The organism is Rhizobium sp. USDA 4016 (assembly GCF_056279705.1).
The window spans coordinates 544,358-599,058 of record NZ_JBWCCY010000004.1; the positions used below are offsets into that span (position 1 = coordinate 544,358).

Genomic DNA, 54,701 nt, shown 5'->3' on the forward strand with positions numbered 1-54,701 from the left:
GCTGCCGGTTGCCGATAGACCAAGCTGGATGGTAGTACCGGACGGGCAGTGCGCGATGGCATTCTCGACGAGATTGACCACCATCTGGGTCAGAAGCTCCTTATCGCCGAAACGTTCAGCTTCGGTTACCTGACGACGGCAATCCTCTTCCTGGGCGTTATCGCGCTCATAGCCGCAGCCTACTACTTCCTGAGGATCGGCCCCATCCTGGCGTTCTGGCTCGCCTATATCTTCACCGGCCGCTCGAGGCGTCGTTCGGCGACCTGCTCTCGCAGCCATCCGAATATGGCGGTCTGGAGTTCGGCACGATCTACACCAGCCTGATCTTCCTCGCCGCCATCATCGTGATCGTCATCTACATGACGATGTCACAGGCTCCGGCCGAGAGGGGCGAAGGAGCTCACTAGACCGCGCCAATAAATGCATCCGTGGAATACCGGCGGGTGATTTGCCGGTATTCACAGCCGGCTCTTCGGAAATCTTCTCATCAGTTCGGTATCAAATCCCGTTCAGGCAATTGTCAGGCAAGAGGCAGACAAAGGTGCATGGCGTCGTTCCATGTCGTCGAACCCGGTTGAAACACAGGACCTATAAACATGACCTATCAAGCCGTACCGTTCGGCCGCGCCAGCGCCAGCGGGACCTTCTTCCTCATGGCCTCGACCTGGCTGTTGCTGCTTTCCATTTTTTATGCATTCCCGGCGATGGATATTGCCATCTCGTCGTTCTTCTTCCGCGGAGCGCTTTGCGGGGGAGGTGCGGGATGCGGCAGCTTTGCCTTCGGCCGCTATGAATCCATCAAATTGCTGCGCTGGGCTCTGTATGTTTTGCCGTACATCGCGGCCGTCGCGATCGTGATCGCCGTCATCGCGGGAAGCCTGTCCAAATCGATTGCAGCGAAAATGCCGATGCGGCGCCTGTGGCTCTCGCTCGCCACTTTGGGCCTCAGCACCGGATTGATCGTCAACCTGCTGCTGAAGAGCCATTCGGGGCGTCCCCGCCCGATTCAGACCAACTTTTTCGGCGGTCACATGGACTTTATGCCGGCCGGATCGTTTCTCGGTCAATGTACGAGCAACTGCTCCTTCGTGTCTGGTGAGGCGTCGGGAGCCGGCTGGTTGCTGTGCCTGATCATCCTTCTGCCGCCGAAGGCAAGGCTCTGGTTCGGTCCGCCGTTTGCGATTGCTTCAGTCGCGACCGCAGTCCTGCGCGTCGTGGTCGGCGCCCACTATATCTCCGATGTCGTCCTCGGCTTTTTGATGCCGATCGTCGTCTTCTCCGGCCTGATCGCATTCGAACAGCGCTTTCTGACTTCCGCCAGATGACCGGCGATACTCGCACAAAACAATGTTTGACTGTCCTCTGAGGTTTGGTGCATGCCGGATTATATAAGCGCGTTGATCTTGGGTGCGGTCGAAGGGTTGACCGAATTCATTCCCGTCTCATCGACGGCCCACCTGATCCTTCTCGGACATTTTCTCGGTGTCAAATCGGCCGCCACCTTCGACGTTCTGATCCAGCTTGGCGCGATCCTCGCCATCTTGCTGGTTAACTTCCGAAAGCTCGCGGAGATCGTCTCGCAGTTGCCACGGAGCCGCCGCGCGCAGCGTTTCGTGCTTGCGGTGCTTCTGGGCTTCCTGCCCGCCGCCGTCATCGGCGCTATCGCGCATGACTTCATCAAATCCGCGCTCTTCGAGTCGCCGGTCCTAATCTGCGTCGTCCTGATCATCGGCGGGCTGGTCCTGCTGTTCGTCGACAAGATCGGTCTTTCTCCGCGGTATCACTACGCCATGGATTTCAGCCTGCCGATGGCGCTAAAGATCGGGTTCTTTCAATGTCTCGCCATGATCCCGGGTACGTCGCGCTCTGGGTCGACGATCGTCGGTGCGCTGCTGCTCGGCGCCGATAAGCGCTCGGCCGCCGAGTTCTGCTTCTTTCTGGCGATGCCGACGATGGTCGGCGCCTTTGCACTGGATCTCTACAAAAGCAGGAACGATCTGAGTGCCGATCAAGGTGTGATGATCGCGATCGGCTTTGCCGCCGCCTTCGTCGCTGCTCTGTGTGTCGTGCGCACTTTGCTCGACTTCGTATCGCGCCGCGGCTATGGGATTTTTGGCTGGTGGCGCATCGCGGTCGGCATGGTCGGATTGCTCATGCTGTCGGTTTTGGGGATAGCGGCGATGCGGAGGGCGGTCCGATGACGGCGATCACCAGCATAACCTCGACCGTGACCGCGTCGTTTCTCGGCTCCTTCGTCGAGATCGTTGAGGCTTTCACCATCATTCTCGCGGTCGGCGTCACGCAGAGCTGGCGGGCGGCCTTCACGGGCACCGCGATTGCCCTCGTCTTGCTGGCCGTCCTTGTGCTTTTGCTCGGGCCGTCGCTCAGTCTCGTTCCGCTGGAGTGGATGCAGTTCGTCATCGGCACGCTGCTGCTGTTGTTCGGGCTGCGCTGGCTCAGAAAGGCGATTCTGCGCGCATCGGGCATCATCCCCTTCCGGGACGAAGAGAAAGCCTATGCCGCCGAAACCGAAATGCTGATGCGGCGCGCAGCCGACCGCCGGGCAAACTTCCTTGCCGGTGCGGCAGCGTTCAAAGCCGTGCTGCTTGAAGGTGTCGAGGTGGTCTTCATCGTCGTTGCCGCAGGGGCGGGGCGGGAGGGCATGCTTGGCTATGCAAGCATCGGCGCGCTGGCGGCGTGTGTGCTCGTGCTGGCTATCGGCGCAACCGTCCATAAGCCGTTGGTCAAGATTCCCGAAAACAGCCTCAAGTTTGCCGTCGGCCTGCTTCTTGCGAGTTTTGGAATTTTCTGGGTGGGAGAGGGGCTCGGCGCGAACTGGCCCGGCGGAGACCTGTCTCTGCTTCCCATTCTTGCTGTTTTTGCAGCCGCATCTTTGATCGCGGTGAAAACCTTGCGGCACAAGCTCTATACAGAAGCGGAGAACAATCTCTGATGAAATTCCTGAAATCCGCCTTCGGCGAGCTCCTTGGAATCTTCGTCGATGATGGCGCGCTGGCCGTGATCGTGCTCGTCCTGGTGGCGGTCACCGGTCTCGCCGTCAGGATGGGATACCTTGATGCGCTGATGGGCGCGATCGTCCTGATGCTCGGATGCCTGCTGGTGCTTGTGGAGAGCCTTGCGAGAGCGTTGCGCAGTTTCTTCTATGATGAATAGCACCGCCGGGTATGTCATGCGGCCTTCGCCACGAGCAGGAGCTTGTCTACGGGATCGCGATGCCCGACGACAGCGCGCACTTCACCCGATAGCACAATCAGAGTGATTGGGAGAGGCTGATTCGGACCAAGGTCCGCAAAGGGTCGAATTTTCACGTCCGCCAACGGTGCAGACGGGCAAAATTTTGACTTCTGTGTACGATCGGAGAGGTGCGGTCGCGCCGGATGTCCGCACGTCGCGTTAGACCGTTTCGAGCAGACTAAACTGAACCGGGATAAGTTTGCGAATCTTGAGTTGCCCTGCCGCATCTTTGTCAATGACAGTCAGGAACTGTTCTTTTTCAGATCCCAACGGTATAACCAGGCGTCCGTCGGGCTTGAGCTGCTCAAGCAATGCCGGCGGCGACCGCTCGGCTGCCACCGTGACCAGTATCTTGTCGAACGGGCCGTGCTCAGGCCAGCCGCGGGACCCGTCTCCGACACGAATGCCGACATTCATAAAGCCCAGGCCCGGCAGCAGAGCCTCGGCACGGCTTGCGAATTCCTCGATGATTTCGACGCTCCAGACCTGCCCGGCGAGCTCCGCCAGGATTGCGGATTGGTAGCCCAGGCCGGTGCCGATCTCGAGCACTGCCTCGTGCGGTTGGGGAGCGAGGAGATCGGTCATGAGAGCGACGATGAAGGGCTGCGAGATGGTTTTATCGAAGCCGATCGGCAGCGGCATGTCTTGGTAGGCATACGGCGCAAGCGGGGCTGGCACGAAGAGATGCCGCGGCACCCGCTGCATCGCAGCCATCACCCGCTCATCGAGCGCCGTCCTGCCAAGCTCTTGGCTCGCAAGCTCAACATGGATTGCAATCAACTCGACCATGTGCCTGCGCAGGACCGCGAGGTGCTTTTCATTCATTGGTTTCATGATCACGGGCTTTCCTCAGCCAGTTTATTCCCAGATAGCTCTGTGATCAAACTCAGGAATGACCGGAATGCAGTCCACTTGCGCCATAACGCGAGCAAACCCAGTGGCCGCAATGGTTTAGGGTTTCGGGTGCCGTCAGGCGTACGAAAGCCTCTCATGCAGGAACCCGCGGTCCGCACACTCTGGTCTATGGGGTTTTGTGTTTCAGGGCGGCCCAGGGGCAGTCAATCACAGCAGCGTCCGTAGGACCAAGCGCGTTGAAGAAGGCGTCTGCAGGCGTGATCGCAGAGATTTTTGCAGTGACTCCGAGAGAGTTTTCAAGGCTGAGAGTTATCGCCACTCCGCTTGGCCGCAAGCCATCCCGTTGGCCGACGCTGATGTGAGGTGGCCACATGAATGAACAAGCTATGCCGGGTCATGAAGCGTTCTCCCGGTTCGTTGCCGCCGTGTCTGGCGGCCCGCGCGGCTGTCGCCACCGTTCGAATACCTCAATGATGATCATGCGTCCGCCACAGCAGGGACATGACGGGCGAACGTTGGTCTGTTCGTCCGCTGCGTCGTGACAGGGCGGCGCAGCGACGTTCGGGAGTTCGCGAGCGCGTGCGATGCTGCTCGTGCGGGAGCCGCCGGCGAGCAGGCCGTAGTGACGAATGCGATGGAAGCCGCGCGGCAGGACATGGAGCAGGAAGCGGCGGATGAATTCGTCGGTGGTGAGCGTCATGATCTGCTGCCGGTCGGCCCCATCGCGGCGGTTAGTCCTTGTAGCGGAAGGTTACGCCGCTCTGGTCGAAGCTGATGAGGCGGCTATTCGATATTGCGACCCTATGAGTGTAGCGCGACAGATAGGCGAGCACTGCTTCCGGGCCGGCGAAGGGTGGCTTGGCGTAAACGACCCAGCGCGTCTTGCGGACCGGCGACAGATGACGCACGAATGCCCGGCGATCAGCCAAATGTGCTGCCGATCCGAAGAAGGCAAGCCGGCCGGCGTCATGGAGCTGGAGCAGCCGAGTGAGGAACAGGCGGCGGAACAGCTTGCCCAGCACGCGCACCGGCAGAAGGAACGCAGCACGCGACGAGATCCATCGTTTCCCGTCGAGGGCAATGCCGCCGCCCGGCACAATCATGCATACATGGGGATGATGCATCATTGCCGAGCCCCATGTATGCAGGACAGCAGTGATGCCGATGCGTGCGCCGAGATGCTTCGGGTCGGCAGCGATCGTCAGCATCGTTTCCGATGCGGCCTTGAAGAGCAGGTCATAGACCAGCGCCTTGTTTTGGAATGCGATGTCGGCGACCCCGGCGGGCAGTGTGAAGACGACATGGAAGTATCCCACCGGCAGCACGTCGGCTTCTCTTTCAGCGAGCCAGGTGCGGGCGGCAGCACCCTGGCACTTCGGACAGTGCCGGTTGCGGCAGGAATTGTAGGCAATGCGCCATTGGCCGCAATCCTCGCAGGCCTCGACATGTCCGCCCAATGCAGCGGTGCGGCAGTGCTCGATCGCGGACATCACCTTGAGCTGGGCTAAGCTGAGATGTCCTTCATGGGCTGCCCTGTAGGCGGGTCCGGCGGAACGGCAGATATCGGCGACCTCTATCGAGGTGCGCACGGTTCAGCCGTCGGGCGTCTTGCCTTCCATCAGCGCCATCAGCCGGTCAAGCGGCCCCGCGACCGCGTGGATCGTCCGGGTCGAGACCTTGGCATAGAGCGCGGTTGTCTCAAGCTTGCTGTGTCCGAGCAGAACCTGGATGACCCTGATATCGGTGCCGTCCTCCAGAAGGTGGGTGGCGAAGCTGTGCCTTAATGTATGCGGGCTGACGCGCTTGCGGATGCCGGCAACCTCGGCTGCTTCCTGCACCGCGCGATGCAGTTGCCGCGACGAGATCGGATCGGTGCAACTGCGCCCCGGAAACAGCCAGCCATGGGGTAACATGACGCCGCGCCGCTTTCCTTCGCGCCACCACAGTCGCAGCAGTTCCAGGAGTTGCGGCGAGAGCATGGCGTTGCGGTCCTTGCGCCCCTTGCCTTGTTCAACGCGGATCAGCATGCGTGCCGAGTCGATATCATCGACCTTGAGATGCGCGACCTCGGAGACGCGCAAGCCCGCGCCATAGGCAACGCCGAGCGCCGCCTTGTATTTGATGCCTGGTGCCGCCTCGAGCAGCAGTGCGGCTTCCTCCACGCTCAGCACCTCGGGCAGCTTGCGCGGATTGCGGGTTATCACCAGCGCTCGCGCCATATCCCGCCGCCTCAGTGTCACCGTGAACAGAAAGCGCAGCGCCGAGACCGTGCTATTGATCGTCGCCGGGCCCACACCGTTCTCATGCTGATACAACTGGAAGCGCCGTATGTCCTCGGCCGTCGCGGTGTCGGGCGTGCGCCCAAGAAAAGCGGCGAAGCGCCGGACATGACGAATGTAGTCATGCTGCGTATGGGTTCCCAAACCCCGCATCACCATGTCTTGTTGCATGCGCTGGCGAAGCGGTGTGATCGGGGCATCGTTTGAAAAGCTGGCCATGGAAAGTTCCTCTCGTTGAAGGGAACTCAATCGTCTGGCAACAGCCTCTGCCTGCCTAGAACTTCAGATAATCACACCAACCTCACCGCGCGCACATGGGGAGTTATAGCATCGGCTCTTGTAAAATGGCAATATGCCGCGTATCTATATGGCATATTGCCAGAACAGATCAGGAGTAGATGATGTCGATCACCGTCGTTGAGGAAATCGCCCGGAAGCTCGGTGGCCGCTCGGTGTTCGGGACCGTGATTCGCTCTCAGGCTGATCTTGCTCTCGCGGTTAGCAACCGCCTGCCATTGACAGCGTTGAAGGGGCTCAGCTTAGCCGGGCTGAGCGAGCAGGAAATCGAGCGCTTCGTCATCCCTCAGCGCACACGGCGGCATCGTGCCGACAAAAAGCAGCCACTCACCGTCGATGAATCCGATCGTGCCGTTCGGCTTATGCGAATTCAGACCCTCGCCGAGGAGACGTTCGAATCCGCCGACAAGGCTGGTCGCTGGCTGCGCCGGCCTCTCACCGAGCTTAGTGGCCAAACGCCGCTTGTGGTGGCACAGACTGAAACGGGCGCCAGGGTCATCGAAACGATACTCGGCAAAATTACCTGGGGCGCTGCTGCCTGATGCTTCTCTGGCGATTGTCGGGGACGCGATATGCGCATGCGTTGGATGGTGGATATGGTCTTCATTTCGACGGCCGATGGAACACGATTGGCCACCCGATTACTTATTGCGCGACATCTCCGTCCTTATGTGTCTTAGAAAAGCTTGTTCACATCGAAGATCCTGCGCTTCTCCCGCCGCTCACGAGGGTCACTTATGAGATGCCGGATGACGCCGAAATCGAGACTGTCACCCTTGACGCCCTTCCGGAGGATTGGCGTCTGCGGGAAGGTCTGACCCAGCAAATAGGGGATAACTGGCATCAGGGACGATCTAGTCTGCTGTTGCGCGTGCCTTCGGCCATTGTGCCCGTCGCCAACTCGCCCGACCTTAATGTTCTGGTCAATCACGCACACCTTGACGCTGCTGCCATCAAAGCAGTTACCGCCGAGCCGTTCGTGCTCGATCCAAGGCTATTCGGCACCGCGGATGTCCCGCCCACAGTGGAGTAACAAACACGTGATACCAAACCAAAGAGAGCGATTCGCGTGGTAGTATTCCCGTGAGGCGCCTTGCTCAGGTAGACGGTCGTTCGGCCCATGAACTGCATCTCGTATCTGAGTAAAAGGTTGATTTTTTGAGAAGGGCAACCCCGCTGAATGTTTCCGTAGAACTGAGCTCTTACCCCGAACTTGACGATCGGATCGTGGTCGTCCGGGCGGGAGACGAGGTTGATGCCATATTTGTTCTAACTGAACGATTTAACGTCCTGATCGACACTTTGGGGACGCCCGAGTTATGCCGGATGGCGTTGGACATGCTTGGGGGAAAAGCGGAGGCTCGCCCGCTGATCGTCGTCAACTCGCACATGGACTGGGATCATTTCTGGGGTAACGCTGCCGTTGCCGGGCGAGCTCCTATCGTTGCGCATGCTGCGGCGCTCGAACGCTTACGCGATCCGTCCTCACGGCAGGTCCTAAGAGACAAGGCGAGCCAGAATTCAAGATTTCAGAACGTCGAGCTCATCGGTCCTGATATTACATTCTCCGGCTCGATGACGCTCAATGGCGGCGATCTGACGCTGGAACTCATTCATACGCCGGGACACACGCCCGACCACGTTGCTGTGTGGATCCCTGAACTTCGCACCTGTCTAGCCGTCGATGCGGTGGAATACCCAATCCCCGAGGTCTGGAGTAAAAATCCGGACGACCTCCGCTTGATCTGCTCGTCACTCAAGCGGATACGCGACCTGGATGCAAAGTTCGTTATCCCCGCCCACGGCAGGACATTTTCTCCTTCGACGGTAGACGATAATCTGGCCTATTTCGAAGAATTGGCTAATCGTGTTCGCAATTTAAGCGAAAGCCAACTGGCGGACCCAGAGCTGAGCAAATCAAGCGGCCTCCGACTTCAGGATATTGTGCCCATTCCGGAGGACTTACCCGTGCACGTGTTCGAATTCTATGAAAAATGCCATGAGACGAACCTTGGTGCGACGATTCAGACATGTGTTGAAAGACAGCCATGATGAGGCGGCATCAGAACGCCGACCTCGACGAGAACCGTGAGCCTAACCAACGATATTCCTGATACCCAGCTTGAAAGACGCGATTACAGAACGCCCGGACGTCATCCCTGGCATGGTGGGTGGGCCAGATGTCATGCGCAACACTATCAGGTCTCCGATTTCGGAGACGCTGCTCATCGCAAGCCTCAAACAACTTAGGCAGAATTGCGAAATTCAATGTCTGAATGGCAAAATCCTTGATCCTTTTGCCGTATTAATGTTGCGCACCTAAGCCGCGACGTTCTTCGGAATTCCGTTCTTTGCCACTTCATCCGGCTGCGGCTCGGTACCGATCTTGGCCCCGTCGTGCTTGCCAACTCTGACGGCGAGCGAAGTTGCCGAACAACGCCCGCCAAGCGCGATCCGCAACGACCAATAGGGCTTTGCCGAGATGACCATCAATCGTCGCCAGGTGCAAAGTTCCATAAATCGCCTTCGCCTCAGACGCGCTCGGACCGACCGCCTACAAGTCTCGGTGTATTCAGGCCCCACGCAACCAAACAAATTTGCAAAATTCGCCCATTCGGCGTATTTACTCTGGAGCTTCTCACCATACCGGTCGAGGAGCTTTCTGTTTGCGCGCCGTTTCCAACTCGCCTGACGCAAGCCTTTCCTCGAAGTCGTTCTGTACTTCGGCCAAGTAGCGCTTGGTCGATGGGATTGATCATGGCACGGTGCGTAATGGGTTACGGTGTTGCGGGCGTTGCGCGGACGTTCAGTCATTCGGATCTCGGGCGCTCCGCAGGCGGCAGCAACCTGCATTGAACCAATTCCGTGCGCTATTCCGCTCTATTGGACGAAAATGAGCGGAATTCCGCTTGCATTCGTGCGCTGGGCTTGAGAGTTCGCAAAAAAAGCGACGTGGCTGACGGAAGGTGCGACTACTTCAAAAGCCAGAAACGATCCAATCCGGTCATGCGGCCAAAAATGAGCGGCCGCAACGCGGAAATAATTCCCGCCAAATCGTGCTAAAGCCACTATGGTTTCGGGCCTCCTGTGCCATTTACCATTCGAAAGCCCTGTTAACTCAACGAGGGATCTCATTAACCTGCAACCGCTCAGGCAAATACTGCTTCCGATATCGCAACCAGACCAGGCTGTCGGTGGCGATCGAGGGCCGTCAGGAAGCGCTTCGCGAGCGTAAGGATCGACGATCGCTTTAAACAAGGCAGGAGCGGGACCACAATCACCCCATCTATGTCCTCTTGGAGCTCTGAACCCAGCGATCCGATCTCGCTTCGGCAAGACATCAAGCGGTCGAGACAGGTGCCCGAGTGTTGTCTTCGTCCATGTGCAGTGGTAGTATTCTCCAGCAACGTTGAAGCTTCAGCGCGCGCGCTGCATGTTTATCTGTGAGTTGCTTCTGATCAGCAGAAGAATCTCTCGCACATTGAGGGACGTACTCAGAAGCTTATCTTCGTCCGACGCCACTCATTGGCGCCTCCGCCGTCTGTCTTAAACGTGAACGGAAATGCTTGGAGGAAAAAATGACCAAGTCCACGATAGGTCTTACTCTCATAGGCTGCCTTGCCTTGTCTGGCTGCCAATCTGCTGCAACGTCGCAAGGAGGACGTAGCAACGAGTTCGGCTGCATCGCCGGTACGGTCGGCGGCGCAGTCGTCGGCGGTCTGGTCGGCGCGACCATTGGCTCGGGGACCGGGCAACTCTGGGCTGTTGGCGGCGGCGCCACGCTGGGCGCTGCGGGCGGCAGTGCCTTGACCTGTTGATGCGAAAGGCCGGGATGATGAAAAGAGTAGCCCTACTGACAGGATTCGTCTTTTTCACCACCATGGCGGCTGTCGCGCAGAATCAACCGACGGCCATGAACCAAGGCCAAATGGATCGCCTCGACCGCGACAAGAACGGAGCGGTCGAGCGATCCGAATATCAGGCCTTCATGACGTCGGCCTTCGCGAGCATGGACAAGAACAGGGACGGAAGCCTGAATTCCGACGAAGTTGCCCGAGTTCTGACTGTCCAGCAATTCGCTGCCATCGACGCTAACGGCGACGGCAAGGCCAGCCGGAACGAGTTCCTGAACAGGGTGATGGCGGACTTCAAGGCCGCCGATCGGGGCGGCGACGGAACCCTGCAGTAACGCAACGCGAGAGCGATCCTCGCGCCAAGGCGAGCGTGTTCCGCTCGGCTCTACGCGGTAGCGACGGCCAGGTGCGTTCGTCCCGCTGAGTACCGGCAGGCTTCCCTCAGGCGGCCCTCACATAGCCTATTATCCCGGTCTCCTGAGGCTCGAGGATGTGGCAATGGAGCATCCGGTCGTCCGGATTGTCGGCGCCTTATCTGGATGGTGCTGCGGCAGTTGAGGTGTTGATCAGATCGAAGATTTAGGTCTTGCCGTGCTCCGGAGTGGCGATGGGCGGCTGCAAGCCTGCTTGGTGTTCGGTTTCCGGGCAGGCGACATCGTTGATCCTCCAGAAAAAACTCAGCGGATGAAAGCCCCGCTACACAGCGGGCCTTTCGCGTTTGGCCCGCCATATCCAAGAAACGCAAGCCAAACCGCCGGGCAATGTCGTCAGGCAAAGCCCGGGCGGAGGAGGTGTACGTCAAGGAACCGGCGCAGTCGGCAACAGGCTCATGGGTCAGTCAAAGCGCATCCGATGGTCGCCGCATTCTGAGATAGTCGACTTCTCCGATATACGGTCGCCTAGGCCGCTGTCGGATCAAGCACGTTCATGTCGATTTCCGTGAGTTCCACGCGGCGCTCGAAGGCAATCCCGGCCTCGTCGAAGAGGTGGCAATCGGTGGCGTTGATCCCCGTGATGACAGGCGTATCGGCGCGAATCCCGACACTGCCGGGAAGCATCGCGCAGAAGTTCTCGCCCTCGCCGTTAAGCGCGGCATAGGCGACCGTATGGGCGCCAAGCCGTTCGATAACGGTCGGCGTAACGGTCAGCGAGATGTCGCCGGATCCAAGCTGCACATGCTCCGGCCGGATGCCGAGCGTAAGCGTCTTGCCGATCATGTCCTCGCGCGGAGCAACCGGCAAAGTGGCGGTCTGCCCGCCATGGTCCACCTCCACGCCGGCATCGCTGACGCTTTTGCAGGTAACCGGAAGGAAGTTCATTTTCGGATTTCCGATGAAACCGGCAACAAAGAGATTGGCCGGCTTGTGATAGAGTTCCAGCGGCGCACCGGTCTGCGAGATATCGCCGGCATCCAGCACGACGATACGGTCGGCCATGGTCATGGCTTCTACCTGGTCGTGCGTCACATAAATCATTGTGGCCTTCAACTGGCGATGCAGTTTTGCAAGCTCGATGCGCATATCGGCGCGCAGGGCCGCATCGAGGTTCGACAGCGGTTCGTCGAAGAGGAATATCTTCGGCTCGCGAACGATGGCGCGGCCGATTGCGACACGCTGGCGCTGGCCGCCGGAGAGCATGCCGGGCTTCTGCTGCAAGCGCTGATCGAGATGGAGAATACGCGCCGCATTCTCGACCTTTGCCTTGAGCTTTGACTCCTCCATCTTCTCGACGCGAAGCGGAAAGGCGATGTTCTCGAAAACAGTCATATGCGGATAAAGCGCGTAGGACTGGAACACCATGGCAATGCCGCGTTTGACCGGCGGCAGGTCGTTGACCCGGATACCGTCGATGACGATGTCGCCGGCAGTTGTCGCATCGAGACCGGCGATCATGCGCAGGAGGGTGGATTTGCCGCAGCCTGAGGGACCGACGAAGACAACGAATTCGCCGTTCTTCACATCGAGCTGCACGCCCTTCAGAACTTCGTAGTCGCCGTAGAATTTCTGCACCTTATTGAGAAAAAGCTGTCCCAAAACCTGTCTCCGGTCGCCGCTGTAGCAGCAATTGCACAATCAGGAAGGATCGCGGGTTGTTGCTCCCCGCGATCCCCATGAAGGCTACTTGAACGCCTCGATTTCGCCAGCAGCCTTCTTGAGTGCGTCGGCCGGCTGAGCCTGACCGGTCACGACGGATTGCACCATCGCAATCATCGAGTTCTGGAAGCCCTTATAGTCGGTGAATAGGGGTTCCGGACCACCGTAGCTGATGCCGTCGATCAACGGCTTCCAGTAAGGCTTTTCAGTCACCAGCTTGTCGATATTCGGCGACGGACGAAGTGGCGTCAGACCGGATTCGCCGTTGAGCTCATATTCCTCCTGGGGAGCGGGAGAGGTGATGAACTTGGCGAATTCGATTGCCTTGTCCTCGACGCCCGAACCCTTGAAGATCGCAAGACTGTCGGTGATGAGCAGAGTTCCCGGTCCCTTGGCCTGCGGGCCAAGCGGCAGGGTCGTGATGCCCCAGTCGATCTTGGTATCCTTCAGGCGGTAGGCAGCACCGGAGCCTGCCTGGATCATCGCGACCTTGCCGTCGAGGAAGATAGCGCGGACTTCGTTCTGCTCGTAGGCCGTCGGGCCTTCTTCGGAATAGGGCACAATGCTCTTATAGGCCTCCAGCGCTTTCAGCACTTCAGGGCTATCGAGAGTAATTTTACCTTCCGCGTCCGTCACCGTGCCGTTGTTGGTGTAAACCCAGTGCATGAACTGATGCATTGTGTTGTCGAAGGTCTTGGCCGAAAGGCCGAAGCCGGGGATTCCGGTTTTCTCCTTGATGATCTTGGCATATTCGATCTCCTCGTCCCAGGTCTTCGGCGGCTTCTCGGGATCAAGGCCAGCCTGCTTGAAGAGATCCTTGTTCCAGTAAAGCGCCTTTGTCGAGAAAGCGATCGGAACGCCCCATTGCGTGCCGTCGAAGGTGACGGTGTCGACGATGTGCGGATAGTAGGCCTTCTTTTCCTCATCTGTCATCGGGACCTCGACGATCAGGTCGTTCTGGGCAAATTCCTTGAGGGTACGCGAACCGACATAGGCCATTGCGACTGGCGTTCCGGCCGCAGCAAGCGTCGTTGCCTTGTCCTGGCACTGGGCCCAGCCAACGACTTCCGGCGCGATCTTCCAGCCGGTGTTCTTTTCTTCCCACTGCTTGATGTACTTCGCATGGATATCGTCGAGCTTGTCGCCGCAATAAATCCAGCTGATCTCTTGGTCGGCGGCTTCGGCTGTGACAGCGGTCAACGCCGTCGAACCGAGCAGGGCGAGCGCCATGAGGCCTGTTCTGATGGTAATACTCACGTTGTGACTCCCATTCTTGTGTTAGCTGTTCACTCGTTTTCTTGGTCTTATTGTTTCACCGCACCGGCGGTCAGCCCGCCGACGAGATAGCGTTGCAGGAAGAAGATGACGACCATCGCCGGCAGGATGCCGACGAAGGAGGCCGCCATCAGTTCGTTCCAGATGACCTCCTGCTTACCGAAATAAGCAAAGAGTCCCACCGGCAGAGGCATGTATTCGGTCTTCGAGTTGAAGGTCAGCGCGAAGATGAATTGCTGCGCATAGGCGCCGATGAAAGTGGTGATCGCCACGACGATGATCCCGGGCATGGCGATAGGCAGGATCACGCGGCGAAGCGTGTAGAAATGGCTGGCGCCATCCATATACGCGGCTTCATTCAATTCCTGGGGAATGCGGATCATATAGGTCCTGAGAAGCCAGATCGCCGATGGAATGAGGAAGGCCACGCCCGGCACGATCATGGCGAGATAGGTGTTGAGGACGCCCATGCTGCGCATCAGCCGGAAGAGAGGGATCAAGAGTACCGCGCCGGAGAACATGTTGACTGTCAGGAAGGCGCCGAGAAGGATGCCCATGCCCCTGAACTCGAACCGTGCAAAGGCGTAGGACGCCGGGATGACGAGACACAGAACGACTATCGTGACGATGATCGATATGAAGAACGAATTGAAAATATAGCGCCCGAAACCTGGAACGCTGACCCACATCGTTCGGTAGGCCTCGAAGGAGCCGTTCTCCGGCCAAAACCGATAAGGCGAGGAAAAGAGCTGGCTCAACGGTTTCAGCGAAACCAGAAAGCCTTCGACGAAGGGCGAAAGAACGAAGGCCAGAAACAGCGCGATGCCGCAATAAATCAGCACGAGTTCCCACCAGCTGTAGCGATCGATCATAGCGGGGCTGCTCATGCGCGCTTCTCCGGGTTGAGACGGCGGGTGACACGAAAATAGGCAAAGCAGAAGAGCGACAGGAAGATGCAGATCAGCACCGCACGTGCAGCGCCTTCACCGTATTTCTTGGAGCCGATGGCAGTCTGATAGGTATCGATGATCATTGTGGTCGTTTGACCGCTCGGACCGCCCTGGGTCAGAATCCAGATGATATCGAAGGAATTGAACGTGGCGATCAAAGACAGCATCGACATCGTAATGATCGCCGGGACCATCAGCGGCAGCGTGATGCGGCGGAAACGATAAAATCGGCCGGCGCCATCTGTCCAGGCTGCCTCGTAGAGGTCCTTCGGAATGGATTGGATCGCGGCCAGAAAATAGATGGTGACCAGCGGAACGCCGATCCAGACGTCGGTGATGATCGTTGCCCAGAAGGCGGTGCTTCCGTAAGCCAGGAATGCCACTGGTCCGTCGGTCAGGCCGAAGCGCTGCAGAAGTCCGGAGATCATCCCGAACTGTCCGTTGTACATCCACCCCCACATGAAGATGCCGATCGCCATCGGCACGATCCATGGCGGCATGGTGAGCAGGCGGAAAAGCGAGCGGCCGGGCACGGCAGCGTTGAGCATCGTCGCGCCGAAGGTGCCGATGATCATTTTGATCGAAACCGAAAAGAACGTCCATATGAAGGTGCGGAGGATGACTTCCGCAAATGTGGCGTTGAAGATCTTCTCGTAGTTGATCCAGCCGACCCAGTTCGTCGTCTTCCTGAGCGATGCGTCGGTGAAGGAAAGAATGAACGTATCGACCAGCGGATAGGCGACGATCGCCATGACGTAAAGGACAGCTGGAAGGAGAAGGATCCAGGCGAAGATGACGGTGCTTTTTTGAACACTCATCCTGCCATCCTCTTCAAGCCGCTCTGGCGTGGAGCGCCTCGTCGAAGCGATCCCACACAGGACGCAGATCGACGACTGTCCTCTTCATCCGTGCTTCGTCCATCGCTAACGCAAGGATGCCCGCCTCGAGCGCATTCAGCGTCGAGACGGGGAGTTCGGTGCCGGTGCGGACGCTGTCGAGCAGGTCGGCGGCCATCTGTTCGTCTGCGCCGTAATGCTGGGAAAGTTCGGTTGCGGCATACTTGGTCTCAACGATCTTCTTGCCGGTCAGCTGCTCGTGCACGTCGAGATAGCCGCGGACGAAATCGCCTTCCGCCATCCCGCGCGAACCCATGATGGCAAAGCGGCGGAACTGATCGGGAACGTTGAGATTGGTGTGGAAATTCATGCCGACGCCATTTGCATATTCGACGATCGCGACCTGATAGTCGATGATGTCGGCATCGCTGTCGAAGACCCTGTCCGATGCCATCCAGCCGCTGGGTTTGCGGTGAAAGAGTTCGAGGTCGTTGATCCCTTCACGCGCTGGATCATTTGCAGGAATGAAGCTCTTGCGTCCGCCGAAACTTGCGACGCGTTCCGCCCTGGCGCCGACCACACCGTTATAGAGGTCGAGGTCATGGCAGCATTTTTCCAGCATGAAACTGCCGGAATACCGCTCGTAACGTCTCCAGTCGCGCATGAAGAACGCGCCGTGATAGGGTTCGATATGTTCGGATGCCTCGATCGAGACGATCTGGCCGAGCTTGCCGGCTGCCTGGATGGCGCGAAGGTCCTTGTAGAGCGGCGAATAACGCAGCACCAGGCCGACCATCAGCCGTTCATGGCCGAACTTTGCCATTAGCCTGGCGAGTTCGATGCTTTCGGCGATCGTGGTGACGATCGGCTTTTCGCAAAACACTTTCAAGCCGGCCTCAAGGCCCAGCCGGATGTGTTCCAGATGCATGTGGTTGGGCGAGCCGATCATCAGGAGGTCCAGCTTTTCGCCGGCAAGAAGCTCCTGAGGCGACGCGTAGGCCTTGCCGACCGAAATACCCTTTTCCGTCAAGCCGGGGAGACCGGCAGGCTCCGGATCGACGTAGCCTGCGATTTCGAAGCTGCTGTCGATAGCCTTGAAAACATAGCCAAGATAGCCGAGCCGGAATCCCAGCCCTACGATTCCCACTTTCATGCTAAAGTCGTTCCCATTTCGTAATTTATTTTCTTCAGGTTGGGGCAAAAATTACAAGTCGTCAACTGTTAACGCGGCTTCTCCCGAAATCATGAAATTAATTTTCATGAGCCGAAAGTGGACCGCGATATCACCGCTGCTTTTCCGTTTGCGGTTTCTCAGATTCCGAGACTTCGCTTGGATTGGCTATCGGAAGCATGTTGCGATAGATACCCGGAACGGAACCTTCGATCGGGATCGCGCCAACGCTGCGGCGATAAAATTCCATCGGGCCGGCGCCGCCAATTATGCCATAGGCATACTGGACCTTGGGCGTGCATGTCGAGCAGGGTGGCAAGCAGCAAGGCCTGACCGACGCCATGGCCGCGGGCTGAAACATCCACGCCTGTCGGCCCAAAGAAGCCTTTGGCCGTCGCCTCGTGGCAAGCAAAGCCGATGAGCTCACCGTCTTTGACGGCAACAAAACACGACGGCGGCTGGCGCATTGTGGCAACGGTCGCCTCCGACGCCCATCCGACGCCAAAGCGCGGCTCGATCCACGAGGTGAGCGCTTTGAGCTCGGGTGCAAGCACCCGGCGGATCAGGATGTGCTGATCTGCCAAACGCTTCTCCAGCGCGCGATCGGGTCTAAGTTCGTAGAGTTTTACCAGCATGTCCATGACTGTGTCCTTTGTCTTTCATCCCTTGACCGCGCCTGCCGTCAGACCCGCAACGATGCGGCGCTGGAAGAAAAGCACCACCAAAATCAGGGGGAGGGTGACGGTAACCGAGGCCGCCATGATCTGGCCGAAGGGATATTCGTAGCGGCTGTTTCCGGCAATGAGGCCGATTGCAACCGGCACCGTGCGGTTCTCGTCCGTCAAAGTGAAGGTGAGTGCGAAGAGGAACTCGTTCCACGCCAGGATGAAAGCCAAAATGCCGGTGCTGGCGAGCGACGGACCCATCAGCGGCAGCAGGATCTTCATCAGAATGCGAAAATGCGAGCATCCGTCGATGATTGCCGCTTCTTCCAGCTCACGCGGGAATTCCCGGATGAAGGTCGTGAGAACCCAGGTCGTGAACGGCACTGTCGAGAGAAGATAGGTCAGAACCAGTGCGCTTGGACGATTGAACAACCCCATCCAGTTGATCAGCTCGAACATGCCGGAGAGAACGACGACCTGTGGAAAGATCGAGATCATCAGGATGATCATCAGCAGTGTCCGGCGCTGCGGAAAATCGATCCGCCCGAGCGCATAAGCGGCACTAAGGCCGATGAAAAGCGACAAGAACGTCGTCGCCACCGCGACATAGGCGGAATTGAGAAGCGAGCCCATGAAGACTGGATTGTCGATCAGCTGCCGGTAGTAGGTGAAATCGAGCGCGGGAACGAGTGCAGCCCGGTAGAGCGCTGCGCCCTGCTTCGTCGAAGACACGAAAGCCCAGTAGTAGGGGAAAAGCGTGTAGATCAGCACGAGCAGGAGTGCTGCGGACTGAAAGAGCCTCACGATGCGTCGCCGCACCCGGTAGTAGGCGGCAGGTTTGCGTACCGTTCTGTAGAGTGCAACGTCCGTCATTTCGTCAGCTCCCCGCTTGCGCGATCGAGACGCAGCGCGCCGATGATGATGATGGCGGCGAGCGCCACCAAGAGGAACACCCATGTCGATGCGGCCGAGCCGACACCCAGTTCCTGAAAGCTGATGAGCCTGTCACGGGCATAGATCGACACCGTCATGACATTCTCATTGCTGGCAGCCATGACATAGGCAAGGTCGAACATCCGAAGGGCATCGAGCACGCGAAAGAGCACGGCCACGCCGATGGCCGGTCGAAGCATCGGCAAGGTGATCGACCAGAAGCGCTTCCACGCCGGAATGCCGTCCACCTCCGCGGCTTCGAATATTTCCGGCGAAATCAGCTGCAGTCCGGCGAGGATCAACAGGACCATGAAAGGCGTCGTCATCCACACGTCGGCAAAAATGATGACGCCCATGATCAGCGAGCTGCTCGCCGTCCAGGCTATTCCGTGATCGATAAAGCCCAGTCCGATCAGGATCTTGTTGAGCACCCCGAACTGGTCGTTCAGCATCCATTCCCAGATTTTTGCGGAAACGACGACAGGGATCGCCCAAGGGACGAGGATGGCAGCACGCACCAGCCCCCGTCCCGGGATGGCCTCATTGATCAAAAGCGCAATTGCAAGGCCGAGAACGGTTTCGATCGCAACGGAAATGACCGTGAAGACGATCGTGTTCCTGACCGCCACCCACCAGCTTCTGTCGTTGATCACGTCGAGAAAATTATCGATCCCAACCATGGAATAGATGGAAGGATCATCAAGATAGGCATCAGTGAAGGAAAAGAAGAAGGTCCGCGCGAGAGGCCAGACGGCGACGAGCAGCATCACGATGATGACGGGGATGAGGAAAAGCCATGCGGCCAGGTGGTCGCGGCGTGCCAGACGCGCGCTCATTGCTCTGCTGCCCTCACATTGCTGGCAGTCGCCCTTTTTTGCGGGATCCGCCGGTCCGCGGCGTCGAAGACGAATACCGCCTCGTCAGCAAACTTCAGTCCGATCCGCAGGCCGATCATTTCCTTGGCAGGCGGAACATTCACCCGGATCACCCACACGACCTCTTCCGTAATGCGGCAATAGGCAAAATGCTCGTGCCCGAGGTCCTCGACGCGCTCCAGGACGCCTGATATGCGCCCGGTGCCGTCGGCTGCGATGGTAAGGGCTTCGGGCCTCACGCCGATGGTCGCTGCCGTTGCATCGGAGCCCAGAAATCCTGCGTCAACAGAAAGTCCACCAGGGCCTGCAATCTTCTTGCCGCCGGCGGCATCTCGCATGGAAACGGACAGGAAGTTCATCCGTGGGCTTCCGATGAAGCTTGCCACGAAGCGGTTGTCCGGCGCGTGGTATAGGGTTTGCGGCGTACCCACCTGCTCGATGCGCCCGTGATTGAGAACAACGATCCTGTCGGCGAGCGTCATGGCTTCGGACTGATCGTGCGTCACATAGATCATCGTCGTCTTGAGTTCGTCGTGAAGCTTGGCGATCTCCATGCGCATCTCCATGCGCAGATCGGAGTCCAGGTTCGAAAGCGGCTCGTCGAAAAGAAAGATCTCCGGCTGACGGACCAGCGCCCGGCCGATCGCAACACGCTGGCGTTGGCCGCCGGACAACTCTCTCGGACGGCGATCCAGGAGATGATCGACCTTGAGCATTCTTGCAACGGCGAGCACCTTGTCGCTGATGGCGGTCCGCGCAAGACCGAGCGTTTCCAGCGCAAAGCCGATATTGCGCGCAACGCTCATATGCGGATAGAGCGCATAGGATTGGAAGACAAAGGCAACGCCCCTCTTGGAGGCTGGAACGTCGGTGACATCGTCGCCGCCGATGCTGACGGCGCCCTTTGTCGGGGACACCAGACCGGCGACAATACGCAGCAAGGTAGACTTGCCGCAACCAGACGGGCCGACAAAGACGATAAACTCGCCGTCCCTGATCCTGAGATCGACATCTTCGATCACGGAATGCGTGCCATAGCTTTTTGAAACGGAGTCCAGTGAAACCGATGCCATCTTACACCCGAACTTGATTATGCTGAAAAGCAACGGCCACTTCAGTGGCCGGTTGCACGGCAGGCAAGCCGGCCGCGCGAGCAGGCAAGGGGTCCTGCTCGCGCCGGCTTGTCAGAAAAGCCTCAACGGCTCTCCTTCAGCTTCTCAAGTCGCGCTGCAAGGGCGCTCAGCCCTGCCTTGATATCGCCGCCGCCTGAAAGCATATCGTGGACCGAGCGATAGAAGGCTTGCGAAACGCGGTTATAGCTCGTGCCGGTATAGCCTGAGGGACGGCTTGCGCTATCGGCGAATGCCTGCTGGTTGTCCTTGAGGAAGGGCAATTTTGCCAGCACGTCCGGATCGCTGTAAAGCGCCTGGATCGACGGGTTGTAGGCCGCCTCGATCGCCCGCATCTTCTGCATGTCGGGTGCGGTGATGAAGTTGACGAAGTCGGCCGCAACCTCGGGCTTGGCACTGAACTTTGAAACGCCGTAATACATCGGGCCGAGGCAGCCGCTCGACTTTTGGCCCTCCTTGCCGACGGGAAGCGGCATCACGCCGACCTTGTCGATGACAGCACTGCCTTTCTGGTGGGTCGTTCCCCAAACATAAGGCCAGTTGCGATGGAAAACCGCGTTTCCGGACTCGAAGATCGCGCGGGAGGCTTCCTCGTCGTAGTTCAGCACGCCTTCCGGGCTGATGCTGCCGATCCAGCCTTTGGCCTTCTCTATCGCTTCGGCTGCCTGCGGATTGTCGATCGTCACCTTGCCATCGTCCGAGATGATCGTGCCGCCGCCATTTGAGGCGATCAGTTCGATAGCGTCGCAGGTAAGACCTTCGTAGCTCTTGGCCTGCCAGGCATAGCCCCATATCTCGCCATTGCCGGCGGCGCGTTCCTTGTCCTGGATTTCCTTTGCGCTGGCTGCAAGCTCGTCCCAGGTCTTCGGCGGCTGCTTGCCGTATTTCTCCAGAAGATCCTTGCGATAATACATCAGCCCGACATCCATATAGGCGGGCATGGCGACCAGCTTTTCGTCAAGCTTGGCTGCGCCGAGCGTCGAGGCGAAATGCTTGTCCTGATCTGCCTGCGGCACCAGGGTCTTCAGGTCGAGCAGGTTGTTTTTGAACATGCCGAGCCAGATGACGTCCAGGAACAGGACGTCGATGTCCTTGGATTTCGACGCCAGCAGCTGCTGATAAAGCGGGATGGCATCATCCAGCAAAGCCGGCATCTTGTTGATCTTCGCCTCGTTGCCGGTCTTTTCCTTCCAGGCATTGGCGACCGTCGTACAAAGCTCGAACTCGGTCGGCGAGCAGAATACGGAAATGGTTTCCGCATGGGCGTTCCCGGTCCAAATGCCGACGGAGATGGCTAAAGCAGCAAGACTTCTCTTCAACATGAACTGTTCCCTTTTTGTGATAGCGCTTCGGTATCTATGGAACTCTATGGCTCCTGGGCACACATTAGGACTGGTTATATCCAGTCATGTCAATATGGACTTTGTCGAGAATTACGTGGAGAGTGGTTGCAAAATGACAGCAAAGGAAAGGGAACAGGTTTGAACAAGCGTCAGGAGCGCCCGCTTTCCATTATGCCTCAGAGTCTGGTGGATCGCGAAGATCCCCGGCCGCTCCACAAGCAAGTCTATGAAGCGCTTTTGACGTCGATTCGGAACGGCAAGCTGCCGTTGCGGGGGAAATTGCCCTCGGAACGCGAATTAGTTGATCTTTTCGACGTCAGTCGGATCACCATTCGGCACGCAATACGCGAGTTGGTCCAGCAAGGCGTGGTGACGAGCCAGCCGGGCAAAGGGCTTTATGTGGCAGAGCATAGCGGCGGCTTCGAGCTGCAGGTTCTCAAGAGCTTCACCGCCACAGCCATTTCGAACGGCCGCGTTCCTGGACATCGCCTGATCGAGGCACGTGTCCTTCGTGCACCGCTGGAGATCAGCCGGCCGCTTTTCCTGCCGCCCGGCGCCGATGTCGTCGTGCTCTCCCGATTGCGCTTGCTCGATGAGATCCCGGTTGTCATTCAGACGGATTGGTTGCCGGCCGCGCGCGTTCCTGGCCTTCTCGACCTGGATTGGACGGTGGGCAACCGCTCGCTCTATGCAGAGCTGCGCCAGCACCATCACATCCATCCGTCGCGCGGGCAAACAACATTGAGCGCGCGCCTGGCGTCTGCTGACGAGGCGGAGATGCTTGGCTTGCATTCGCCGGCCGCTGTCCTGACCGTCGATCAGATTGCCTTCGACAACCGCAACCGGCCGGTGAACCTCACGGCACTTGTGCATCATCCGGAGCGCTATCCCCTGACGCTCGCGCAATCTGAAACGGGCGACATCGCGCAATATTGAAGAGATGTCGACGTGTTCCGCAACCATCGCCACTGGGATGACGACGACGGCACGGGCTTTCCCTACGAGCATTGCGCAGCTCTGTCGCTAGGTGGAACCTGTCGCGAAACGGAATGGGAGGCCCTGAGCCTCTGTGGCGGTCAGGAAAACCAGTGCAAGATCCGCGAATGGGCCTGCACCTGAGGCAGACGAAACACCGCGCATGCTTCCCGTCAGTGCTTAAATCGTGTACGTTCTCGGCGGCCAATCCAGTGCGTACCAATGAAGATGTGGCGCACGCCCCCGGGGGCGATGCGATGAGGCCATTACTCGGCAAGGGCCCCAATTAGCTTCTTGTTGGACATCGACCCCACGTCGGTGACGACAAGCTTGTCGTCCGAGCGCGAAATCGCGAGGCTTTGGCTAGGTTCGCCCAATTTCCCCGGCACGGATATCGTCGCTGATTGCCCCTCGGCGAGCGTGGCCGAGAAACGCACCGGAACTCCGGCCTCTCCCTCCGCAATCGTTGCAACCACCCGATAGCCGTCATTTTCGTCGGTGTAGTAGAAGACGCCATGAAAACCGCCGACATGGATACTTTCCCCCGCCATGGGGGGCAGCTCATCGGCATGCAACGGAGACGCGGCCAGGCCGAATGCCGCCAGGCCACCGATGAAGTTGATTATCGTTAGGCTCCGTTTGGACGATCTCGGGTGGCCGGTGGTGACATGATGACCCGATTGCGCGCGCCGATGGTTAAGTTCTGGATGGGGGGCACCAAGATTGATCTTGTTCATGGAAGTGACCTCTTTCTTTGTGCTGGATTACAGCTTGAAAGGATGTTACTATCATTTCGATATCTAGTCACTATCAAAATGATATTAACATGAAGAATCTTTCCGATACCTTTTGCCCGATTGCCCGCAGCCTCACCTGCGTCGGCGACGCGTGGAGCATGTTGATCCTTCGCGACGCGAGCATGGGCCTCACCCGCTTCGACGAATTCCGGAAAAGTCTGGGCATCGCCCCCACCATTCTGACCCGACGGCTGGCGACGCTGACGGAGGAGGGACTTCTGGAAAAGCAGCGCTACTCGGAGCGGCCTCCGCGCGATGAGTACGTGCTGACCGCCGCCGGACGCGATTTCTTGCCGGTGCTTGTCTTACTGGGTGCGTGGGGACGCCGGTACCGTGGCGAAGGCAGATTGGCGCGATACGTCGACGCGGAGACAGGAGAAGAAATTGAACCAGTAGCCGTGGATGCCGTCACAGGGGCAAAGATCGGCACTCGCCCGATTCGCGTTGCAACACCCGAATAGTCGGCCTGCGCCGGCAGTCGCCACTATACCTGCCCATAGCTCGGAAACGCCGTACCGCGACTCGACAATCGCCACCCCAGTTGCGATGTTGATCGAAACCGTCGGCTGTTCGCCGAGGCCGAAACTGGCCATTTTCACGACCTTGACCTGCGGGCTCGCAAGCGCCGTGGCGAGTGATGATGTATCTGTTATCTCGCTCACGCGGCGTAGTGTCGGAGAAAGGGAAGGAAGAGAAATAGCAAACTATAATTATAGTTTGGGGATAAACGTTTATCGTCGTTTTGACAGCTGCTAACATTCTTCATGTGATTTGCGCCTTGGGGCCATGCCGCGACCGCTTGCAATCGGTCAATCCAGCGCCAGGTTCACTACAAACGCATTGGAGAGGAAGAGATGAACAAGGACCAAGACAGGATCCGGCAGCGGGCATACGAAATCTGGGAGCAGGAAGGACGGCCGCATGGCGAGGAGCTGAGGCATTGGCTGGCGGCATTTGAAGAGCTTGGCGCGGGTGGCGGGCTCAAAAGGGGCGAGGCCGCTGCAGCTTCCAGCACGCCTGCCGCAAAAGCCGGCAAACCGGCTGCTTCCAAGACAAAGCCCAAAGCCGTCAGCAAACCGAAAACGGCGGACGTGAAGAAGCCCTCGAAATCGACGCGAAAGGCGACCGTCTAGTTGGTCGGCGGACGCAGGCTTGGGACGGTTCTTGAGCAATCAGGAGAATGCGTGGTTTATGATGTCATTGTGGTGGGCTCCGGATTTTCGGCGATCGCGGTCATGTGCAATCTCATCGAACGCCTTCCCGGCACTGGGGCGATCGCGTTGTCGGTGACGATCCTGGCTTCGGTCGCGGCACCGCCTACCGGACGGAGCTTTATCTGCATCGTCTGAATGTCCCTGCGGGCCGCATCAGCCATTGAGCGCCGGGCAGTTCTGGGAGATCATCGCGGTTCCAGATATTAGGATGCAAGCAAAGGCGGTCGTTGAAGAAATTACGGGACAAAGCTAAAGTGGCGATGCAGCCAAGTGCTCGTTTTCCCTTCCGAGGATGCTGGGGATGTTAATTCAATTGTAACACCGCACCGATGACCAGCATTTTCTTCAAGATACCCGCCAGCCTTACGCGATTGGGTTAGAGGAAGCCTCGGTGCGAAGAAACCAACTCCGATAGGCCGCGCTCTCGGCCGGTGCTCCTGCGACAGCGCTGTTCGTGCCAGAGCTGACTGAATGCAGGAATGTCCATGAAACCGCATTTCTGTCTTGGTGGCCCACCTATGGGAAGTGGTGTGGAACCCGGACAATCTGATACCGTAGGATTGAATGGGCCGGATTTCGGCTCCGGCTAGCGGAATGCATGCCTACAGCCGGTGACCTCGCGGACGGCACCTTATCCCAATTATTCGCGGCGCTGCTCGAAGTGACATTCGCTGAAGAAACGGCGACAGACGAGGCGCTTTCGAAGCTGGGCGAGAGCGGCATCAACCAGCGTGCCGCGGCAGCCGCGTGATGGTATAGAGCATACAACGTTGTCGCGTGCGCTCGGCCATTGCCTTTGGAGCTTTCAGTCTCCATGCGTATGCGGTTTGGCATGTCCGTGAGTCCGCATGTAACGCTCGTCCAACGCCGCGATCAGGGCTTCAGCTTTCTCCCCGGCACTGACCTTCAGCAATTCATCAATCTTGGCTTCCATGCGGTCATCATTTTCCTTCGATGAAGGCGAGCCGACGTAGAGGAAATAGGCAAGGCCCACCACTTGCCAGAGCAACTGCAGGAATTCCGACTGCCAGTTTTCCAACGTGTCTCTACCAACCTGGATTAGATACCCCGACAATTCGGGCGACTGCCCATGCTGGGCAGCCTCATCAACGAAGGCGAACCAACCCAGGATCCAGTGACCTGTGATCGTGATAAGAAAAAAGGCGGCCGTGATATAGGCGTATCCATAACGCGTCATCGTCAAGGCTCCCAAATTGCGATTTGAGGAAATGCCTTACGCCGACTTTATGTTCCGCAATGACGCTTGGTGCGAGCCAGCGGCAAAACCGACAGATCGTCATCTTCGAGCGCAATATCTGGGCTGACTGACCCGTCCGACCCCGCGAAGTCCCTGATCACGCCGCTACCAGCGGGCGCGGTGGCGGTTGATCAGGTCGGCTGACCATTTTCCAAGTCTACCGGCCAGCCACCCCCAAGCCTACCACTCGGCTTTCGGGTCGGTCTCGTCCTCGCCGACAATGATAAAACGCACGCGTTTGGCGATACCATGAGGCCCCGCCGATCGGATCAAATTCCGGCCGGACCAGTTCGGCAGGGAATAGAAGGGGCGGCGGACGAAATCCACACGGATGAAGAGTTTGCGAAGGGCCATGAAGAGCTTCGCGGGACGTTGGCTTGCCGCGCCGGCCCGAGCCATTGCTGCAGACGCCCGAAATTCGGCCGCCCCGCTCACTCGAGGACGACTGCCTCGCCATCGAGGACCGCCGTCGCAATATTGAGCCGCTTTGCTGCTGCAATCGCTGAAAAACGATGCGTCCAGTCATTTCCACCGCACGTGATGATCCGGCCCCTTCGGCGGCTTCGCTTTCGGAAGTGCCAGACACGGGTCGATGCGCGCCGGCATGGGATCGCGAGGAGGTTTGGCTCCGCTGGATCGCGCGGCTTGCGCGTTCGCGTTCGCAGTGGTTTGTCGGTCGCCTGGAGAGGCCTGGAACGCGGGGACTTTGCAAGGATACTATTCTATCGGCCGCTTGTACTGCTCGATCCGCATAGTGCGGCCGAGGGCCTCGGCGAGCGCTTGAGACGAATGCGCGCCCCTGAGTGCGAGACTGACGGCGGTCGTCATCGCCACACGGCCACGGCCGCTCTCTATCGAAACACGATTACCTCTGCACCATTGGTGAACCACAGTGGTAATCGTGTCGATCTGGCTTTCATCGAGGGGAAGTAAATCTTGAAGAGACATCTTGTGCTCCTCCGTTTGGCAAGAGCACGTACAATCTCCTAACCGGTCTCAGCCGTTAGATGGGGCCGGTAGGAGCAGTGTACGCCGACCATCTCAAACGCAACGAAAATCGCGATTTTCGAGGAGAGCATCGCTTTCCCGCTCTCTGGACATTTCTGAATGAGAGGACCACTGGAACAGACGCGGCCTTGATACCCGATCTTTCACACAGCGCGGCGGTGATGCTAGGTTTAAAGCCTCATCGCCAGGGCGCGAGGGCGAGACCGCGTCAGTAACGGGCGCGTGACCTAGACTCCTCTCATCTTGGATCCGCTGTAGAACTAGGCCAACATGGCAGCTTCAATACTGACGGCGATGAAGGCGTCGCGAGCATAATCGGGCGATTCTCTTCGCTCGACAGCGGCGGCACAGATACGTAGAGCGCTGAGATAGTGTGGGCTGTTCGTCGTTGGCCATCGATGTTTAAGATATTCAATTGCGACCTCAGGGCCGAAAATCGCTTCGCTGAAACCGTTTCCTACTCTCACATTCACCGGTGCACTCCAGAATATCTGCGGGTGCTTTCTTGCTTCGATTCTCATGGAATGGGCTCCTCCTGAAACCCAACTGTAAAACTACCAGGGAGTTGGAACGTTCCCTCGAAAATCGCACTGTCACGGTTCATGTTGCGCGCAGTTTCTGATAGTAACCAGATCGGTGCTGCGTCAGGGCTCGGGCTCCGTTTTTCGGGCACTCGCTGAGGTCTCCGGCCCTTGAAGTCGCCGACCGCTTTCATGAAGGGCCGCGGTGGCCGCCGTCCAGAAATGATGTTGCGGCCGCACTGAAGGGCCGCGGGAATGGCGGCCCTCCAAGCAATCAGAAACAATGACTCAGGCAGCCTTCGTCGCCTTCACATTTGCCGAAGTTTGCGCAAGCTGGGTGAGCTTCTTGTCGGTGGCTTCCTCTTCCGCGAGACTTGCCTGAAGGAGAGGGATCGCGTCCTTCAGACCCAGCTGCTTGGCCCAGGCGATCAGCGTGCCGTAGCGGGCGATTTCGTAATGTTCGACGGCCTGGGCCGCAGAGATCAATCCAGCGTCGAGTGCGGCAGAGCCCTTGAACTCTTCGATGATGTCCTCACCTTCCGCGATGATGCCCTGGATCGCCTCGCAGATCTTGCCACGAGCGGGCTTGCCGATGATCTCGAACACCTGCACGAGCCGCTCGATCTGACTTTCGGTTTCGTCACGGTGTTTCAGGAAACCCGCTTTGCCTTCCTCCGATTGCGCCGCACGCGCCATCTTCGGCAAGGCTTTGAGGATTTGCTTCTCGGCGAAGTAGATGTCCTTCAGCGTGTCGACGAACAGGTCGTTCAATGTCTTCTCTTCCATTCCGTCCTCCTACGGTGGGATGAGTCACCAGCCCAGAACGTGGGGCGCCGCGGGATGTTCCCCGCGACCATAGTCGCATTTTTCGAGCTCGCCTATTCGCGCTCGTTACGGTCCCGGCGCTGCTGCTGCCGCAACGGTTCGGGATGGGCTTAATCTTCGGACTCAAGATTTGGTCTGCATTGTAGTTCAGGGAACCGTTTCGGTGACAATTCATTCCCCTCCCGCGGCGCGGATCTCGACAGGCGAGGGAATCTACCGATGGGCGAGTTGGTCTCCCTGTGAGCGAAGCAGACGCAAACGGCAAGCATAGTTTCGAAAAGCCCTCGACGGAGACAATCTCATTGCCTTGAACAAAAAAACGGGTCCCGCGTTCCTTTGAAGGGCAAGGAGCTCTTGATGTCCTACGGATCGCTGAGTGCTTTTGGTGACACCTGGTGCCGGTACAGCCCGGACACCGAGACCCTCGAGGCCGCTCATGACCTGGTGGACCAATACCTCGTGTTCGCCGAGGAAGCGCAAGTGGGAAATGACATCATCGACGAGATCGAGCTGCCCGTCCCGAAGCCTGTCCTGATCAAGTCGTTTGGCCTCGTCATCGCTGCCGAGCACCGTCCGCAGATAAGAACTCTGCTGATCAAGGCCGCCATGACGCTTGCCTAGTACCGCGACGACGTCGGACCACGGATGCGGTTAAAGCCTACGACACCGCACGGCAGGCCGCGGGCGGCCCGATCGCGGGAATTCGAGCGCCGTCTCGAAAAGAAGCTTGTGGCGGTCGCTGCAGAACGGATCAACCTCGGCGCGTTCTATCGCCGCGCCTTTATCGAGGCCATGCATTAATATGAATTCGGGTTCGAATGGCTAACAGACATTCTCGTCGATCGAGAGCTTTACCAAACCGGCGGAGGCAATGATGGAGCAGGAGAGCAGCGCAGCGGATTTCGCCCGATCCATCGAGAGGTGGACAGACGAGGAAATATTTGAACTCCTGGCGAAGCTCGAAAGCGATAGCGAGAGCGCTTCATCAGGTGAAGAGTTAGAGCCCGACATCCAGGCAAAGATCATTATCGTGGAAAACGAGATCGAAACGCGCTTTCCAGGCCAACTCCTCGCGCCATTCAAGAAATGGAAGCAAGACCGGCCGGCAGGCAGCACCGCGACAGAAGAATGAAATTTTCCGAGATTTGCGACGCGAGGCAATGCATCGGAAGCTTTGGCCTGTTCGGAACTTTGAGCGCATCGTAGAGGCCCCTCCAGCTCCAGTCTCTGGAAATAATATATCTCTTCATCTCAACAATGTTTACTGGCTGCTGTCCTCTATCAGCGGCATATTGGCTCAACCGGAGCCCGCGGAAAACCGCGGGCGTCCAATCGATCGATTACTTCGAGTTCTTGTGGCTCTGCTGACCGGCTTTAACGTGCTGTTCGTGAGAACCGCCTTGCTTTCCGGACGAAGAAGACTTCCGAGATGAAGAGCTGGATGCGCTCTTTTCCCCCTTGCCTGAGCTACTCCCCTGCTTGTTTTCATTTGGTGCCATGGGTATTCCTCCATCGAGGCCATGATTGGCCGCGCTATCTAACGTCAGTCGGCACGGTCTGTTTCATGCATCACATCCTGTGGTGACGACAAGAGAACGGCGGCGCGCGCTCTCGTTACCTTACTTAACACGCCTTATGACGCGCATCGAATGCAGTTTACACCGATGTCAAAGGTCTGAAGTTCGATGACAAGGGGATCTGGATGGCGTTGGGCCTGTAGGCCGTTCATTCGGGCCGCTAGTCGCAGCCGCTTGGCTCGCCGCGATTGCGGCTCCTGCAAGCGGGCAGCACGCGGACCGTGCGCAACTCTTGTGCACTCAGATCAAGTTTGGACGCACCGGAGCCCGTCTACCGGCCTTGGCTGATAGCAAGGCGGCGATTTTTCCCGGTGAGATGCCAAAGATCGGCGGCGATCTTGCTTCAACTGGCAAAAACAACCCCGGGGAACCTTGAGAACGCTCGCGGGTTAGCGCCAGTCCCTTTGTTCAGCGAGGCTGCTATGTATCATCACGTTAAAGAGCGTATGTGTACGGCTCGCGTCGATGAACCGGACCCACATTCGGCAATATGCTGCTGGAGCGGTTCGGAAGCCCAATGGCGAGCTGGCCGCCGCCATGCAATATTCGATTCAAGGTCTCAATTGTGAGGATCCGGCCCATAAGGATCTTCTAATGGACATCGGCACCGAAGAGCTCAGTCACCTGGAGATCGTTGGGCTTTTGGCGCGCATTGCACCTCAAGCCGCTGAAATCTTTCAGAGAGGAAGCCGAGGCCGACCCACTGATTGCCATTGCCGGCGGCGGCGTGAACCTTTTCAACTCCATGGGTAATCCGTGGACCGCCGATTGCCTCAAGATCACCGGTGACCTCGACGTCGACCTGCGCAGCAACATTGCGGCATAAGCCCGCGCTAAGATCGTCTACGAGCGGCTGATCATTTTTGTCGCGATCCCGGCACCAAGGATGCCCTGCAGTTCCTGATGACCCGAGAGATCACTCGTATGCGAGCTTTCTCCCTTGCTCTGGAGAGCATGGGCAAGCCGCCGCTTACCGTCGGCATGATCGCGCCTACGCCGAAACTCGTTGATCAATTCTTTAACGATTTCAACCGGTGAAGGAGATCACGGCGAAGTGGATGCGAGAGGTCCTTGGAACGAGGGCGAGCCATGGGAATTCGTCAAGGCGCCGGCGTTCCAGGGAATGAAACCGGGTGACCCAGTTGCCATTCATGCCGAAAGCGCGCACGTCGGAGGATCGGAGGCGATCCAGGAGTTGCTGATCGACGAGCTGCGGGATCTGCTCCACGCCGAGAAGCAGCTTCTTAAGGCCCTGCCCAAGATGGAAAAGGCGGCGCGCTCCAGGCAACTGCAGACGTTGCTGCAAACCCATCGGCAGGAAACCGTGGCTCAGGTCGAACGCCTCGCCGAATGTCTCCAGATTTTTGGGGGTGCCCGCGCGTGCCAAGCCGTGCAAAGGAGTGGCGGGTCTGGTCGAGGAAGGTGAGGAGGCGATGACCGAAGGTATGAAGAAGAAGGATGTCCCACGGCACTCCGCGTGGAACACTATGAAATTGCGGCTTATACAACAGCCAGGAACTCCTTGCTTTGCAGCTGTCGCAACCGATCGTCGCCCAACTGCTTACGGTCTCTCTAGGCGAGGAACAAAATGCGGAGCAGCTGCTCGATCAGCTGGCCCAGCCGCTGATGTCGGTGGCTCGCATGCCGCCAGACTTTTCTTAAGAGCTCACTTGCAGTGGTGGTTTGCGCCTGGACGGCTACGACGGCGGCTTATGGGCATATCAAGACGCAAATCATCGATTAAGAAGACGGCTCGGTTTCTTGTCGAACCGGAGATCGATTACAGGGAAGTTGTGCAGCTCCAGCGCTTCGCCGCCGTTACACTTCCAAAGGTGCTCCATCATCTGCCCCTGGCGATCCTGGCGGAACTGACGGGCGCTGCATCCGTTAGGATGACGAGTTCATTGGGATGCGGGCGGGATCAGGAGACCGTGAAATGGAATTGACCGATCCCGTAGACAGCCGGCGAAGCATTCTGGTGATCGGCGCTACCGGACTGATCGGCTTTGCGATAACGGTAAGGTTGAGACGCGAAGGCCATTCCGTCACGGGTCTCGCACGAACCTGGCGACGGTCTGGTGCGATCCAGACGATGCCCTTCGACATCGCGCGCGCCACGAAGCCCGAGGATTGGGAGCATGTTCTATCCGGCGTGGAGATCGTCGTTAATTGCGCAGGCGCGCTGCAGGATGGTCCGAGTGACGACGTAACGGCCGTTCATTTCGACGGCCCTTCCGCCCTCTTCAAGGCCTGCGAACGCGCCAGGGTGAAGCGCCTTATACACTTCTCGGCGATCGGGGTGGACCGTGCCCAGCCGTCCGATTTCTCCAATACCAAGTATCGAGCGGAACAGGCGCTCAAGGCTTCGGCGCTCGACTGGGTCATTCTGCGTCCCTCGGTGGTGATTGGACGCGCAGCCTATGGGGCAAGCGCTATGTTCCGCGGGCTTGCAGCTCTGCCGATCTTGCCCCTGATGCCAGACACCGGCAAGCTTCAGGTCGTTGAGCTCAACGACGTGGTCGAAACAGTGGTCAGGCTCCTGCCTGATAGCGCGCCGGCCCCGGTCACACTCGATCTGGCTGGGCCGGAGCCGCTCGAATTCCGCGAGGTTGTCGCTGCCTTCCGCAGCTGGATGGGGCGGAAACCTGCACAGGAGGTCCCGCTTCCGACGTCGATCGCGAGAGTTCTCTATGGCCTCGGCGACCTGGCAGGATGGCTGGGCTGGCGTCCGCCGCTCCGGTCCACCGCCGCGCGCGAAATCGTCCGTGGGGCGACAGGGGATTCGGCGCGGTGGATCGAAGCCACCGGCATCATCCCGACATCGCTGAACGACGCGCTCGCCGCATATTCAGTCAGCGTGCAGGAGCGGTGGTTTGCGAGACTCTACTTCCTTAAGCCGATCTCGCTGGTGGTGCTCGCGGCATTCTGGATCGCGACCGGCATCATATCGTTGACCGTCGGATGGGGGCCAGGTGTCGACCTGATGCGCCGCACAGCCTTACCGGCGCTTGCCGAATTCAGTGTCGTTGCGGGGGCATTCGCCGACCTCGTGGTCGGTGCGCTCATCGCGTTCCGCCGTACATCTTATGCCGGATTGTTGCTAGGGGTCGCCATTTCGCTTTTCTATGTCGCGGCAGGCACGCTGCTACTGCCGGAGCTTTGGAGGGACCCGCTCGGGCCGCTGCTCAAGATCTGGCCGATCCTCGTCCTTCACCTGATAACGATCGCCATACTGGAGGACCGATGATCACATATTTCGTGCTCAAATACCTTCATATCATCGGCGCCTCGGTTCTCCTGGGCACCGGCGCCGGTATCGCCTTCTTCATGCTGCTTGCCCATCTCACGGGCCGGCCGACAGTCATCGCGGGAGTAGCGCGCATAGTCGTCATCGCCGATTTCGCCTTCACGACGACGGCCGTTCTCCTCCAACCCATTACCGGTGTCGCACTTGCCTGTAATGTCGGCTACTCCCTCGGCGAAGGCTGGATCGTGCTATCGATACTCCTTTACATCTTCACTGGCATGTTCTGGCTGCCGGTCGTGTGGATGCAGATGGAAATGCGCCGACTGGCCGAGGCGGCGGTCGAAGCCGCTACCGCTCTACCTATTCGGTATCACAATCTGTTCTGGCGCTGGTTCGCCTTCGGGTTTCCGGCGTTTGCCGCCGTGCTTGCCATTTTCTGGCTGATGATCGCACGGCCGGCTCTCGGCACCTGGTTTTGATGGCTGACGGGATAACGCGCAGCTCTGTCGCCACGAGCAGCCCGGTCGCCCTTCAAACTTTGGACGCTCCCCCATATGCGTCCGACATCGGCTATGCACAAGACGTCGCCGCGCTCTTTAAGACCTATTTCCCATATGCGGATTGCAATCTCAACCAATGCCCTCGGCCGTTGCGGTCGTGCTGGAAAACGAGAAAGCCGAGCATCGTTTCACGCTTACGGACCATTCCATGAAATTCCGAAACTCCCGTGTAAGACTTTCGACTTTCACGGCTTCAAAGGCAGGTGGCGCGTGGTATCCTACGGCTGGAACTACGATTTCGACCGCCTAGCTTCGGAGCCAGCGGTATCCCCGGCTTTCCTGCGTCCTGAACATTCCATACGGCTTTCGAGCGGCTGCGCCACTTGATCACGCTCCGGGAAATGCGCCGGACCCAGGCTCAAGCACCTGAGAAGGCCAGACCAGAAGTCAGCACCGGATCCCGCTGAGAAGTAAATAGCGTTAGGACTAGGCGGGGCCGAATTCCACTTCTCGACGCCGGCGGCAACAGGAAACCGATCCCCGTTCGAAACCTTGTCGATTGCGCCCCGGGCGGACCGCCGCGGGTAGCTCGGTCCGGCTGAAGGAGCGAGGCAAAGTTTTCGCACACAGATCACTGCCGACTAATGGTCGCCGAGACAAGACAACCGCCAATTGTTGTAGCGGAAGAGGTTCAGCTATGCGGATTTGGGCCCGGCCATTCAAAAATCGCAAGTCGGTAGCTTGCGAGAGCGCTTTGCGGACATTAAAAGGTCAAGGTCGGTGGCGGATGGTCCGAACTTCTCGTAGAGGCGCTTTGCCTCTTGCTCATCGAGCCGGTATTTGCTGGCGAACTCGCTTACTTTGTACGGACGGCCGCGCAGAACTTTTCGCAGCGGCCTGTCATTCAAGGCATCGGTCATGAGGTGCTCCTCTGGCATTCCCGAGGGTACGCATATCGGCGATTGGCTGGCGTCAATGCCAGCTGAATGCCACCTACGCGATGACTTGACCAACGCATCCGCTGACTGATTGTTTCGTCTCATGTATTTAAGGCGGCCTTGGATCCGCCATTCGCCCATTGCGCCATGACGGGTGCGACAAAAGTCGAGCCAGTGCCGTGAATAGGTTCGGCTCAACCGTCGGGGGTTGCCTCGGCGATCGCCAGCAGGCCGCCAGCAGCAAAGATCCTGAGAGCGTCCTCCACTCCAGGACGCAGTGACCAAAAAACGTGCGATCTGAACATATCCGCCTCGCCGAGTTGCTGCCACGTGCAGAAGTCAGATCCGGAGGCGTCGATGCGAAGTTGCGCACCTGGCTCCCTAGGGTAGCGGATGACCAACCGCCCCAGCACTGCGTACTGCTATAGTTTGAAACATAGATGACAGCTTCGAGTTTGACCGAGCACTGGTCTTCAATGGCCGCACGTTGATCCATGCGGATCCCTCGTTAGGTGAAAGCACGTTGATCCATGCGGATCCCTCGTTAGGCCGCGAGCCTTTGACATCAATGCGTCGATCGTCGGCGGTCGGCTGAAGCCGATCAAGGTTGACGAGGCGACACTTTACACGCTCCCGACCGAACCACCGCTGATCGTTGCCGGTGCACTTTCAGCAAGAACAGCCGAGTGGGCCGGCCATTGGGCAGATGCGCTAATTACGGTCAATCAACCCCGCGAGCGACTTGAAGAGATCATAGACGCCTTCAGATTCGGCGGCGGGAATGGAAAGCCTCTCTATCTGCAGGCCCATGTCTCCTACGCAAAAAGTCAGTTCGAGGCACGCGCGAATGCTTACGACCAGTGGCGCAGCAACGCGATGACAGCGGCGATGGCGGAAGACCTCCGTCTGACTGGGGATTTCGACGATGCCTGTCGGCACGTCCGCCCTGAAGACATGGATCAGCATGTCCGCATTTCAGCCGATCCTGCAGATCATATCGCATGGTTGGTTGATGATGCGCGGATGGGTTTCGAAAAGGTATTCTTGCACAATGTCGGGCGCAACCAAGCGGAGTTCATCGATGTCTTTGCCGAGAATGTTTTGGCTGGACGCGGAAGAATCTAGTCCGAATACACCGTATTCGGCAGGATAGTTTTGTGCGACTCGTCCATCGCCATCAGCTGCCACGAGGGATCAGGCTATACCTGCGAGGCGCAAGACAATCAGCATAGATCGCGCCGTGGATGATGCGGCCAATCCCACGATCGCTCGTGCAACGCGCATTAGCGGTCATGTATCTCGCAGCTGACTAACTGGCCCATGGACGAAATCCATTTGGCTGCTATGTCCTGTCGGTATACCAACGCGGAGAAACTCGATGTCAGAGCTCGTGGTGCTCAGTTTCGATACCGCCGACAAGGCGGACGCCATTCTCAACCGGCTTGTCCAACTCGAGAAGGAATACCTTGTCGATCTGGAAGACGCCGTCGTCGCAATCCGCGACAGCTCGGGCAAGGTCCGCCTGAAGCAAAGCATCAATCTTACCGCGGCCGGGGCGGCCAGCGGCGGCCTTTCCGGTGCTCTGTGGGGATCGCTGGTCGGTCTCCTGTTCCTCAACCCGCTTGCGGGCATGGTCCTCGGTGGCGCCTTCGGCGCCGGATCGGGCGCGCTTGCTGGTTCATTAACCGACTATGGGATCGACGACGATCTCATCAAGCGGCTGGCCGACGCGATTCCGGCCAATAGCTCGGCTCTGTTCCTTCTCGTTCGCAAGGCGCAGCCCGAGAAGGTGCTGGAAGCATTTAAGGGTGAGCATGCCAAGGTCCTGCGCTCGTCGCTGTCTTCGGAGCAAGAGGAGCGCCTACGTCAGGCCCTGGCTGCCGAACCGCTCATCCCATCTGCTCCGCCTTCGTCCAACGTTTGATGGCTGCTGGACCATTGCGAACAGCGTTAGAAATTTGAAGCTGTCTGTCGATGGTTGCCTTTGGCGACGGGAGAAGCGTCGAGGACCTCGTGGGAAGGACGTAGCCGGTGAAGGTGCGATTTGCGAAGTCTTTCTCACGATTATTGAAGACGCAAAGGAAGTTTCAGAACCTCTTCGAAAAGGCTTGGAAAAGTTCGCAGGCGAAAACGAGATCCACGTCGACCAGATCGAAAGGCGGCGCAAATCCAGTCCTTAGGGAGGTAGTCGGCTTCGGCAGTAACCCCGGACGCCTTGGAATGAAACTTTTTCTTCCGAAGCGGTTGCCAGCAAAGCCGCCGCTCGTCGTGATACTTCATGGGTGCCGGCAGACGCCTGAGAGCTTCGACGCTGCAAGCGGATTTTCCAGGCTCGCTGCCCAGCGCGGATTTGTTCTTCTTTATCCACAACAGAAGAATGCCAACAATGCCGGTGGCTGCTTCAACTGGTTTCGGCCAAGCGCAGTGGCGCGCGACCGCGGCGAGCTGATGTCTGTCCGGCAGATGATCGAACATGCAATAGACCGCCACCGGATCGATCGGTCCCGGGTCTACATTGCGGGGTTGTCTGCGGGGGGATCAATGACATCGGCCCTTATCGCAACATATCCCGGCCTTTTTGCCGGTGGCGCGATCGTCGCCGGAATGCCCTTTGGAACCGCAAGGGACGCAGTATCCGCTTTGCGTGCTATGAAATCCGGCACCGCGCCTCCACCTGGCGGATGGGGCAGCCCAGTCAAAGCGGTTTCGCCTGCGCAGAGCGTGTGGCCACCGGTCTCCATATGGCAAGGAACAGAAGATCGCGTGGTGAAGTCCGTTAACGCGAAGGCATGCGTTGCCCAATGGCTCGAGGTTACCGGCATCCCGGAAGAAATGCGCCGCACGGTTGTCCAGCCATGGGGGACGCTTGTCCGGTGGAAACAAGATGGACGCTTTCGGGTGTCGCTCTACTTGCTACAGGGATTCGGCCATGGGCTTCCAGTGCGAAATCTCGGGAAGGGCCGGGGACGAAAGCTCGATCCTTATGTCCTTGATGCGGGTATTTCCGTTCCAGCCGAGCTCATGCGTCTCTGGGGTTTGAAACGGTTCGTTCCTTGAACATAACCCCCTGCCTTCGTTCATGCGGTCATGAAACAAATCCCAGCGCGGTCAAATGATGTCACGGCGACACGGTGCGTCATCTGGTCTGGGCGCGAATTGTACTTCTATTGCGCGCGCTGATTTATTGTGTATGACGGTTTTGCGACAGAAACTGTCGCGATGATCTAGAGGTAGGAGGGAACTGTGAGCGCAAAACGGAAACGAGTTTACGAAGCGCTTTTGGATGGCGCCACAGAAGGTCTTTCCGGCAAGGCGCTCTACGATTTTGTGCTGCAGCGCTGTCCCAAAGCCACCAGCAAGAAGATTGTGCGTGCTTCGCTTCTTGCTCTTTCAGATCCTCACGTGAAGGATAGGAATGTTCTGCAGACGATTTGCGCGCTTGCGATAGCGCACAGAATGGATGAGGTCGGGTCGGCGAGTGATCCAGATGATGAGGAAGATCCTACGGAAAAGAGCCCGGTTCTGCGCAAGCTGAAGAAGAAGGCCCCACCCGCTTCGGTGCCTCGTGAAGCAACTCCGAATTGAAGTTGGCACCATGATCGTCCAGCACTAAGAAAAAGGTACTCGCCTATAGCCGCTATATTCGCGAGGACGGATCATTCTCCTCGCCAATTTCAAGCTATAAGCAACATATCACTGTTTCATTTCAGGAAGCGATACGGAACTGCCACGGTAATCGAATACAGTGCTTACATCTGGTTGGGCGTTTTTCCCCCTTAACCAGACCGCACACTTGCCCGCCGCCGGCGGGCTTTTTTTCACCATTCAACGCCAGAACTTTTTTGCATCCACGACGTCGTCGAGCGCAGTCTGTGCTTCATCGATCAAGTCTTGCTTGTCGGCATGCGAGATGACCGAGCTCGCAGCCGGATGATCTTCCAGACCATGCTTCTTCAAGACGCTTGGCCCTGTTGCGAGGTCGTTCAGAGCGCCAAGGTGATCCTGCAGGTCGCCCATCGCCGAAATGAACCGCTTGTGGCGGCGCACGCCGCGTTTGTCGGGAAAGAGCGAGCCGAAGAACTCGGCTGCATACCTCAGTTTCTTAGCGTCCTTACGGGCCTCGTGACGTTGTTCGTCGTCAACCTGTGCAAGGGCACGGCCATGCTTCTTGAGCTTCTTGCGCATCCGGTCGAGCGCCTGACAGGCGAAATCGACGGCCGTCCCATTGCGATCATCGGCGGTCTCTGGTCGGTTGAGGTACTCACCGCAGTGAAGCCATTCGTTGAAGTCAAGCATCAGGGAACGGGCGCGCGAGGACTGAAGGGCGTCGACGACGTCGTCATAGGCGGCGTTGCGTGCAGTCTTCAGCCGGTCATGCATATTATCATCCTTGGCCTTGACGAGGAGAACGTCCAGGTTTCGGGCGTCGCCTAGTGTTCCTGCCAGCCACCGGAGCTCGTCCTTCAGGCGCTCTGCCTCTGCATCAGCAAGCAGCGGCTTGTAGAGTGAAAAGACAGAGCGAAGGCGTCTGAGCGCCACGCGTGACTGATGGAGAGCCTCAGCATTCCTCCGGCAAAGGAGCACATCCTCATTCAGCCTGAATTGCCGGAAGCAGGATTGCGCGATGGTTTGAAAGGACCTGACCGCGTTCATATTCCGGTCGAGATCGATGGGTTCTGCCTTGAACACGAACTGCTGCGGCCCGATGAGCTGATAACCGCGGCCCGCTTTGGACTGAACGCCGACACGAACGGGTGCAACGGCTTTGATCCGCCTCGCAAGGACGAACAGATTTTGGCGGTCACCGTCCTTCAGCTCAAGCTCGACCTCGCAGATCGGTGTTCGCCGCTCTCCCGAGATCACGGTTCCCTGGTCCACGACCACCTCGATCTGTGATCCGTTCTCGCTCGGGTTCCAGAGCCGTCTGTCAACCTGGACATCGAACTGGGGAGCGACGTTGAGGTCAGCTCCAAACTCGGTCTGCAGCGGACTGGAATGATCAAGCAAGGGCGTGTCAGTGATTAAAGGAGTCTCCCACTCCGACCGTGCGAAGAGGGAGGCGCTTGATCCTGTCGCCTTTACCGTCTGTATCAAGGCCTCGCCTGTGCGGCGGATACGCAGGGTGAAGCCTGCCTTGAAGAGCTGATGGTCGTCGGTGTCGAAGTATGTCGAGTGCTGGATGAGGACGTCTTCTGGCTCTCCGAGAAATTCGGAAGCAAGCAGCTCTTTGACCGCTTCAGGTGGCAGCTCGAGTTTCAATTCGATTTCGGCAGCCAAGGATGATCTCCAAGGTTCGTTTGAAGCAAGCACATAGTTCAGCCGTGTCACGGTATCATGATGCCGACAACTGAGGATGTCATTGTAGCGGAAAAGGTCGATCTTGCCGAGGCTGGACTCAAGATTGACCGTTCGCCAGGGTGCTGTCCGCTTGACGAATGCGCCCATAGCGGACGACGATGTTACATGATCGATCGCCATCGCAACCGGAAACACTTGCAGACGTAGACGATGTGCACCAGGCCGGCGCGGTCTGTTTGCTCAATCATGATTTGATTTCAATGAAAGACGCTACGCTTTCTGCTCAGGCCTCCTGGACGCGCGACCAACGGCACCGAATGCGATCTCGATCGAGGACCAGAGCTACGTGTCATGTGTCTTGCCAGTTCTTCCCAACCAGTCTTGCCAGCTCGGCTTGCGCCTGCGATCAAAAGTTCGGCAGCACGAGAGGATGCCTTTTAATCAGGCGCGTCACCATCCTTGCCAGTCCGGCCACTGCGGCCTTTTCCACGCCATTGCGCGCGATCGGTCGATAGCGTAGCGCTCCAGGTAGCCCACATCCGGGATTTCTACATTAACGGGCGCGGTGGTTAATGGACCGCGCCCCGACGAGGGCGGTTCGTGTCATCTCTTCGTAATTTCTGCGGAAGAGCATCCTGTGCGGAGCTTCTGACAACGTCCATCGCCGCCAGGCGAAAGAGGTCATGGACCCGGCCGAAACGATCCCCGGAGCGTCCAGCGGCCGAAACGACGGCGAACGTCGCCGTTGTGATCGGATACGCGTCTTTTCCCGGCAGGTCAGTGAGCGAGACGAAGAAATGTTTGGTCTTGTCCCAGGCGACTGCGTTGACGGCGGCCTGCACGCCCTCGGCTCCCGGCTTGACGAAATTTCCGGACTTGTACTGAAGCGAGGCGAAGGGGAAACCGGTGCGTTCCACCTGCCCGTATTCGGCGTAGGCGATGGCACCTTTGGTGCTCTTGACCGCCTGGATCAAATCCTGCGTGCCTTCCGCACCCGTTCCGCGAAAGATCGGGGTTCAGCGCCTTGATCGCCAAGTCGGACCAACGCTGGATCCTGCCAAGATAAATATCGGCAAGGACAGGGCCCGATAGCCGAAGGCGACCTGCGGCAATACCATCGACGTTCGCGACAACTGCAACACTGCCGAAGACCATCGGAAACTGTCGACGGCCGTGCTTTTCGAGTTCGGCGGGGGTTAACCGGTACGTCCGTCGCGGCAAAATCCAATTCCGGCTGATCGAGCCGCATGAGGCCGCCGAGCGAGCCGACCAGTTCGTAGTCGACCGTCCAATCAGGAGAGCTGAAATCTCCTCCATTGGCTCGGGCGACACGGTAATCTTCCGCCCATTGCGCCAACGCGTGCGACAAAAGTCGAGCCAGCACCGCCAATAGGTTCGGCCCAAACGTCCGTGGGGGTTGTCTGGGCGATCGCTAGCAGGCCGACAGCAGCAAGGATCCTGAGAGCGTGTTCCACTCCAGGATGCAGCGACCAAAAAACGTGTGATTTGAACATATCCGCCTCGCCGAGTTGCTACCAGTGTTGAAGTCAGATCCGGAGGCGTCGATGGCGAAGTAGTGCTGCTGGCTGCCTAGCGTAGCGGACGACTAACTGGCAGCACTACTTACTGTTATATTTTAGACATAGATGACAGCCTCGATTTGACGGAAATAGGTCTTCAATGACCGCGCGCTGACCATGCCGGTGGGCAGATGACCTGACCGAAAGACAGCACATTCGATCGGTGTCCGCGCAGCAGAGGCTTGCCGGATCATTTCCGTTGGGAGATGTTGCCGAACGAACCGGGGAAGCTCCCGAAAGCGCCGGTCCGGATCTGAGCAGGTTGATGCGCTGCACGCAATATGCGCATTTCAGCCCAAAGTGCAGAGGCTTCCGCCCTTAGGACGCAAGCCTTTGGACGTCAATGCGTCGTTCACCGGCAGAAACGGTGATCTCGAAGTGATCGGCCTGCACGACCTCACGAATGTTCCGCGCCCTGTATGCGACAATGTCCACGCCGGCTCTGCGCCGCAGGCTGTCATAAAGTATGCCGGCCCCGCCGTTCGAACGCACTTTCTCACCAAGCGCTTGCGAAGCGGCGTAGCTGGTGCGATCATAGATCTCGGGCCGCAGAACCTGCTCTCCACGAATGTCGAGGTAATCGCCACGCATGATGGCGGAGTAGCTTCTATAGGTGCGCGTCATCTCCGCAACACCGCGCGCAACAGCCTCGCGCCGAAGATGATGACCAACCTCGGCTGCAGCTGTACGGACATCGTCGGCAGCATACCATGCGCCGAGATCGGCGCCGTTAAATCGCATTCCTCCCGGCGCAACATGCAAAAATGCCGCCATCACAATACTCGAATTGGGAGTGCCATAGACCCATTGGTCCTGGGGAAGTCGTTGGATGCGGTCAGCAACCAGACGGTCATTAGTCCAGCCGGCAAGCTCCATCACGGCTTCAAGGTCGGCCGTCGTCGCAATGGAATCGAAAAGCCCGATAGGCGGGAATTTCGATGGGATCAGCCGGTAAGAAGGACGTGGCGCTTGGGCAAAACGATCAGTCACCGGAAGACGATGTCCCCGTCTTCGTACGGCGCGAATGTTTCATCCAGGATGTTCGGATGCATGTAGATTCCACCCCTTGCAGCATCGAGGAATCGACGAACGGTCATCAGCCCGTCCTGGGTTCCGCTCGTCAGAACGCTGAGCGGAGGATGGCCGCCGAAAACAAGCGCTTCATGCGGCGTCCGCAGCCATGCAACGCCGGCGCGTTCGTTAGGAAACAGGATTCCGAGCCCCTGATGAATACCAAGCACGGCCGAGATTCGAATGAGAGTATCGGCGTCCAGAGTGAAGGTACCATGTTCGCGCGCTTGCTTGGCCCAGTTGTGATAAGTGGATCGCGACGGGTAGCCCAGCACAAGCAAGCGTTGTTCTTCGTTCAGCCTCCAGAGATCGGCGATCGCCAAAAAGGTGCGCAGGGCCGGCGCGCTCAGCCTTTTGCGGGTTGCGGGAGCAAATCGGTCCGGGTTGAGGCGCTGCGGCCCATTCTCGTTCTGTTGCTCTGTGCGGCGCGTGCGCAAGATCATAGTCATCGGGTCTCCGTCCGTATTTAGAAATAGTCCAAATCGGGACGGCCGGCAAGTAAGAACTTGAAGGATTGAATCTCAAAGGGTAAGGCCGCTGATACGGTTGGGCGCGGTGATGCTGCCAGATGAAGGACAGGCTCTCCTTGTGCCCATAGTCTTGTCGATGTTTCGTATCCAATGCGGTACTCACGTCATCGACAATGTACGCAAGCACGCGGCCTCTGCGCCGTTGCTACTTCAGTTCGATATGCACATAAGCCTATGCCTCCCGCAGACGGGAGGCAGCACTTTGCAAAAAGTGCGCAAGCGTTTGCAGCGAGCCGGATTCTCAATAGCTTTCATTCACTGGTTTCTCGGTTGATGGCTTCACTGTTGAGGGCTCTATGGTCCGTTTCGGGCCTTTTCTTCCATCGTGTCGAGCACCTCCTCCGGAGTGACGTCATCTGTCAGTTCTTCGACAGTCGGCTCGACCTCAATGCCAAGCTTTTCTGCAATTGCCGATACGATCGTTAGAAGTTGCGTCGCCTCATGTTCGGCCAGAAGTGAAATCTGGAGGTTCAGATCTGATCGCTTGTCATCGGCCTCGGCCATTCTGTTTTGACTGATCATCACGAAAGTCGAGATGAAGATCGCCTCGACGGAGGCAACCATAGCGAGGATTACAAGCGACGGATCGAACTCCGGCAGGAAGGGAAGCAAGCCGACATTGACGAGAATCCAGGCCCCGAAGACGACCGCATGAATATAGACGAAGATCATCGAACCGGCGAAACGGGTAATGGCGATGGCCACTCGATCCTGCCGCGGAGCCCTTTGTTTCTCGGCCTGCCGCCGTCGAAGAAGGGTCTCGATATTGCGGTCAAGGCGTCGTACGACATTTGCCGAGTTTGCTGGTGGCGAGGTCGACATGGACCATTCTCCTCAGTTTGTGAACTGACGGCTCGGCAACGGCGTTCCCGCTGTGCTGCTGCCGGCGGGGCGGAATATCCTCCTCCGAGGCGGCAAACACTTCCTCGCCAGTCTGTGACAGACCGGGCGTCGCCGCTGTTTCCGCAGGCGAAACTGCGAATGGGATCGATTTGCCCCTGTGGCTCGAGCTGCAGCAAGGTGAAAAACAGCGGCCAGAAACAATGCGGCTGCGACAACTGCCCAGCCGGCAAGAAGGCCTTGTTTCGAGGCGAGTGCTTTCATGCCCCTCGTATCGAGTGGTGGTTTCGATCAATCGGTTCTTGTCACAGTTCCATCCTGGCATGGGAACTTCTTTCCGAAAAAGAAAACCATGCACTGTGTTTCAGGTTCCAGTCCGCGGCGAAACGGACGCGACATCTTCAACGCCGACACTTGTTTTGAGTTAATGCCCGCCACAGTGGAAGCACATGAAATTGAAGACTTTTGCCGTGACAGAGCCCATGACCGCTTTCGATCCCATGCAGACTCTCGCCGCCGCTTCGACCGTAAGGTGGAGGCCTTGCCGGCTCCGGCACGCATGACGGACAGTTGCCGTCATCGACTGGAATCGCGAGATGGAAATCAAGACATCCGGCCGCCCCTCGAAGAAAGCTACGAAGGCCTGCGCCGCGCCGCTGGAAAGGCCCGTTCCATGCTGGATTTGGAGCGGAAGTCGGCGCTTTTCGACCTCTCCCGCCAGTACGACGCCTTCGTCCAGTTCGAGCCATCCGATAACGCCCGTAGCGCAAAAGTCGGCTGCTGAAGACGCACCGGAAACATTGCCGTTCGGTCTGTAGTGTGCGAAGTCAGAGATTGTCATTCATCGGCGTGGTAGATGCGATCGATCACTTCCGCGACCGCTAGGAACTCCTCGCAAGCGGTATCATGGCGTTGTTCCCGGGCCGCCAGCTTCCTTGCCCAGTCTACAGCAGCCCGTCCGCCCCATTCGTCGGGCGGCTGGGCAAGGTTTTCCCGCGAGGTGCCCAGCAGCTTGTCTGCGGTGAAGTCGTAGAACGAGCCGTCGACATTTCTGAAGGAGGCGCCTCCCTCGGTACCGAAAAATTCCGCACCGATCATCGCGTCACAGCCCGCCTTAAGCCGCCAGGAGCATGTCAGCCGCACGACTTCGTCGCCGGCAAGCGTCAGCGTGGCAGCCGCGAAGTCTTCGACCTGGCTGCTTCCGTGCGCAAGCCGTTCCCCACGGGCTCTCAACTGGCTCGTGACGGTTTTGACAGACGGAAAATCGAGACACCATAGGGCCATGTCGATAAGGTGGACACCGAGATCGATGAGACAGCCGCCGCCGGAAAGGCTTCTGTCATAGAACCAGGGCTTGTCGGGGCCGTAGGCATTATGGAAGGTCAGATCTGCTGTGAACACCTTTCCGAGCGCGTTCGAGCGAATAAGCTCCTGAATCTGCTGCATGCCTCGCGTGTGCCGATAGGAAAGATCAACACTGAGGAGCCTGTCGGCTGCTCTGGACGCATCTATGACGGCCTGCACTTCGCAGGCCGTCCGTCCCAGCGGTTTCTGGCAAAAGACTGGGACGCCCGCTTCAAGGGCGCGAATGGATTGTGCTGCATGGTGCGCGCTTGGTGTCGCAATCACCACGCCGTCCAACTGCTCGCCAAGCAAATCGTCCAGGTCGACTGCAATCCTGGCCTCGGGTGCCATCGCCTTGGCCTCCCGCGCCATCTCCTCGGCCGGATCGGCGATGACGGCAGCCTTGCCTATGCCGCTGTCGAGAATCGCCTTCATCCGGTGTCGGCCAATCCATCCCACGCCTAGAAAACCGAGCTTCAGTGGCTTGACGGTGACCGCTGCACCTTGCTTCATAACCGTCCCGATCATAAATATTGGACCAGTGCCTTAAGGAAGCCGTCGGGGCGGTCGCGCGTTGCGTCGAGAGCCTCGTCTAGCTTTTCCAGAGGATAGACGTGCGTATAGAGCGATCGAGGATCAATTTTTCCGAGCCGTACGGCCTCTATCGCGTCGCGGATGCCCTGCATGTAGATGGCGGGATCACGCTCGTGGGCGTTGATGACGTCGAGCCCGCGCCAGTTCCAGAGCTGCATGTTGACCTGTCGGGGACCGTCCTGGTGGTACCCGGCAATGATCAGCCGCCCACGCTCCTTTGTCAGTTCGCCAGCGAGATCGAGTGGCCATTGCTTGCCGACGGCTTCGATCACGCAATCACAAAACTTTCCGTCAGTCAGCTTTTGGACGCTCTCGATGATGCGCCAGTGATCGTCCATCAGAACGGTTTCGGCCGCCTTCATCCGTGATGCGACTTCCAGCGCGTAAGGGCGCCGCGAGATCGCGATTACGCGTGCTCCCGCTGCCGTCGCGAGTTGGGTGAGGAGCGCACCGAGAAAGCCGATACCGATGATGGCGACCGTCTGACCGTTCTCGATGTTGGAACGGCGGAAGATGTTCATGGCGCATCCAAGTGGTTCACCCGGAAACGGCTGACCGTCCAGTTCCTTCGGCAGCGGCGCAACCATAGCAGCGTCGGCAATGTCATGGGTGGCGTAGGCGTGATAGGAGAGGATCGCGACGCGGTCTCCAATATCAATCCCTGTTATGTCTTCGCCAACAGCATCGACGATTCCCCAGCCCTCGTGACCGAGCCCGCCGGCCTCCGTCGGGAATGTCATCCATTCGGGTCCCGCCCAGGGCGTCAGGTTCGATGCACAGACGCCGCATCCTTCCAACTTAACTCTGAGCTGGCCTGAATAAGGCTTCGGCAGGGGGCGTGTCTCGACAGCCAATTGTCCGGGACCGGTCACAATTGCGGCGCGCATAAGATCTGCTGCGGGTCCGTGCGCAGTATCCATCAGATATCCTCCAGGACGCATCCTTAAAACTGCGGGGCGTACGAAGAGTTCCGGTAGATGTCAAAGAAGTCATAGATGATGAAGTCAATAAAGATGTCATTGATGAAGGAACTTTTACTTTCGCAGCCGGTTCGTCTGTCGGCTCCGAAAAGAATTCTTCAATGGGACAGATCAAAATGGCGAAGATCTTGATCACGGGCGGGTGCGGCTTCATTGGTCGCCATGTCGCTGAAGAACTCATCGAAAACGGCTATGACGTGCGCATTTTTGATGCACTAATCGATCAAGTGCACGCCGATGCGGAGGTCGCGGTGCCGGAAGGCGCAGAGGTTGTTCGCGGCGATGTGCGGGACAAGGTCGCAGTGCGTGCGGCCCTCGCGAATATCGAAGGTGTGGTTCATCTTGCCGCCGAAGTCGGCGTCGGGCAGTCGATGTACGAGATTGCCCGCTATGTCGGCTGCAACGACCTCGGAACCGCCGTCCTCCTCGAGAACATGCTCGGATTGCCGGTTGGAAAGATTGTCGTCGCCTCCTCGATGAGCGTCTATGGCGAAGGGCTTTATCAGACTTCAGATGGCAGAAAGCTCGGACATATCCGGCGAATGGCGGCTGAGGCAAAACGCGGCCAATGGGATCCTCTTGGTTCGGATGGCAATCCCCTCGTGCCGGTCGCTACGGATGAGGAAAAACCGGTCGATCTGGCGTCCATCTACGCTTTGACGAAATATGCGCAGGAAAGGCAGGTGCTGATCTTCGGAGAAGCTTATGGCCTGCATGCCGTTGCCCTGCGGCTCTTCAACGTCTTCGGCGCCGGGCAGGCACTTTCTAATCCTTATACCGGTGTGCTTGCGAATTTCGGTTCCCGTCTTGCCAACGGACAGCCACCGATGATCTTCGAGGATGGAAGGCAACGTCGCGATTTCGTCCATGTGCGAGATGTCGCGGTGGCTTTCCGCCTGGCCTTGGAGAAGCCAGCAGCCGCCGGCCATGTGATCAATATCGGCAGCGGCCATGCCTATTCGATTTCCGATGTTGCGACACTTCTTGCGGATGCGATGGGCGTGCCGGAAATCGGCCCGAATATCGTGAACAAGGCGCGCTCCGGAGACATCCGTAACTGCTTTGCCGATATTTCCAAAGCCCGCGAATTGCTCGGCTTCGAACCGAAGGATCGCCTCGAGAATTCGCTCCCTCCGTTTGCCGAATGGGTGAGGCGGGTAGGGGCAATCGACCGCGCGGCCGAGATGAAGCGGCAACTGGAAGAGCGGGGCTTGATCTCATGAGCAAAGACGGCTCTCGCGTATCCAGTCAAAAAGAGACAAAGCGGTTCGGCTTCGTCGAGTGGTTCCGGCCGGGGGAACATGAGCGGACCGAAGCGGTCCTTCCGGATATCCTCGCGGGCGGTGCCAGTTATCTTCGCACGCATCTATCCTGGGCGGAGTATCTGGCGCCGGGCGGTCGGGAATGGTTCGATTGGCTGATCCCGAAGGTCGGAAGCGAGATCGATCTTTTACCCTGCATCCATTATACGCCGCCTTCGATGTCGCGGACAGGCCGATCCTCGGGACCGCCGGTCGATCTCAAGTCCTATGCCGATTTCGTCGATCACGTCCTAACGCGCTATGGCAAGTATTTCCGTCACATCGAGCTTTGGAACGAGCCGAACAACTTGCTCGACTGGGACTGGCGACAGGACAGCGATTTCCTGCTCTTCTGCGAGATGGTCGGTGGTGCCGCTTACTGGGCAAAGCAAAGGGGTTACAAGCCGGTGCTCGGCGGGCCATGCCCCTTCGATCCCTATTGGCTGAACCTTATGGGCACGCGAGGCGTGATCGACGTCGTTGACGCAGTCGGCTTCCACGGTTTTCCTGGAACCTGGGACAGCGAGGAAGGGACCTGGGGCGGCTGGGACATGCATCTCGGCGAGATGCGCGGGATCGTCGACCGTTACAATACCGATGCCGAGATCTGGATCACCGAGGCCGGCTACTCCACCTGGCGTAACGACGAGATCGAACAAGCACGGCGCTTCGTCAAAGCCCTCAACGTGCCAGCGGACCGCATGTACTGGTATTCCTGGCGCGACGTGCCGCCTGACGTTCCGGTGCAGGAGGGGTTGTGGTTCGATCCCCGGCATTACCATCTCGGCGCGGTAAGTCATGACAACAAACCCAAGCTTCTGGCCCGTCTGCTCGTGGAAGGGGGTGTAAGAAAAGTGGAAGAGGTAGCCACGCTCGCGGCACCGCATCTTGCCTCTGGTGCTGCACCCATTGTCGTTACGGGCGGCAGTGGCTTCATCGGTTCCAATCTCGCCGACAGTCTGCTGAGCGATGGCGAAGACGTCATCATCCTCGACAATCTGGGCCGACCCGGCGTGGACCAGAATCTTTCCTGGCTTATCGAACGGCATGGCGCACGGGTTCATCCTGTTCTTGCCGATGTTCGCGATCTTTTGGGCATCGAAGCTTCCTTCAAGGATGCCAAAGCGGTCTTCCATTATGCTGCGCAAACGGCCGTGACCACCAGCCTTGTCGATCCGCTCGAGGATTTCGAAACGAATGCCCGCGGCACCCTCAATGTGCTGGAGTCGGTGCGCAAGGCGGGCAGACGGGCGCCGGTTATCTTCGCCAGCACGAATAAGGTCTATGGCGGTCTCGACGATCTGGGCATGGTTGAGCTCAAGGATCGTTATATTCCCGAAAACGAGGTCGTGCGGGCGCAAGGCATTGCCGAGGATCGGCCGCTCGATTTCTGCACGCCTTACGGCTGCTCGAAAGGCGTGGCCGATCAGTATATCCTCGACTATGCCAAGTCCTACGGCATACCGGCTGCCGTCTTGCGCATGAGCTGCATTTATGGCCCTCGTCAGTTCGGCACTGAAGACCAGGGCTGGGTCGCGCATTTTCTAATCCGGGCGCTCGGCGGCGAAGCCATTTCTGTTTATGGTAGCGGCAAACAGGTGCGGGACGTGTTGCATGTGGATGATGCTGTAGCCGCTTATCGGTCGCTGCTCGCCAATATCGCTCGTGTCAGTGGGAATGCCTTCAACCTTGGCGGAGGACCGCCCAACGCCGTCAGCGTCGTAGCGGTGCTGCACGAGATCGAAGAGCTTACCGGACGCCCCGTCGAAACCAGCTTCGGCCCATGGCGCGCCGGCGACCAGTTTTATTTCGTGGCCAATACGCAAAAACTCCAAAGCGAAACCGGCTGGGCGGCCAGCATCGGATGGCGTCGCGGGTTGCGGCACCTTGCCGAATGGCTGATCGCCAACCGTTTCGGCGGCCAGCAGATCCGAAGGGAAAAGCGGAGGGTATCGGCATGATCGGACAGGAGCTAAGCAACAAGCACCGCCGCGTGCTGATGACAGTCGACGCTGTGGGAGGCGTCTGGCGTTACGCCATGGACTTGGCCGCAGCCTTGAAGCCGAACCATACCGAGGTGGTCTTCGCAGGGCTGGGGCCGGCTCCGACGGAGGAAAAGATCGCCGAGGCAAACCGGATCGGCAAGCTTGCCTGGCTGGACGCGCCGCTCGACTGGATGGTGCAGGACGAAAAGGCAGTCGCAGAGGTGCCGCGCCTGATCGTTGATCTCGCTCGCCGAGAAGAGGCTGATCTTCTGCATCTCAATCTGCCGTCGCAGGCGGCGCACATGAAAACCGACCTGCCGGTTGTCCTGGTTTGCCATTCCTGTGTCGTGACATGGTTTGCGGCCGTCCGCAGCAGCGAAGTACCGCGGGATTGGCGGTGGCAATATCGGCTGAACCGGGCCGGTTTCGCACGCGCGAATGCGGTGATTGCCCCAAGCCGCAGCCATGCTGCAGCAATGGATGCGGCCTATGACCAGATACCGAACCTTCAAGTCGTTTATAACTCGAGCGCGCTCGACATGTCCGACGCGCCCAAACAGAATTTCGTTCTTGCCGCCGGGCGTTGGTGGGACGATGGGAAAAACGGCGCCGTGCTGGATGCGGCGGCAGCCGTGGCGCGCTGGCCGGTGATCGCGGCCGGCGAAAGCAACGGCCCCAACGGTCAAACCCTGCAGTTTCGCCATGCCGATCATCGCGGCGAGCTTTCGCACGGGAGGATGATCACCCTGATGCGGCAGGCCGCCGTCGTGGCTTCGCCTTCCCTCTACGAGCCCTTCGGTCTTGCGGCTCTCGAAGCAGCCAGGGGAGGCGCGGCATTGGTTCTTTCCGATATCCCGACCTATCGCGAAATCTGGAATGACGCCGCTTTGTTTGCCGACCCGTATCGTCCTCACTCTTTTGCTGATGCCTTCAATGGTCTTGCCGTTGATCCGCAGCAGCGCGCTGCGCTCGGCCTCAAGGGCGCGCGCGCGGTCTGCCCGGTTTGGCCTTAAGGCACAGGCGGAGGCGATGCTCGCGATCTACTCTGGCATGCACGACCGGGCGTTTTCAACAGCAGCGGAGTAATCATGAAGTTCGTTTTCTATACTCACTCGCTTGTTTCCGACTGGAACCATGGCAATGCGCATTTTCTTCGCGGCGTCATGCGCGATCTTCAGCGGCGCGGTCATGAAACGCTGGCGTTGGAGGCGAAAAATGCGTGGAGCCGTGCCAACCTCGTCGAGGATCAGGGACAGGTTGCAGTCGAGAGGTTTCACGAGACCTTCCCGCAGCACCGCTCGCAGATCTACGGTAAGGACTTCGATCACGAAGCCGAGCTTGCCGATGCCGATGTCGTCATCGTCCACGAGTGGACGGAACCCCAATTGGTCGAGTGTCTCGGCCGCATCCGGCGCAACGGTTCGACCTTCACCCTGCTTTTCCACGATACGCATCATCGAGCAGTCTCCGCCGAAGGCGAGATCGCCGGACTAATGCTTGACGACTACGATGGCGTGCTGGCCTTTGGGCAGACGTTGCGCGAACGGTATCTTCGTGCAGGTTGGGGAAAATCTGTATTCACCTGGCATGAGGCCGCGGACGATGCCCTGTTTCGACCACTGCCGGAAATCGAAAAAATCGGAGACCTCATCTGGATCGGCAACTGGGGCGATGGTGAACGATCAGCCGAGATCGGTGAATTCCTCATCCATCCAGCCCGTGATCTCCGCCTGAACACGACGGTTCGCGGCGTCCGTTATCCCAATGATGCGCTCGAGGCCCTTGGCAATGCCGGTATCGCTTATGGCGGCTGGCTTGCCAACGCGGATGTCTCGCTCGCCTTTGCTCGCCACAAGGTCACGGTGCACATTCCGCGGCGGCCTTATGTCGAGCATCTGCCGGGCATCCCGACCATCCGTGTCTTCGAGGCGCTCGCTTGCGGAATACCCCTGATCTCGGCGCCATGGGACGATGCTGAACGCCTCTTCAGATCGGGCAAGGACTATCTTCTCGTTCGTGACGGCGAGGAGATGAAGAATAGCCTGCGTGAAGTCCTCAGCGATGCCGATCGGGCCGCGAGCCTGACCGCGGCCGGCCTCGAAACGATCAAGGCGCGCCATACCTGCCGGCACCGCGTCGACGAGCTTTGCACCATCCTGAAGCACTGCGGCACGAGCAAGGTTACCCAGAGCTTGCGGGAGGCAGCCGAATGAAAATCGCTTTTTATGGTTCCAGTCTCGTCTCCGCTTATTGGAATGGTGCAGCCACCTATTATCGCGGCCTGCTGCGGGCGTTGGCGGAGAAGGGATATGAGATCACGTTCTACGAGCCCGATGTATACGATCGGCAGAAGTACCGGGACATGGACCCGCCGGACTGGTGCAGGGTCGTCGTCTATGAAGGGACGATCGACGCCTTGAAGGCGGCAAGCGGCCATGCGGCTGAGGCGGAGATCGTGGTAAAGGCAAGCGGCGTCGGTTTTCAAGACGATCTGCTGCTGGAAGAAGTGCTTTGCAACGCATCGCCGCGGGCACTGAAAATCTTCTGGGACGTCGATGCGCCCGCAACGCTCGCCGAACTCAAGGCCGACCCCGATCATCCGCTGCGCCGGGCACTTCCCAAAATCGATCTCGTGCTCACCTATGGCGGGGGCGATCCGGTCGTGAACGCATATCGCTCCGTAGGAGCGGCCGAATGCGCGCCGATCTACAATGCATTGGACCCGCAAACCCATCATCCGGTGCCGGAGGACAGCCGCTTTGCCGCCGATCTCGGTTTTCTCGGCAATCGTCTGCCGGACCGGGAGGCGCGGGTCGAGCATTTCTTCCTGGACCCTGCGTCTCGTCTGCCGGGCCGGACGTTCCTGCTCGGTGGTTCAGGCTGGCAGGACAAGCCAATGTCGTCCAATGTCTGCTATATCGGCCATGTGCCGACGCGGGATCACAACGCCTTCAACGTGACCCCCATGGCGGTTCTAAACATATCGCGCGCCAGCATGGCGGAGAATGGTTTCTCGCCCGCGACACGCGTCTTCGAGGCGGCCGGCGCCGGCGCCTGTCTCATCACCGACCATTGGGAAGGAATAGAACTCTTCCTGAAGCCCGACGAAGAAATCCTGGTCGCGCGCGACGGACAGGATGTGGCGGCCTTGATCGCCGGCCTGTCCCGCCAATCCGCAGCCAAGATCGGGAAGAGGGCGCGCATGCGCGTCCTGGCCGATCACACTTATTCTCATCGCGCTGGAGCGGTGGATGAAATTTTCCGCGCCCGTCGCGGCGCGCGGATGGAGGCAGCCTTATGACGAGACCGCTCGACATCGTCTTCCTCGGGCTTTCGCTTTCGTCCTCCTGGGGAAACGGCCATGCCACGACCTATCGTGCCCTCATCAAAGGCCTGCGGCAGGACGGCCACCGGGTTCTATTCCTCGAGCGAGACGTGCCCTGGTACGCCAGCCACCGCGACCTTGCTTCGCCGGATTTCTGCGAACTCGCCTATTATTCCGATATCGACTCCATGATCGAACTTTATCGGGAAAGGCTGCGCCAGGCTGATGCCGTGATCGTAGGTTCCTATGTTCCCGATGGTGTGGCGCTCATCGGCGAACTTGATGCCTTGGAGCCGAAACGCCTCTGCTTCTACGACATCGATACGCCCGTCACGTTGGCAAAGCTCGATCGTGGCGATGAGGAATATCTGACGCTGAAGCAGGTTCCTCTGTTCAACGCCTATCTCTCCTTTTCCGGAGGAGAGGTGCTGGCCCTGTTGGAACGGAGATACGGCGCGAGGAAGGCTATCGCGCTCTATTGCTCGGTGGATGAAGACTGCTATGCCAATACCGGCGAGGCCCGATCCTGGGATCTCGGCTATCTCGGAACATATAGCCCGGACCGTCAGCCGACCCTGGAATGTCTTCTCCTGGAGCCGGCGCGCCGCTTGCCGTCAATGCGCTTCATCGTCGCCGGACCACAATATCCTGCAGAGATCGACTGGCCGGCGAATGTGGAGCGCATCGAGCACCTGGCACCTGCCGATCATGCAAGCTTCTACAGTCGGCAGCGCTTCACGTTGAATGTAACGCGCAGCGACATGATCGCCGCCGGCTGGTCGCCGAGCGTGCGCCTCTTCGAAGCCGCCGCCTGCGCAACGCCGATCATTAGCGATTTTTGGCGGGGGCTAGAGGAGTTGCTGCCGGATGGCGAGGCTTTGATCATCGCGCGCGGAGAGGAGGATGTCGTAGCGGCGCTGACGGAACTTTCCGACAGCGCCCGTGCGGCGATCGCCGCTGCCGCCAGGAAACGTGTGATGCGGCGCCATACCGGTGCCGCACGCGCTGGCGAACTCGTCCAGGCGCTTTCGGGACTGCCAGCAAATCCAGCTTATCAACGCATCTCGGCGTGAAGGAGAGTATCCATGCGGCAAGGAAATCTTCGCGAAAAAGGCAAGACTGTTTTGGTGGCGGGCGGAGCCGGCTTTGTCGGTTCGCATCTCTGCGATGCGCTCCTCGCCC

57 protein-coding genes and 7 pseudogenes (2 of these 64 running past the window's edge) are annotated in these 54,701 nt (G+C 58.6%); 34 read left to right on the plus strand and 30 right to left on the minus strand.

The window, feature by feature from the left end; genetic code table 11:
* On the minus strand, window positions 1-84 hold the 5' end (the start) of the coding sequence (locus ACZ9DP_RS17925; protein WP_476203102.1) for a sensor histidine kinase. 240 nt of this gene lie to the left of the window's left edge; 84 of the gene's 324 nt are visible here — the first part of the coding sequence; the start codon lies at window positions 82-84; its stop codon lies beyond the left edge, outside the window.
* Between the two features lie 15 nt (window positions 85-99).
* Between ACZ9DP_RS17925 and ACZ9DP_RS17930 the strand changes: the two are divergent.
* The 5 genes and pseudogenes from ACZ9DP_RS17930 to ACZ9DP_RS17950 all read left to right on the plus strand — a co-directional run.
* A pseudogene (locus tag ACZ9DP_RS17930) lies at window positions 100-407 on the plus strand (COG4705 family protein); the annotation flags it as partial.
* 189 nt (window positions 408-596) lie between these two features.
* Window positions 597-1,325 (plus strand): phosphatase PAP2 family protein, encoded by a 729-nt coding sequence (locus ACZ9DP_RS17935; protein ID WP_476203103.1) that lies wholly within the window; start codon window positions 597-599, stop codon window positions 1,323-1,325.
* 51 nt (window positions 1,326-1,376) lie between these two features.
* Window positions 1,377-2,201, plus strand: coding sequence for an undecaprenyl-diphosphate phosphatase (locus ACZ9DP_RS17940; RefSeq protein ID WP_476203104.1), 825 nt, complete (start codon window positions 1,377-1,379; stop codon window positions 2,199-2,201).
* Window positions 2,198-2,953 carry a COG4280 domain-containing protein gene (locus tag ACZ9DP_RS17945; protein WP_476203105.1) on the plus strand — a complete coding sequence of 252 codons (756 nt, stop codon included), beginning with the start codon at window positions 2,198-2,200 and terminating at the stop codon, window positions 2,951-2,953. Before ACZ9DP_RS17940 ends, ACZ9DP_RS17945 begins: the two co-directional genes overlap by 4 nt.
* Window positions 2,953-3,174 (plus strand): hypothetical protein, encoded by a 222-nt coding sequence (locus ACZ9DP_RS17950; protein WP_476203106.1) that lies wholly within the window; start codon window positions 2,953-2,955, stop codon window positions 3,172-3,174. Before ACZ9DP_RS17945 ends, ACZ9DP_RS17950 begins: the two co-directional genes overlap by 1 nt.
* Before the next feature lie 240 nt (window positions 3,175-3,414).
* Here the strand turns inward: ACZ9DP_RS17950 and ACZ9DP_RS17955 are convergent, their stop codons facing one another.
* From ACZ9DP_RS17955 to ACZ9DP_RS17965, 3 genes and pseudogenes are all read right to left on the minus strand, one after another.
* Window positions 3,415-4,089, minus strand: coding sequence for a protein-L-isoaspartate(D-aspartate) O-methyltransferase (locus ACZ9DP_RS17955; RefSeq protein ID WP_476203107.1), 675 nt, complete (start codon window positions 4,087-4,089; stop codon window positions 3,415-3,417).
* 415 nt (window positions 4,090-4,504) lie between these two features.
* Window positions 4,505-5,699 (minus strand): annotated as a pseudogene (locus ACZ9DP_RS17960) (IS91 family transposase).
* Between the two features lie 3 nt (window positions 5,700-5,702).
* Entirely contained in the window at window positions 5,703-6,608 is a 906-nt protein-coding gene (locus tag ACZ9DP_RS17965) for a tyrosine-type recombinase/integrase (RefSeq protein WP_476203108.1), read from the minus strand.
* A gap of 182 nt (window positions 6,609-6,790) precedes the next feature.
* Here ACZ9DP_RS17965 and parS point away from each other — a divergent pair, with 182 nt between their 5' ends.
* From parS to ACZ9DP_RS17980, 3 genes are all read left to right on the plus strand, one after another.
* Window positions 6,791-7,228 carry a type II RES/Xre toxin-antitoxin system antitoxin gene (parS, locus tag ACZ9DP_RS17970; RefSeq protein ID WP_476203109.1) on the plus strand — a complete coding sequence of 146 codons (438 nt, stop codon included), beginning with the start codon at window positions 6,791-6,793 and terminating at the stop codon, window positions 7,226-7,228.
* Window positions 7,228-7,719, plus strand: coding sequence for an RES family NAD+ phosphorylase (locus ACZ9DP_RS17975; protein WP_476203110.1), 492 nt, complete (start codon window positions 7,228-7,230; stop codon window positions 7,717-7,719). The genes parS and ACZ9DP_RS17975 overlap by 1 nt, the downstream gene beginning before the upstream one ends.
* A gap of 143 nt (window positions 7,720-7,862) precedes the next feature.
* Window positions 7,863-8,738, plus strand: coding sequence for an MBL fold metallo-hydrolase (locus ACZ9DP_RS17980; RefSeq protein WP_476205395.1), 876 nt, complete (start codon window positions 7,863-7,865; stop codon window positions 8,736-8,738).
* Window positions 8,739-9,005: 267 nt separating this feature from the next.
* On the opposite strand, the gene ACZ9DP_RS17985 is transcribed toward ACZ9DP_RS17980, so the two are convergent.
* Entirely contained in the window at window positions 9,006-9,203 is a 198-nt protein-coding gene (locus ACZ9DP_RS17985) for a hypothetical protein (protein ID WP_476203111.1), read from the minus strand.
* A 1,061-nt stretch (window positions 9,204-10,264) separates the two neighbouring features.
* Between ACZ9DP_RS17985 and ACZ9DP_RS17990 the strand changes: the two genes are divergently transcribed.
* Together ACZ9DP_RS17990 and ACZ9DP_RS17995 are read left to right on the plus strand one after the other, a co-directional pair.
* A complete protein-coding gene (locus tag ACZ9DP_RS17990) occupies window positions 10,265-10,504 on the plus strand; it encodes a hypothetical protein (protein WP_476203112.1) in 240 nt (79 codons plus the stop codon).
* A gap of 17 nt (window positions 10,505-10,521) precedes the next feature.
* The gene (locus ACZ9DP_RS17995; RefSeq protein WP_476205396.1) at window positions 10,522-10,875 is read left to right on the plus strand and encodes an EF-hand domain-containing protein; all 354 of its coding nucleotides are present in this window, start codon (window positions 10,522-10,524) and stop codon (window positions 10,873-10,875) included.
* A 564-nt stretch (window positions 10,876-11,439) separates the two neighbouring features.
* On the opposite strand, the gene ACZ9DP_RS18000 is transcribed toward ACZ9DP_RS17995, so the two are convergent.
* From ACZ9DP_RS18000 to ACZ9DP_RS18045, 10 genes and pseudogenes are all read right to left on the minus strand, one after another.
* A complete protein-coding gene (locus ACZ9DP_RS18000) occupies window positions 11,440-12,573 on the minus strand; it encodes an ABC transporter ATP-binding protein (protein WP_476203113.1) in 1,134 nt (377 codons plus the stop codon).
* Between the two features lie 84 nt (window positions 12,574-12,657).
* Entirely contained in the window at window positions 12,658-13,863 is a 1,206-nt protein-coding gene (locus tag ACZ9DP_RS18005; RefSeq protein ID WP_239599417.1) for an ABC transporter substrate-binding protein, read from the minus strand.
* A gap of 74 nt (window positions 13,864-13,937) precedes the next feature.
* A complete protein-coding gene (locus ACZ9DP_RS18010) occupies window positions 13,938-14,795 on the minus strand; it encodes a carbohydrate ABC transporter permease (protein ID WP_239597365.1) in 858 nt (285 codons plus the stop codon).
* Window positions 14,792-15,676, minus strand: coding sequence for a carbohydrate ABC transporter permease (locus ACZ9DP_RS18015; RefSeq protein ID WP_022718732.1), 885 nt, complete (start codon window positions 15,674-15,676; stop codon window positions 14,792-14,794). Before ACZ9DP_RS18015 ends, ACZ9DP_RS18010 begins: the two co-directional genes overlap by 4 nt.
* Window positions 15,677-15,689: 13 nt before the next feature.
* Window positions 15,690-16,847 carry a Gfo/Idh/MocA family protein gene (locus tag ACZ9DP_RS18020; RefSeq protein WP_476203114.1) on the minus strand — a complete coding sequence of 386 codons (1,158 nt, stop codon included), beginning with the start codon at window positions 16,845-16,847 and terminating at the stop codon, window positions 15,690-15,692.
* A 130-nt stretch (window positions 16,848-16,977) separates the two neighbouring features.
* Window positions 16,978-17,506, minus strand: a pseudogene (locus ACZ9DP_RS18025) (GNAT family N-acetyltransferase).
* A gap of 18 nt (window positions 17,507-17,524) precedes the next feature.
* Window positions 17,525-18,403, minus strand: coding sequence for a carbohydrate ABC transporter permease (locus tag ACZ9DP_RS18030; protein ID WP_022718735.1), 879 nt, complete (start codon window positions 18,401-18,403; stop codon window positions 17,525-17,527).
* On the minus strand, window positions 18,400-19,299 hold the full coding sequence (locus ACZ9DP_RS18035; protein ID WP_039845864.1) for a carbohydrate ABC transporter permease: 900 nt from the start codon (window positions 19,297-19,299) through the stop codon (window positions 18,400-18,402). The genes ACZ9DP_RS18030 and ACZ9DP_RS18035 overlap by 4 nt, the downstream gene beginning before the upstream one ends.
* Window positions 19,296-20,411: an ABC transporter ATP-binding protein gene (locus tag ACZ9DP_RS18040; protein ID WP_194727993.1), complete on the minus strand. Its 1,116-nt coding sequence runs from the start codon at window positions 20,409-20,411 to the stop codon at window positions 19,296-19,298. The genes ACZ9DP_RS18035 and ACZ9DP_RS18040 overlap by 4 nt, the downstream gene beginning before the upstream one ends.
* A gap of 122 nt (window positions 20,412-20,533) precedes the next feature.
* Window positions 20,534-21,790: an ABC transporter substrate-binding protein gene (locus ACZ9DP_RS18045; RefSeq protein WP_476203115.1), complete on the minus strand. Its 1,257-nt coding sequence runs from the start codon at window positions 21,788-21,790 to the stop codon at window positions 20,534-20,536.
* 192 nt (window positions 21,791-21,982) lie between these two features.
* On the opposite strand from ACZ9DP_RS18045, the gene ACZ9DP_RS18050 reads away from it, so the two are divergent.
* A complete protein-coding gene (locus ACZ9DP_RS18050) occupies window positions 21,983-22,747 on the plus strand; it encodes a GntR family transcriptional regulator (RefSeq protein ID WP_039846943.1) in 765 nt (254 codons plus the stop codon).
* A 6-nt stretch (window positions 22,748-22,753) separates the two neighbouring features.
* Window positions 22,754-22,930: pseudogene (locus tag ACZ9DP_RS18055) on the plus strand (DUF4189 domain-containing protein); the annotation flags it as partial.
* A 122-nt stretch (window positions 22,931-23,052) separates the two neighbouring features.
* Here ACZ9DP_RS18055 and ACZ9DP_RS18060 read toward each other — a convergent pair.
* Entirely contained in the window at window positions 23,053-23,523 is a 471-nt protein-coding gene (locus tag ACZ9DP_RS18060) for a hypothetical protein (protein ID WP_476203116.1), read from the minus strand.
* 89 nt (window positions 23,524-23,612) lie between these two features.
* Here ACZ9DP_RS18060 and ACZ9DP_RS18065 point away from each other — a divergent pair, with 89 nt between their 5' ends.
* The 4 genes and pseudogenes from ACZ9DP_RS18065 to ACZ9DP_RS18080 all read left to right on the plus strand — a co-directional run bounded on the left by ACZ9DP_RS18065 (window position 23,613) and on the right by ACZ9DP_RS18080 (window position 25,548).
* Entirely contained in the window at window positions 23,613-24,044 is a 432-nt protein-coding gene (locus tag ACZ9DP_RS18065; RefSeq protein ID WP_476203117.1) for a winged helix-turn-helix transcriptional regulator, read from the plus strand.
* Window positions 24,045-24,437: 393 nt separating this feature from the next.
* A complete protein-coding gene (locus ACZ9DP_RS18070) occupies window positions 24,438-24,716 on the plus strand; it encodes a DUF2934 domain-containing protein (RefSeq protein WP_476203118.1) in 279 nt (92 codons plus the stop codon).
* Window positions 24,717-24,818: 102 nt separating this feature from the next.
* Window positions 24,819-24,955 (plus strand): annotated as a pseudogene (locus ACZ9DP_RS18075) (FAD/NAD(P)-binding protein); the annotation flags it as partial.
* A gap of 440 nt (window positions 24,956-25,395) precedes the next feature.
* On the plus strand, window positions 25,396-25,548 hold the full coding sequence (locus ACZ9DP_RS18080; RefSeq protein ID WP_476203119.1) for a hypothetical protein: 153 nt from the start codon (window positions 25,396-25,398) through the stop codon (window positions 25,546-25,548).
* Between the two features lie 54 nt (window positions 25,549-25,602).
* On the opposite strand, the gene ACZ9DP_RS18085 is transcribed toward ACZ9DP_RS18080, so the two are convergent.
* The 6 genes and pseudogenes from ACZ9DP_RS18085 to ACZ9DP_RS18110 form a co-directional block, all read right to left on the minus strand.
* A complete protein-coding gene (locus ACZ9DP_RS18085) occupies window positions 25,603-25,995 on the minus strand; it encodes a DUF6766 family protein (RefSeq protein WP_476203120.1) in 393 nt (130 codons plus the stop codon).
* 240 nt (window positions 25,996-26,235) lie between these two features.
* Entirely contained in the window at window positions 26,236-26,409 is a 174-nt protein-coding gene (locus tag ACZ9DP_RS18090; RefSeq protein ID WP_476203121.1) for a hypothetical protein, read from the minus strand.
* Window position 26,410: 1 nt separating this feature from the next.
* Window positions 26,411-26,771 (minus strand): annotated as a pseudogene (locus ACZ9DP_RS18095) (non-homologous end-joining DNA ligase); the annotation flags it as partial.
* Between the two features lies 1 nt (window position 26,772).
* On the minus strand, window positions 26,773-27,003 hold the full coding sequence (locus tag ACZ9DP_RS18100; RefSeq protein ID WP_476203122.1) for a hypothetical protein: 231 nt from the start codon (window positions 27,001-27,003) through the stop codon (window positions 26,773-26,775).
* Between the two features lie 320 nt (window positions 27,004-27,323).
* On the minus strand, window positions 27,324-27,584 hold the full coding sequence (locus ACZ9DP_RS18105; protein WP_476203123.1) for a DUF982 domain-containing protein: 261 nt from the start codon (window positions 27,582-27,584) through the stop codon (window positions 27,324-27,326).
* A gap of 288 nt (window positions 27,585-27,872) precedes the next feature.
* On the minus strand, window positions 27,873-28,370 hold the full coding sequence (locus ACZ9DP_RS18110) for a YciE/YciF ferroxidase family protein (RefSeq protein ID WP_476203124.1): 498 nt from the start codon (window positions 28,368-28,370) through the stop codon (window positions 27,873-27,875).
* Window positions 28,371-28,766: 396 nt separating this feature from the next.
* Between ACZ9DP_RS18110 and ACZ9DP_RS18115 the strand changes: the two genes are divergently transcribed.
* The 6 genes and pseudogenes from ACZ9DP_RS18115 (at window position 28,767) to ACZ9DP_RS18140 (ending at window position 33,712) form a co-directional block, all read left to right on the plus strand.
* Entirely contained in the window at window positions 28,767-29,030 is a 264-nt protein-coding gene (locus ACZ9DP_RS18115) for a hypothetical protein (RefSeq protein WP_476203125.1), read from the plus strand.
* Between the two features lie 24 nt (window positions 29,031-29,054).
* Entirely contained in the window at window positions 29,055-29,210 is a 156-nt protein-coding gene (locus ACZ9DP_RS18120; RefSeq protein ID WP_476203126.1) for a hypothetical protein, read from the plus strand.
* Between the two features lie 73 nt (window positions 29,211-29,283).
* Complete coding sequence (locus ACZ9DP_RS18125; RefSeq protein WP_476203127.1) at window positions 29,284-29,541, plus strand: hypothetical protein; 258 nt, start codon at window positions 29,284-29,286, stop codon at window positions 29,539-29,541.
* An 867-nt stretch (window positions 29,542-30,408) separates the two neighbouring features.
* Window positions 30,409-31,648, plus strand: a pseudogene (locus tag ACZ9DP_RS18130) (DUF892 family protein).
* Window positions 31,649-31,922: 274 nt separating this feature from the next.
* Window positions 31,923-33,233 (plus strand): SDR family oxidoreductase, encoded by a 1,311-nt coding sequence (locus ACZ9DP_RS18135; protein ID WP_476203128.1) that lies wholly within the window; start codon window positions 31,923-31,925, stop codon window positions 33,231-33,233.
* Window positions 33,233-33,712 (plus strand): DUF2269 family protein, encoded by a 480-nt coding sequence (locus tag ACZ9DP_RS18140; protein ID WP_476205397.1) that lies wholly within the window; start codon window positions 33,233-33,235, stop codon window positions 33,710-33,712. The genes ACZ9DP_RS18135 and ACZ9DP_RS18140 overlap by 1 nt, the downstream gene beginning before the upstream one ends.
* A gap of 740 nt (window positions 33,713-34,452) precedes the next feature.
* On the opposite strand, the gene ACZ9DP_RS18145 is transcribed toward ACZ9DP_RS18140, so the two are convergent.
* A complete protein-coding gene (locus ACZ9DP_RS18145; protein ID WP_476203129.1) occupies window positions 34,453-34,653 on the minus strand; it encodes a hypothetical protein in 201 nt (66 codons plus the stop codon).
* An 894-nt stretch (window positions 34,654-35,547) separates the two neighbouring features.
* On the opposite strand from ACZ9DP_RS18145, the gene ACZ9DP_RS18150 reads away from it, so the two are divergent.
* The 4 genes from ACZ9DP_RS18150 (at window position 35,548) to ACZ9DP_RS18165 (ending at window position 38,256) form a co-directional block, all read left to right on the plus strand.
* A complete protein-coding gene (locus ACZ9DP_RS18150) occupies window positions 35,548-35,796 on the plus strand; it encodes a hypothetical protein (protein WP_476203130.1) in 249 nt (82 codons plus the stop codon).
* A gap of 253 nt (window positions 35,797-36,049) precedes the next feature.
* The gene (locus ACZ9DP_RS18155) at window positions 36,050-36,595 is read left to right on the plus strand and encodes a DUF1269 domain-containing protein (RefSeq protein ID WP_476203131.1); all 546 of its coding nucleotides are present in this window, start codon (window positions 36,050-36,052) and stop codon (window positions 36,593-36,595) included.
* Between the two features lie 296 nt (window positions 36,596-36,891).
* Window positions 36,892-37,728, plus strand: a complete 837-nt coding sequence (locus ACZ9DP_RS18160; RefSeq protein ID WP_476203132.1) for an extracellular catalytic domain type 1 short-chain-length polyhydroxyalkanoate depolymerase — start codon at window positions 36,892-36,894, stop codon at window positions 37,726-37,728.
* Between the two features lie 186 nt (window positions 37,729-37,914).
* Complete coding sequence (locus tag ACZ9DP_RS18165; protein ID WP_476203133.1) at window positions 37,915-38,256, plus strand: hypothetical protein; 342 nt, start codon at window positions 37,915-37,917, stop codon at window positions 38,254-38,256.
* Between the two features lie 240 nt (window positions 38,257-38,496).
* On the opposite strand, the gene ACZ9DP_RS18170 is transcribed toward ACZ9DP_RS18165, so the two are convergent.
* From ACZ9DP_RS18170 to ACZ9DP_RS18190, 5 genes are all read right to left on the minus strand, one after another.
* On the minus strand, window positions 38,497-39,948 hold the full coding sequence (locus ACZ9DP_RS18170; protein ID WP_476203134.1) for a CYTH and CHAD domain-containing protein: 1,452 nt from the start codon (window positions 39,946-39,948) through the stop codon (window positions 38,497-38,499).
* A gap of 590 nt (window positions 39,949-40,538) precedes the next feature.
* Window positions 40,539-40,943: a hypothetical protein gene (locus ACZ9DP_RS18175; RefSeq protein WP_476203135.1), complete on the minus strand. Its 405-nt coding sequence runs from the start codon at window positions 40,941-40,943 to the stop codon at window positions 40,539-40,541.
* A 924-nt stretch (window positions 40,944-41,867) separates the two neighbouring features.
* On the minus strand, window positions 41,868-42,539 hold the full coding sequence (locus ACZ9DP_RS18180) for an RES family NAD+ phosphorylase (protein WP_476203136.1): 672 nt from the start codon (window positions 42,537-42,539) through the stop codon (window positions 41,868-41,870).
* Complete coding sequence (locus ACZ9DP_RS18185; protein WP_476203137.1) at window positions 42,536-43,057, minus strand: antitoxin Xre/MbcA/ParS toxin-binding domain-containing protein; 522 nt, start codon at window positions 43,055-43,057, stop codon at window positions 42,536-42,538. The genes ACZ9DP_RS18180 and ACZ9DP_RS18185 overlap by 4 nt, the downstream gene beginning before the upstream one ends.
* A gap of 387 nt (window positions 43,058-43,444) precedes the next feature.
* Window positions 43,445-43,972, minus strand: coding sequence for a DUF1003 domain-containing protein (locus tag ACZ9DP_RS18190; RefSeq protein ID WP_476203138.1), 528 nt, complete (start codon window positions 43,970-43,972; stop codon window positions 43,445-43,447).
* Between the two features lie 280 nt (window positions 43,973-44,252).
* Between ACZ9DP_RS18190 and ACZ9DP_RS18195 the strand changes: the two genes are divergently transcribed.
* Entirely contained in the window at window positions 44,253-44,774 is a 522-nt protein-coding gene (locus ACZ9DP_RS18195; protein ID WP_476203139.1) for a hypothetical protein, read from the plus strand.
* Window positions 44,775-44,827: 53 nt separating this feature from the next.
* On the opposite strand, the gene ACZ9DP_RS18200 is transcribed toward ACZ9DP_RS18195, so the two are convergent.
* Complete coding sequence (locus ACZ9DP_RS18200; protein ID WP_476203140.1) at window positions 44,828-45,847, minus strand: Gfo/Idh/MocA family protein; 1,020 nt, start codon at window positions 45,845-45,847, stop codon at window positions 44,828-44,830.
* Between the two features lie 11 nt (window positions 45,848-45,858).
* Window positions 45,859-46,848, minus strand: a complete 990-nt coding sequence (locus ACZ9DP_RS18205) for an MDR/zinc-dependent alcohol dehydrogenase-like family protein (RefSeq protein ID WP_476203141.1) — start codon at window positions 46,846-46,848, stop codon at window positions 45,859-45,861.
* A 176-nt stretch (window positions 46,849-47,024) separates the two neighbouring features.
* Between ACZ9DP_RS18205 and ACZ9DP_RS18210 the strand changes: the two genes are divergently transcribed.
* The 7 genes from ACZ9DP_RS18210 to ACZ9DP_RS18240 all read left to right on the plus strand — a co-directional run.
* On the plus strand, window positions 47,025-48,131 hold the full coding sequence (locus tag ACZ9DP_RS18210) for an NAD-dependent epimerase/dehydratase family protein (RefSeq protein ID WP_476203142.1): 1,107 nt from the start codon (window positions 47,025-47,027) through the stop codon (window positions 48,129-48,131).
* Window positions 48,128-50,170 (plus strand): NAD-dependent epimerase/dehydratase family protein, encoded by a 2,043-nt coding sequence (locus ACZ9DP_RS18215; RefSeq protein WP_476203143.1) that lies wholly within the window; start codon window positions 48,128-48,130, stop codon window positions 50,168-50,170. The genes ACZ9DP_RS18210 and ACZ9DP_RS18215 overlap by 4 nt, the downstream gene beginning before the upstream one ends.
* A complete protein-coding gene (locus tag ACZ9DP_RS18220) occupies window positions 50,167-51,207 on the plus strand; it encodes a glycosyltransferase family 4 protein (protein ID WP_476203144.1) in 1,041 nt (346 codons plus the stop codon). Before ACZ9DP_RS18215 ends, ACZ9DP_RS18220 begins: the two co-directional genes overlap by 4 nt.
* Before the next feature lie 75 nt (window positions 51,208-51,282).
* Window positions 51,283-52,407: a CgeB family protein gene (locus ACZ9DP_RS18225; RefSeq protein ID WP_476203145.1), complete on the plus strand. Its 1,125-nt coding sequence runs from the start codon at window positions 51,283-51,285 to the stop codon at window positions 52,405-52,407.
* The gene (locus ACZ9DP_RS18230; RefSeq protein WP_476203146.1) at window positions 52,404-53,495 is read left to right on the plus strand and encodes a CgeB family protein; all 1,092 of its coding nucleotides are present in this window, start codon (window positions 52,404-52,406) and stop codon (window positions 53,493-53,495) included. The genes ACZ9DP_RS18225 and ACZ9DP_RS18230 overlap by 4 nt, the downstream gene beginning before the upstream one ends.
* Entirely contained in the window at window positions 53,492-54,592 is a 1,101-nt protein-coding gene (locus ACZ9DP_RS18235) for a CgeB family protein (RefSeq protein WP_476203147.1), read from the plus strand. Before ACZ9DP_RS18230 ends, ACZ9DP_RS18235 begins: the two co-directional genes overlap by 4 nt.
* Before the next feature lie 12 nt (window positions 54,593-54,604).
* Window positions 54,605-54,701, plus strand: partial view of a UDP-glucuronic acid decarboxylase family protein gene (locus ACZ9DP_RS18240; protein WP_476203148.1) — the 5' end (the start) only. Its footprint extends 950 nt past the window's final position; 97 of the gene's 1,047 nt are visible here — the first part of the coding sequence; it begins with the start codon at window positions 54,605-54,607; its stop codon lies beyond the right edge, outside the window.

Bases quoted from the DNA above. Each gene is read 5' to 3' on its own strand.
- ACZ9DP_RS17935 (WP_476203103.1), top strand. From the start codon at position 597: ATGACCTATCAAGCCGTACCGTTCGGCCGCGCCAGCGCCAGCGGGACC.
- ACZ9DP_RS17940 (WP_476203104.1), top strand. From the start codon at position 1,377: ATGCCGGATTATATAAGCGCGTTGATCTTGGGTGCGGTCGAAGGGTTG.
- ACZ9DP_RS17945 (WP_476203105.1), top strand. From the start codon at position 2,198: ATGACGGCGATCACCAGCATAACCTCGACCGTGACCGCGTCGTTTCTC.
- ACZ9DP_RS17950 (WP_476203106.1), top strand. From the start codon at position 2,953: ATGAAATTCCTGAAATCCGCCTTCGGCGAGCTCCTTGGAATCTTCGTC.
- ACZ9DP_RS17955 (WP_476203107.1), bottom strand. From the start codon at position 4,089: ATGAAACCAATGAATGAAAAGCACCTCGCGGTCCTGCGCAGGCACATG.
- ACZ9DP_RS17965 (WP_476203108.1), bottom strand. From the start codon at position 6,608: ATGGCCAGCTTTTCAAACGATGCCCCGATCACACCGCTTCGCCAGCGC.
- parS (WP_476203109.1), top strand. From the start codon at position 6,791: ATGTCGATCACCGTCGTTGAGGAAATCGCCCGGAAGCTCGGTGGCCGC.
- ACZ9DP_RS17975 (WP_476203110.1), top strand. From the start codon at position 7,228: ATGCTTCTCTGGCGATTGTCGGGGACGCGATATGCGCATGCGTTGGAT.
- ACZ9DP_RS17985 (WP_476203111.1), bottom strand. From the start codon at position 9,203: ATGGAACTTTGCACCTGGCGACGATTGATGGTCATCTCGGCAAAGCCC.
- ACZ9DP_RS17990 (WP_476203112.1), top strand. From the start codon at position 10,265: ATGACCAAGTCCACGATAGGTCTTACTCTCATAGGCTGCCTTGCCTTG.
- ACZ9DP_RS17995 (WP_476205396.1), top strand. From the start codon at position 10,522: ATGAAAAGAGTAGCCCTACTGACAGGATTCGTCTTTTTCACCACCATG.
- ACZ9DP_RS18005 (WP_239599417.1), bottom strand. From the start codon at position 13,863: ATGGCGCTCGCCCTGCTCGGTTCGACGGCGTTGACCGCTGTCACAGCC.
- ACZ9DP_RS18010 (WP_239597365.1), bottom strand. From the start codon at position 14,795: ATGAGCAGCCCCGCTATGATCGATCGCTACAGCTGGTGGGAACTCGTG.
- ACZ9DP_RS18015 (WP_022718732.1), bottom strand. From the start codon at position 15,676: ATGAGTGTTCAAAAAAGCACCGTCATCTTCGCCTGGATCCTTCTCCTT.
- ACZ9DP_RS18020 (WP_476203114.1), bottom strand. From the start codon at position 16,847: ATGAAAGTGGGAATCGTAGGGCTGGGATTCCGGCTCGGCTATCTTGGC.
- ACZ9DP_RS18030 (WP_022718735.1), bottom strand. From the start codon at position 18,403: ATGACGGACGTTGCACTCTACAGAACGGTACGCAAACCTGCCGCCTAC.
- ACZ9DP_RS18035 (WP_039845864.1), bottom strand. From the start codon at position 19,299: ATGAGCGCGCGTCTGGCACGCCGCGACCACCTGGCCGCATGGCTTTTC.
- ACZ9DP_RS18040 (WP_194727993.1), bottom strand. From the start codon at position 20,411: ATGGCATCGGTTTCACTGGACTCCGTTTCAAAAAGCTATGGCACGCAT.
- ACZ9DP_RS18045 (WP_476203115.1), bottom strand. From the start codon at position 21,790: ATGTTGAAGAGAAGTCTTGCTGCTTTAGCCATCTCCGTCGGCATTTGG.
- ACZ9DP_RS18050 (WP_039846943.1), top strand. From the start codon at position 21,983: ATGCCTCAGAGTCTGGTGGATCGCGAAGATCCCCGGCCGCTCCACAAG.
- ACZ9DP_RS18060 (WP_476203116.1), bottom strand. From the start codon at position 23,523: ATGAACAAGATCAATCTTGGTGCCCCCCATCCAGAACTTAACCATCGG.
- ACZ9DP_RS18065 (WP_476203117.1), top strand. From the start codon at position 23,613: ATGAAGAATCTTTCCGATACCTTTTGCCCGATTGCCCGCAGCCTCACC.
- ACZ9DP_RS18070 (WP_476203118.1), top strand. From the start codon at position 24,438: ATGAACAAGGACCAAGACAGGATCCGGCAGCGGGCATACGAAATCTGG.
- ACZ9DP_RS18080 (WP_476203119.1), top strand. From the start codon at position 25,396: ATGCCTACAGCCGGTGACCTCGCGGACGGCACCTTATCCCAATTATTC.
- ACZ9DP_RS18085 (WP_476203120.1), bottom strand. From the start codon at position 25,995: ATGACGCGTTATGGATACGCCTATATCACGGCCGCCTTTTTTCTTATC.
- ACZ9DP_RS18090 (WP_476203121.1), bottom strand. From the start codon at position 26,409: ATGGCCCTTCGCAAACTCTTCATCCGTGTGGATTTCGTCCGCCGCCCC.
- ACZ9DP_RS18100 (WP_476203122.1), bottom strand. From the start codon at position 27,003: ATGTCTCTTCAAGATTTACTTCCCCTCGATGAAAGCCAGATCGACACG.
- ACZ9DP_RS18105 (WP_476203123.1), bottom strand. From the start codon at position 27,584: ATGAGAATCGAAGCAAGAAAGCACCCGCAGATATTCTGGAGTGCACCG.
- ACZ9DP_RS18110 (WP_476203124.1), bottom strand. From the start codon at position 28,370: ATGGAAGAGAAGACATTGAACGACCTGTTCGTCGACACGCTGAAGGAC.
- ACZ9DP_RS18115 (WP_476203125.1), top strand. From the start codon at position 28,767: ATGTCCTACGGATCGCTGAGTGCTTTTGGTGACACCTGGTGCCGGTAC.
- ACZ9DP_RS18120 (WP_476203126.1), top strand. From the start codon at position 29,055: ATGCGGTTAAAGCCTACGACACCGCACGGCAGGCCGCGGGCGGCCCGA.
- ACZ9DP_RS18125 (WP_476203127.1), top strand. From the start codon at position 29,284: ATGGAGCAGGAGAGCAGCGCAGCGGATTTCGCCCGATCCATCGAGAGG.
- ACZ9DP_RS18135 (WP_476203128.1), top strand. From the start codon at position 31,923: ATGGAATTGACCGATCCCGTAGACAGCCGGCGAAGCATTCTGGTGATC.
- ACZ9DP_RS18145 (WP_476203129.1), bottom strand. From the start codon at position 34,653: ATGACCGATGCCTTGAATGACAGGCCGCTGCGAAAAGTTCTGCGCGGC.
- ACZ9DP_RS18150 (WP_476203130.1), top strand. From the start codon at position 35,548: ATGACAGCGGCGATGGCGGAAGACCTCCGTCTGACTGGGGATTTCGAC.
- ACZ9DP_RS18155 (WP_476203131.1), top strand. From the start codon at position 36,050: ATGTCAGAGCTCGTGGTGCTCAGTTTCGATACCGCCGACAAGGCGGAC.
- ACZ9DP_RS18160 (WP_476203132.1), top strand. From the start codon at position 36,892: ATGAAACTTTTTCTTCCGAAGCGGTTGCCAGCAAAGCCGCCGCTCGTC.
- ACZ9DP_RS18190 (WP_476203138.1), bottom strand. From the start codon at position 43,972: ATGTCGACCTCGCCACCAGCAAACTCGGCAAATGTCGTACGACGCCTT.
- ACZ9DP_RS18195 (WP_476203139.1), top strand. From the start codon at position 44,253: ATGCCCCTCGTATCGAGTGGTGGTTTCGATCAATCGGTTCTTGTCACA.
- ACZ9DP_RS18200 (WP_476203140.1), bottom strand. From the start codon at position 45,847: ATGAAGCAAGGTGCAGCGGTCACCGTCAAGCCACTGAAGCTCGGTTTT.
- ACZ9DP_RS18205 (WP_476203141.1), bottom strand. From the start codon at position 46,848: ATGGATACTGCGCACGGACCCGCAGCAGATCTTATGCGCGCCGCAATT.
- ACZ9DP_RS18210 (WP_476203142.1), top strand. From the start codon at position 47,025: ATGGCGAAGATCTTGATCACGGGCGGGTGCGGCTTCATTGGTCGCCAT.
- ACZ9DP_RS18215 (WP_476203143.1), top strand. From the start codon at position 48,128: ATGAGCAAAGACGGCTCTCGCGTATCCAGTCAAAAAGAGACAAAGCGG.
- ACZ9DP_RS18220 (WP_476203144.1), top strand. From the start codon at position 50,167: ATGATCGGACAGGAGCTAAGCAACAAGCACCGCCGCGTGCTGATGACA.
- ACZ9DP_RS18225 (WP_476203145.1), top strand. From the start codon at position 51,283: ATGAAGTTCGTTTTCTATACTCACTCGCTTGTTTCCGACTGGAACCAT.
- ACZ9DP_RS18230 (WP_476203146.1), top strand. From the start codon at position 52,404: ATGAAAATCGCTTTTTATGGTTCCAGTCTCGTCTCCGCTTATTGGAAT.
- ACZ9DP_RS18235 (WP_476203147.1), top strand. From the start codon at position 53,492: ATGACGAGACCGCTCGACATCGTCTTCCTCGGGCTTTCGCTTTCGTCC.